This is a genomic window from Streptomyces sp. NPDC051940, from assembly GCF_040680895.1.
Taxonomy (GTDB): domain Bacteria; phylum Actinomycetota; class Actinomycetes; order Streptomycetales; family Streptomycetaceae; genus Streptomyces.
In genome coordinates, this window is record NZ_JBFAXR010000030.1 from 1 (window position 1) to 57,671 (window position 57,671).

Consider the following 57,671-nt stretch of genomic DNA (forward strand, 5'->3'; position numbering starts at 1 on the left):
GTCCCCGGCTCCGAGGAGCCGGGGACCTTCGTCGTTTCCGTCTCCCCGTGGCCGGAATGCGACCGTCCGGCCAATCCGCCGTGAGCGGTGGCCCCGAACCCCTCCCGAGAAGCAACTCGAACCTGTGATGCAGGAGGGACGGTATGACAGCAGCACCGCATTCCACACGTGACCGAGAGGCGAGCCGACGCCGTGTCCTGCTCGGAGTCGCCGGGCTCGCGGTAAGCGCGGGCTGGTGATCGAGGCTGGGGCGCTGGGGGACGCCTCCGACACCCCGGTTCAGACCCGGGCGGGCCAGGCCGTCGTCCGGGTCCTGGCGCCACCGCGCACCTCCAGCCCCACGTTCGTGTACGACAGGGGCCGCTACACCACCTTCGACCTGCCGGACGGCCGGATCGCCGAGGGCGCCGGCATCGACGACCGCGGGCGGATCGTGGTCGGGGCCAAGACCGACGACCGCGACAGCTGCGACTACCGGGGGTATCTGCGCGACCCGGGCGGCCGGTACACGCGCGTCGACGTTCCCGGGGCAGCGGTGACCAACCCGCTGAAGATCAGCGATCGCGGGGAGATCGCCGGGAACTTCCGTACGGACGCGTCCTGTACGAGCCCGCTCAACGGCTTCCTGCGCGACCGGCGCGGGCGCTTCGTCCGTATCCGCTTCCCCGGTTCGGCGTACACGCAGGCCGCTGGGGTGAACGACCGTGGGCAGGTCGTGGGGGAGTACGGGACGGGGGACGGTGCGAGTCACGGGTTCGTGTGGCAGGACGGCCGCTACCGTACGGCCGACGTGCCGGGGGCCGCCGCGACGTCGTTGCTCGACGTGAACGACAGCGGGGCGACCGTCGGCGTGTACGTCGAAGCCGACGGCTCGGTGCACGCCTTCGTGCGCGGCGCCGCGGGCCGGGTCACCGTCGTCGACAGGCCGGGAGCCGTGCTCACGCTGCCCTTCGGGATCAACAACCGCGGCCAGATCGCCGGGTTCTCGGGCGCGTCGCTGCAGGACGTCCAGCAGGGCGACGTCAGCGGCTTCGTGCTGCGTCAGGGCGCCGACGGTCCCTTCACCCCCGTCGAGGTCCCCGGTGCCACGGGCACGGGGCCCTTCGACATCAACGACCTCGGGGTGGTCGTCGGGCAGTACGCCAACCCGGACGTGGGCGTCAGCTCGACGTCCGCTGGGCCGGGACCCGCATCGCCAGGATCGCCATATCGTCCGATGCCGGCTCTGCCGCGAAGCGTTCCACCGCGCGCATGACGCGGGCGGCGACCGCGCCGGCCGTCAGGCCCGTACAGGTGGACAGGACGTCGACCAGGCCCTCGTCGCCGAGCATGCGCGTGCCCTCGCGGCGCTCCGTGACCCCGTCCGTGACGCACAGCAGGACGTCGCCCGGGTCGAGCGTGATGCGCTCCTCGTACAGCTCGAGATCCTCCATGACGCCCAGCAGCGGCTGCGGTTCGGCGGCGGGGGCCACCGAGCCGTCGGGGCGCAGGCGCAGCGGGAGGGGGTGGCCGGCGCAGACGACCTTGACCACCGCGCTGCCGTCGCGCTGCGGCCACAGCTCGCCGTAGAGCAGGGTGAGGAAGCGGCTGCGGGCGCCCTCGTCGAGGATCGCGGAGTTCAGCCGCTCCAGGACCGCCGGGCCGCCGAACCCCTCGCGGGCGAGGAGGCGCAGCGCGTGGCGGGCCAGGCCGGTCACCGCGGCCGCCTCGGGACCCGTACCGCAGACGTCGCCGATGGCGAAGCCGTACGCGCCGTCGCGGATGGGGAAGAGGTCGTAGAAGTCGCCGCCGACCTCGTTGCCCTCGCCGGCGGCGCGGTAGATCACGTCCACCTCGACGCCCGGCACCTCGGGCAGGCCCGGGGGGAGGAGGCTGCGCTGCAGGGACTGGCTGATGGCCGTGCGCTCGGAGTACAGGCGGGCGTTGTCCAGGGCCAGGGCCGCGCGGCGGGACATGTCCTCGGCCAGCTCCAGGATCTCCTGGCGGAAGTGCTCGTCGGACGGCTTGCCCAGCACCAGCAGGCCGATGACCCGGTTGCGGGCGACCAGCGGGAGGACGACCGTCTCGCCGCCGACGGCGGAGGCCGTGGCGAGGGAGGGGACGGCCTCCGGGACGCCGCTGAGGCTCAGGCTGCGGAACGACGTGCGCAGCACCGAGGCGTGGGCCGCGTCGGCCGGGGTGGTCCAGACGCGGGCGCCGGGGGAGGGCACCGGCTCCGGGGGCGCGATGCGTGAGAGGAGCGCGCGCAGGTCGTCGATGCGGTCCTCGTCCTCGTGCAGGACGTACGACAGCTCCGGGTCGGCGCCCTCGGCCAGGGTGTAGACGGCGCACCAGCTGGCCAGGGTGGGGACCGTCATCTGCGCCATCAGGGCCAGGGTCTGGTCGCGGTCCAGGGTGCCGGCCAGCAGGTCGGACGCCTCGACGAGGAAGGACAGGGAGCCGCGGCGCAGCCGCTCCAGCTCGCCCAGCCGGGCGGACTCGACGGCCAGTGCGATGCGGTCGGCGGCGAACTGCAGGCGCAGCGCCTCCTCGTTGGTGTACCGGCCGGGCGACTCGGAGGCGACGCCGAGGGAGCCGGTGAGGCGGCCCTCGACCTTCAGCGGCACCGTGACGGCCGAGCGCATGCCCGTCGACGACAGCAGCGGTACGGCGCCCGGATCGGCCGCCAGGTCCTCGTGCACCGCCGGCATCCGCGCGGAGCCGTAGCGGCCGGTGCCCGTCTCGACGGGGACGCGGGCGAAGCGCTGCTGGGCGGAGGGCAGCCCCGTGGAGGCGCGCACCTCCAGCTCGGTCTCGTCGTCGGTGGCCAGCAGCAGGTACGCCGAGTCGCCGTCCAGTATGTCGCGGGCGCGCTCCACCGTGCGCTGGAGCAGGCCGTCGAGGTCGTCGGGGGCGGGGAAGCCGATGAACGCCTCGAAGGGGTCGGCGGCGCGCCCGGCCTCGCCCTGCGCGGGGATCGCGCCGGGGTCCTGCGGCGCGGGACGCAGCGGGGTCTGCAGCACCGCCCGCTCCTGGTCGCGTACCAGCAGGCAGACCGTCGAGGGGTCGCCGGCGGAGTCGCGCAGGCGCAGATGGGAGGCGTAGACGGGGATGACGCGGCCGTCGGCGCCCCTGATGCCGTACGAACCCTCCCAGCGGGAGTGCCGCAGCGCCTCGACCAGCCCGGTGCCCGTGCCGGGGGTGTGCGGCCAGGCGGCCAGCTCGCCGAGCGGCTTGCCGAGGACCTTCTCGGCGTCGTAGCCGAACAGGTCGCGGGCGTCGTCGCTCCACCGGCTGACGCAGCCGCCGCGGTCGAGCTGCACGACCGCGACGCGGACCTTGGACTCCAGCGCCAGCGGCAGGTCGTCGACCGCGAGGATGGGCCCGGCGGCGCGGGTGCCGGCCACCGGCTCCTCGATGTCCAGCTGGAACCAGACCTGCTTGGCCGTCGGCGTGTACTCCACGCCCCAGCGCGACGCCAGCGCCGCGCACAGCATCAGCCCGCGGCCGCCCTCGCGCTCGGGGGAGGACGGCACATGGTCGGCGGTGTCGAGCGGGAGTTCGCGCTCCGGATAGCGGTCCGAGACCTCGACCCGTACGCCCGCGTCCGTGCGCAGGCACCGCACCTCGACCGCCGTACCGGCGTGCACCACCGCGTTGGTGACCAGTTCGCTCGTCAGCACCACCGCGTCGTCCGTGATCTCCGTCGAGCCCCAGCCCTGCAGGGTGTCCCGCACGAAGGCGCGCGCGGAGGCGACCGACCGGCCGACCGGCTCGAACGTGGCAGCGGCCCGTGCGGCCCACTGGGAGGTCACGGCACAGGACTCCTCTGGCTCTGTCTGACGCTGGCTGTGTCTGGCGCTGCTCCGGCTGACGCGTCACCGCCCGGCGCCGGGCGGTCAACCGGGTGGTGCCCGCTTCCGGCTGCGGCGACGCATGCCCGCGCGGGCGCGGGCGGTTGTACGGGACGGAGATGACAGGGTAACCGGGTGATGCCGTCGTGAGGGGTGGCTATGGGTCAACGAATGAGCGTATGACCGGTCACGTTCGCCGTACGCACCGCCGTCGTGTGCGGTCATATCGTCCGTACCCACCACTCCGGGTGACCGGTCACGTTCGCTGTACGCCCCACCACGGTGCGCGGGGGTGAAAGACTGGGAAAGCTACGAACGACAGCCCGAGGCTGGACATGACGGCCTTGAGGCGAGCGAACCCCGCGGGAGGGACAAGTGGAGTCTGGCGCACCGGCGCGTGGCGCGAGCACGCGCACGAAGGGCAGTGTCCCCGCGCGGCGCCCCCGCAACGCCGCCACGACCGAGGTGGAGACGGCGGCCCTGCAGAGGCTGCTGACCTCGCTGGAGGCGATGCGGGACGGCAACTTCCGCAAGCGGGTCGCGCCCACGGGCGACGGGCTCGTGGCGCAGATCGCGGTCACCCTCAACGAGGTCGCCGAGCGCAATCTGCACCTGACGGGAGAGCTCGCCCGGGTACGCCGGATGGTCGGCCGTGAGGGGAAGCTCACAGAGCGACTGGACCTCGGAGCCTGCGAGGGATCGTGGGCCGCAGCCATCGAAGGCTCCAATGCGCTGGTGGATGACCTCGTGCGCCCCCTGGCGGATGTGGGCCGGGTGCTCACGGCGGTCGCCGAGGGCGATCTGGACCAGCGGATGGATCTGCGTCCGCAGGGCTCCGACGGGGTGCCCCGGCCGCTGCGTGGCGACTTCCTGCGGGTCGGACGGACCGTCAACGGCCTGGTCGACCAGCTCTCGGCGTTCACCGACGAGGTGACCCGCGTCGCCAGCGAGGTCGGCACCGAGGGCAAGCTCGGCGGCCAGGCCAAGGTGCGCGGTATGTCCGGTTCGTGGAAGGACCTCACGGACTCCGTCAACACCATGGCCTCCCGGCTGACCGCCCAGGTCCGCGATATCGCGCTGGTGACGACGGCGGTGGCCAAGGGCGATCTGACCCGCAAGGTCACCGTGCACGTCGACGGCGAGATGCTCGAGCTGAAGAAGACCGTCAACACGATGGTCGACCAGCTCTCCGCGTTCTCCTCCGAGGTCACCCGCGTGGCCCGCGAGGTGGGTACGGAGGGCGAGCTCGGCGGTCAGGCGACCGTCCCGGGCGTCGCCGGCACCTGGAAGGACCTGACCGACAACGTCAACCTGATGGCGTCCAACCTGACCTCGCAGGTGCGCAACATCGCCCAGGTCACCACGGCCGTCGCCAACGGTGACCTGTCGCAGAAGGTCACGGTCAGCGCGCGCGGCGAGGTCGCGCAGCTCGCGGACACCATCAACCAGATGACCGAGACCCTGCGCACCTTCGCCGACGAGGTGACCCGCGTCGCCCGCGAGGTCGGCGACGAGGGCCAGCTGGGCGGCCAGGCGCAGGTGCCGGGCGCGGCCGGCATCTGGAAGGACCTGACGGACTCGGTCAACACCGCGTTCCGCAACCTGACCGGCCAGGTCCGCGACATCGCGCAGGTGACGAAGGCGGTCGCGGACGGCGATCTGTCGCAGAAGGTCACGGTGGACGTCTCCGGCGAGATGCTCGACCTGAAGAACACCGTGAACACGATGGTCGACCAGCTCTCGGAGTTCGGCTCCGAGGTCACGCGCGTCGCCCGGCAGATCGGCGTCGAGGGCGAGCTGGGCGGCCAGGCGCAGGTGGCGGGCGCCGCCGGTACGTGGAAGGACCTGACGGACTCGGTCAACACCGCGTTCCGCAACCTGACCGGCCAGGTCCGCAACATCGCCCAGGTCACCACGGCGGTGGCGAACGGCGATCTGTCGCAGAAGGTCACGGTCGACGTCTCCGGCGAGATGCTCCAGCTGAAGAACACCGTGAACACGATGGTCGACCAGCTGTCCTCCTTCGCCGACCAGGTGACCCGGGTGGCCCGCGACGTGGGCACCGAGGGCCGACTCGGCGGTCAGGCGCAGGTGGAGGGCGTCTCGGGCACCTGGAAGGACCTCACGGACTCCGTGAACTTCATGGCGTCCAACCTGACCTCCCAGGTCCGCAACATCGCCCAGGTCACCACCGCCCTGATGCGCGGCGACCTGTCCCAGAAGATCGAGGTCGACGCCCGCGGCGAGATCCTCGAGCTGAAGAACACCATCAACACCCTCGTCGACCAGCTCTCCGCCTTCGCGGAGCAGGTCACCCGCGTCGCCCGCGAGGTGGGTACGGAGGGCCGGCTCGGCGGCCAGGCCCAGGTGCAGGGCGTCTCCGGCGTGTGGCGCGACCTCACCGACTCCGTGAACGGCATGGCGTCCAACCTGACCGCCCAGGTCCGCAACATCGCGCAGGTCGCGACCGCGGTGGCCCGCGGCGACCTGTCGCAGAAGATTGACGTGGACGCCCGCGGCGAGATCCAGGAGCTGAAGAACACCCTCAACACGATGGTCGACCAGCTCTCCTCCTTCGCCGAGGAGGTCACCCGCGTGGCCCGCGAGGTGGGTACGGAGGGCATGCTCGGCGGCCAGGCCGAGGTGCAGGGCGTGTCGGGTACCTGGAAGGACCTGACCCAGTCCGTGAACTTCATGGCGAACAACCTGACCATCCAGGTCCGCAACATCGCCGAGGTCACGACCGCCGTCGCCAACGGCGACCTGTCCAAGAAGATCACCGTCGACGCGCGCGGCGAGATCCTCGAGCTCGTCACCACGGTGAACACGATGGTCGACCAGCTGTCCTCCTTCGCCGAGCAGGTGACGCGGGTCGCCCGCGAGGTGGGTACGGAGGGCCAGCTCGGCGGCCAGGCGCAGGTGCGCGGGGTCTCGGGCATCTGGAAGGACCTCACCGAGAACGTGAACCTGATGGCGGTCAACCTGACCTCCCAGGTGCGCAACATCTCGCAGGTCGCCACCGCGGTCGCGGGCGGCGACCTGACCAAGAAGGTCACCGTCGAGGCGCGCGGCGAGGTCGCGCAGCTCGCCGACACGGTCAACGCGATGGTGACCACGCTGTCGTCCTTCGCGGACGAGGTCACGCGTGTGTCCCGCGAGGTGGGAACGGAGGGCCGCCTCGGCGGCCAGGCCCGTGTCCCCGGCGTCTCGGGCACCTGGAAGGACCTGACGGAGTCCGTGAACTACATGGCCTCCAACCTCACCAACCAGGTGCGCAACATCGCCCAGGTGACGACGGCGGTGGCGAACGGCGATCTGACGAAGAAGATCGACGTGGCCGCCCAGGGCGAGATCCTGGAGCTGAAGAACACCATCAACACGATGGTCACCCAGCTCTCCGCCTTCGGTGACGAGGTGACCCGGGTTGCCCGCGAGGTGGGTACGGAGGGCCGCCTCGGCGGCCAGGCCCGCGTCCCCGGCGTCTCGGGCGTCTGGATGGGTCTCACCGAGTCCGTGAACCTGATGGCGAACAACCTCACCTCCCAGGTGCGCAACATCGCCCAGGTCGCCACCGCCGTGACCCGCGGCGACCTCAGCCTCAAGATCGACGCGGACGCCGCGGGCGAGATCCTGGAGCTGCAGGAGTACATCAACACGATGATCGTCAAGCTCCGCGAGACCACCCTGGCCAACAAGGAGCAGGACTGGCTGAAGGGCAACCTGGCCCGCATCTCCGGTCTGCTGCAGGGCCGTCGCGATCTGGCGGACGTGGCCCGGCTCATCATGAGCGAGCTGACACCGGTGGTCGCCGCGCAGCACGGCGCGTTCTTCATCGCCCTGCCGGCCGCCGGCGGCGACGAGCTGGGCGCGGAGGGCGCCGAGGACTCGTACGAGCTGCGGATGATCGGCTCGTACGGGCATCAGCGCGGCGCCATGCCGACCGTGCTGCGGCCCGGGGAGACGCTGATCGGGACGGCGGCGCAGGAGAAGCGGACGATCCTGGTCGAGAACGTGCCCGAGGGCTATCTGAAGATCGCCTCCGGTCTCGGCGAGGCCCCGCCGGCCCATGTGATCGTCGTACCGCTGGTCTTCGAGGACACGATCCTCGGTGTGGTGGAGCTGGCGGCGTTCCAGAACTTCACCCAGATCCAGAAGGACTTCCTCAGCCAGCTCGCCGAGATGATCGCCACGAGCATCAACACCATCTCCGCCAACACCAAGACGGAGAGCCTGCTCAAGCAGTCCCAGGAGCTGACCGAACAGCTCCAGGACCGCTCGCAGGAGCTGGAGAACCGGCAGAAGGCGCTGGAGGACTCCAACGCCGAGCTGGAGGAGAAGGCCGAGCTGCTGGCCCGGCAGAACCGCGACATCGAGATCAAGAACGTCGAGATCGAGGACGCCCGGCAGGGCCTGGAGGAGCGGGCCGAGCAGCTCGCCGTCTCCATGCGGTACAAGTCGGAGTTCCTGGCGAACATGTCGCACGAGCTGCGTACGCCGCTGAACTCGCTGCTCATCCTCGCCAAGCTGCTCGCCGACAACGCGGAGGCCAATCTCACGCCCAAGCAGGTCGAGTTCGCCGAGACCATCCACGGCGCCGGCTCCGACCTGCTGCAGCTGATCAACGACATCCTCGACCTGTCGAAGGTCGAGGCGGGCAAGATGGACGTCTCGCCGACACGGATCGCGCTGGTGCAGCTGGTCGACTACGTCGAGGCCACCTTCCGCCCGCTGACCGCGGAGAAGGGGCTCGACTTCTCGGTGCGGGTCTCGCCGGAGCTGCCCGCCACGCTCAACACGGACGAGCAGCGGCTGCTGCAGGTGCTGCGCAACCTGCTGTCCAACGCGGTGAAGTTCACCGACAGCGGCGGCGTGCAGCTCGTCATCCGGCCCGCCGGGAACGACGTGCCCGTCGCCATCAAGGAGCAGATGCTGGAGAACGGCTCGCTGCGCGACCCCGACGCGCCGCTGATCGCCTTCTCCGTGACCGACACCGGGATCGGCATCGCCTCGTCGAAGATGCGGGTGATCTTCGAGGCGTTCAAGCAGGCGGACGGCACGACGAGCCGGAAGTACGGCGGTACGGGCCTGGGGCTGTCCATCAGCCGGGAGATCGCACGGCTGCTCGGCGGCGAGATCCACGCCGACAGCGAGCCGGGACGCGGCTCGACGTTCACGCTCTACCTGCCGCTGCATCCGGCGGAGCTCGCCCATGCGCACCTCGCCCCGGACACCGCCGTCCACCCGGACGGAGCGGTCGCGGACGCGGTGGCGGCGGCCGGTCACGCGGCCGAGGACGGCGGGCAGCCGGCCGAGGCGCTGCTCACCACGGCGGTGCTGGCACCCGAGGCGCTGCTGCCGGGCCAGGGCGCCCCGCAGCCCCGGGGCAACGGACCCACGGGCCGGCGCGAGCAGCGGGCACTGGCCGCACCGCAGTTCAACGGCGCCTTCGACGGCGAGAAGGTGCTGATCGTCGACGACGACATCCGCAACGTCTTCGCCCTCACCAGCGTCCTGGAGCAGCACGGCCTGGCCGTTCTGTACGCCGAGAACGGACGCGAGGGCATCGAGGTGCTCGAGCAGCACGACGACGTGGCCGTGGTGCTGATGGACATCATGATGCCGGAGATGGACGGGTACGCCACGACGTCCGCGATCCGGCGGATGCCCCAGTTCACCGGGCTGCCGATCATCGCGCTCACCGCGAAGGCGATGAAGGGCGACCGGGAGAAGGCCATCGAGTCCGGCGCCTCCGACTACGTCACCAAGCCGGTGAACACCGATCATCTGCTGGCCGTCATGCGGCGCTGGATGCACGGAGAGTGAGGGCAAGCGCGAGCAATCACCGGCAGCCGATGACTCAGTGTGGTCAAGTTGGTGTGAGCGCACGGGAATCCGGGAACCTTCTGGAACCGGGCGGCGTTCCTGCTTCGTGCACTGTGTCAATCCGGTGACAGGGTGTGGCGGACAGCGGGGTGCGGCTACCATGACGGCCACAAGGGCGGGCGGCGCTACGGGTACGTCCCCAGGGACGGCGTCCGGCAAGCTGCCGGGGCGAGGAGGGCGGGCCATGGTGCAGAAGGCCAAGATTCTCCTGGTCGACGACCGGCCGGAGAATCTGCTGGCGCTGGAGGCCATCCTTTCCGCGCTCGATCAGACCCTGGTCCGGGCTTCGTCCGGGGAGGAGGCGCTGAAGGCGCTGCTCACCGACGACTTCGCGGTCATTCTGCTCGATGTGCAGATGCCGGGTATGGACGGTTTCGAGACCGCCGCGCACATCAAGCGGCGGGAGCGGACGCGGGACATCCCGATCATCTTCCTCACCGCGATCAACCACGGTCCGCATCACACGTTCCGGGGATACGCCGCGGGGGCCGTCGACTACATCTCCAAGCCCTTCGATCCGTGGGTGCTGCGGGCGAAGGTGTCGGTGTTCGTCGAGCTGTACATGAAGAACGTCCAGCTGAGGGAGCAGGCGTCGCTGCTGCGGCTGCAGCTGGAGGGTGCGCAGGCGGGGCAGAACGGGGGGCGGGGGAAGGACGCGGTCGGCGTGCTTGCCGAGCTTTCCGCTCGGTTGGCTGCTGCGGAGGAGCAGGCTGAGGCTCTCACCAAGCAGCTCGATGAGTCCGCGGACGGTGCGGCGGTCGCTACCGCGGCGCATCTTGAGCGGAAGCTGTCCGCGTTGCGGAAGGCGCTCGATGCGCTCGAGCCGGGGGCGCCCGGCAGGGCGTGATCCCTCGCGGGGTGGTTGGCCTGCGGCCGGCTTGGGCTGTGGTTGCGTTTCTGCGTCTGGCCTGCGGCCGGCTTGGCCTGTGGTTGCGTTTCTGCTTCTGGCCTGCGGCCGGGGTCGCTGTGGTTGCGTTTCCGTCCGATGGGTGCGGTGCCGCTGCGCCCACCCGTGCCGCCCTGCGGCACGACTGCCCGCAGCATTGCGGCGTCGCCGGGCCGCGCAGCCCCCGGAGCCTCCCGCCCCCCGCAGCCTCCCCCCGGCCCCCCCGGCCTCCCGGCCTCCCGGCACTCCCTCCGGGCACCTCCCCTGGGGCACCTCCCCCCGGGCACCTCCCCCTGGGAACCTCCCCTGGGGCACCTCCCCCTGGGAACCTCCCCCGGGCACCTCCCCCCTCCCGCAGCCCGCCCGGGCACCTCTCTCCCGGGCACCCCCCTCCCGCAGCCCGCCCGGAGCTCGCAGGGGTCGCGGTGTTGCGGTGTTCGAGGCTGGAGCGTTCGCAGTGCCGGAGTCTGCAAGGCGGCGTCCGCAGGCCGCAGGTGACAGCGTTGCTGTGGCCTTGGCCCGCAGGGCCGCAGGCTTACGGCGTCCGTGGGGGTGCGATACCAGCCCGTCCGGCGTTTGAGGACGAGGCGCGCAGCGCCGACAGTGCGGTGGCCGGGGCACGCGGTGGCCGGGGTGCGGGGCCAGGGGTGACTCAGGGGGTGGGGCCGCGGCGGAGCCGGGGGGCGGAACGCGCAGGTCCTGCGTGTGTTGGTGTCATGTGGGCGGTAACCTCCCCCGTATGGCCTCTCGTACCTCTGGCAACGGCAACTCCCGGCAGCGAGCCGGGGGTAGTGGCACGGCCAAGAAGGCCGCGAAGGCTACGCCCCGCAAGAGCGCGCCCGCGAAGAAGGCGGCTGCCAAGAAGGCCCCGGCCAAGAAGGCGGCTCCGGCGAAGAAGGCCGCCCCGTCGCCGACGACCCCCGTACTGCGGGGCGTCCGGGCGGTCTGGCTGGGCGCGGCCCACACCGTGGGCGCGCTGTTCCGCGGAATAGGGCGGGGCGCGAAGGGGCTTGACCCCGCGCACCGCAAGGACGGCGTCGCGCTGCTGCTGTTCGGGCTGGCGCTGGTCGTCGCCGCGGGGACCTGGTCCAGCCTCGACGGACCGGTCGGTGGACTTGTCGACATACTGATCACCGGCGCGTTCGGACGACTTGACCTGCTGGTGCCGATCCTCCTCGCGATCGTCGCCGTACGCCTCATCCGGCACCCCGAGAAGCCCGAGGCCAACGGCCGTATCGTGATCGGGCTTTCCGCCCTCGTCATCGGCGTGCTCGGCCTCGTGCACGTCGGCTGCGGCGCGCCCGGGCGCGAGGAGGGCACCGAGGCCATAAGTGATGCCGGCGGGCTCATCGGCTGGGCCGCGTCCCGGCCGCTCATCGCCACGGTCGGCGACGTGCTCGCCGTACCGCTGCTGCTGCTCGTCACCGTCTTCGGGCTGCTCGTCGTCACGGCCACGCCCGTCAACGCCATCCCGCAGCGGCTGCGCAGGCTCGGTGTGCGGCTGGGCGTCGTGCACGACGACGCCGGCGAGCCGGAGGCGGAGCCGGCCGAGGACAAGGCGGCGTACGGGTTCGCCGAGGAGGGCGAGTACGCCGAGGACTGGCGCAGCGGTCTGGTGCGTATCGCGGAGGACGCGGACGCCGCCGCCGCGGAGACGGCGGGCGAGACCCGGCGCCGGCGCCGGCGCAAGGAGCAGGACCCGGTCGACATCGCGGCCGCCGCGGCCGCGGACCTCGACGGAGCGGTGCTGCACGGCGTGCCGCCCACGCCGCTGCTCGCCGATCTGGGCAGCGAGGTCACGGAGAAGACCGGGGGTGTGCCCGTCGCGCGCGCCGAGGGTCCGTCGCTGACGCCCTCGAAGATGCCCGACCTGATGCCGTCCGTGCCCGATCTGACCCGTACCGCCCCGGATCCGGGACCGGAGGCGGGGGAGGCGCTGCCGCCCCGGGCCGAGCAGCTGCAGCTCTCCGGGGACATCACGTACGCGCTGCCCTCGCTCGACCTGCTCGAGCGCGGCGGACCGGGGCGGACCCGCAGTGCGGCGAACGACGCGGTGGTGGCGTCGCTGTCGAACGTCTTCACCGAGTTCAAGGTCGACGCCGCCGTCACCGGCTTCACCCGGGGCCCGACGGTCACGCGGTACGAGGTGGAGCTCGGCGCGGCGGTGAAGGTCGAGCGGATCACGGCGCTGGCCAAGAACATCGCGTACGCCGTGGCCAGTCCCGACGTACGGATCATCAGCCCGATCCCCGGGAAGTCCGCGATCGGCATCGAGATCCCCAACAGCGACCGCGAGATGGTCAATCTGGGTGACGTGCTGCGGCTGGCGGCGGGCGGCGACGACCACCCCATGCTCGTGGCGCTCGGCAAGGACGTCGAGGGCGGCTATGTGATGGCCAATCTCGCCAAGATGCCGCACATCCTAGTCGCGGGCGCGACCGGCTCCGGCAAGTCGTCCAACATCAACTGCCTGATCACCTCGGTCATGATGCGGGCCACCCCCGAGGACGTCCGGCTCGTGCTGGTCGACCCCAAGCGGGTCGAGCTCACCGCGTACGAGGGCATTCCCCATCTCATTACGCCGATCATCACGAATCCCAAGCGGGCCGCCGAAGCGCTGCAGTGGGTCGTACGGGAGATGGATCTGCGGTACGACGATCTGGCCGCATTCGGATATCGCCATATCGACGATTTCAACGAGGCCGTACGGAACGGGAAGGCGTCCGCACCGCCCGGGAGTGAGCGGGAACTACAGCCTTATCCGTATTTGCTGGTGATTGTGGACGAGCTGGCGGATCTGATGATGGTTGCGCCGAGGGACGTCGAGGATTCCATCGTCCGTATCACGCAGCTGGCGCGGGCCGCCGGTATCCATCTGGTGCTCGCCACCCAGCGCCCCAGCGTCGACGTCGTCACCGGTCTGATCAAGGCGAACGTGCCGTCCCGGCTCGCCTTCGCCACCTCCTCGCTCGCCGACAGCCGGGTCATCCTGGACCAGCCGGGCGCGGAGAAGCTGATCGGCAAGGGCGACGGGCTCTTCCTGCCGATGGGCGCCAACAAGCCCATCCGGATGCAGGGTGCCTTCGTCACGGAGGACGAGGTCGCGGCCGTCGTGCGGCACTGCAAGGAGCAGATGGCGCCCGTCTTCCGGGACGACGTCACCGTGGGGACGGGCAAGAAGAAGGAGATCGACGAGGAGATCGGCGACGATCTGGAGCTGCTGCTGGCGGCGGCGGAGCTGGTGGTCACGACGCAGTTCGGCTCGACGTCGATGCTCCAGCGCAAGCTGCGCGTCGGCTTCGCCAAGGCGGGGCGGCTGATGGACCTGATGGAGTCGCGCGGGATCGTGGGGCCGAGCGAGGGGTCGAAGGCCCGTGACGTGCTGGTGAAGCCCGACGAACTCGATGGGGTGCTCGCCCTGATCCGGGGGCAGGATCACTCGTAAGTGCGATCGGGCAACCGGATCGGCGGGTTGTGCGTCACATGATTACGGCAGGTGGGCGTCGTCCCTTCGGAGCTCGGGGATACCTGTTGGCCCACAAAGTCATACCGCCCGGTTGCCCGACGCTTTTACAAGAACGCTACTCTGATGTTCCGGCAGGTGGCTCACGCTCGAAAGGCGCCCCCGTGTCCCTCGGAAACCCCTCCGCAGACGCCAGCCAGTCCGTCGGACGGACGCTTCAGCTCGCCCGGATCGACGCCAAGCTGACCGTTGATCAGGTCAGTTCCAAGACCCGTGTGCGCATTCCGATCATTCATGCGATCGAGCAGGACGATTTCTCCCGGTGCGGTGGGGATGTCTATGCCCGCGGGCATGTGCGCAGTATCGCGCGGGTCGTGGGGCTGGATCCGGAGCAGGCCGTCGCCCAGTTCGACGCCGACCACGGGGGGAAGCCGGCTCCGACGCCGGCCGCGCCGCTCTTCGAGGCCGAGCGGATCCGGCCCGAGCCGCGGCGCCCCAACTGGACCGGTGCGATGGTCGCCGCGATCGTGGCGCTGCTCGGGTTCGTCGGATTCACGGTCTTCAGCGGGGGCGACAGCAAGGACGACACGCCGGCGGCGGTGGATTCCACGGCCGACGAGAAGGGCGGCGGTTCGCCGAGTCCCTCGGCGAGCGGCTCGCCCGAGGCCACCGAGAGCGCGGTGGCGCAGGCGCCGGCGGACAAGGTGACGGTGAAGATCGTCGCCACGGACGGCAAGAGCTGGATCTCCGCGAAGGGGCACGACGGGAGCACGCTCGAGCAGACCGTCCTGCAGCAGGGTGACTCCGTCACGGTGCAGGACGACGAGCGGGTGAATCTCATCCTGGGCAATGCGGGGGCGGTCCAGCTGTTCGTGAACGGCAAGGAGGTCGACAACGACTTCCAGCTCGGCCAGGTGGAACGCATCTCGTACACGAAGGGCGACCCGGAGGCGGGGTAACCCCGCCTCCGTCGTGTGCGGGTTGCCGGTTTTCTCCGGTGGCCGGCGCCGCCCCGCGCCTTCGGCGCGGGGGTTGCCCCCGCCCACACGCCACCCGTCAACGTGTTGCCTGGTCACCGTCGGCGCCTGGGGTCGCCCTGCGGGCGTGGGCGGTGTGCGCCCCGTGGCCGGCGCCGCCCCGCGCCTTCGGCGCGGGGATTGCCCCCGCCCACATGCCACCCGTTAAGGGTTGTCTTGCCTGGCGTCGGCGCCTGGGGTGCGGGCCTGTCTGAGGGCCTGGTCTGTCCGGGGCGGGCCCGCGCGTTTGGGCCCAGGGAATGCCAGGGTGACAGGCGGGCCGTTCGCCGTCTCGTGTCGTGAGGGCTTGGGTGGGGCCCCTGTCGTACGTCTAGCGGAGCAGTACGGCAGGGGTCCCACCCAAGACCGTCTCCCCGCACCCCTCCAGCCCGTCCGGCGTTTGAGGACATCCGGGCGGAGCCCGGGTGCGCGTCAGCCGACGCAACCGACCTGGTCGGCGGCACCTGCCAGGGGAGCGACAAAGTACCCTGGTCGCATGCCGCACCCCCCAGAAACCCGCACCGTCGCCCTGGTCACCCTCGGCTGCGCCCGTAACGAGGTGGACTCCGAGGAACTCGCCGGCAGGCTCGCGGCGGACGGCTGGGAGCTCGTCGAGGACGCCGCCGCGGCGGACGTCGCCGTCGTGAACACCTGCGGCTTCGTCGAGGCCGCCAAGAAGGACTCCGTCGACGCGCTGCTCGAGGCCAACGATCTCAAGGACCACGGCCGCACCCAGGCCGTCGTGGCGGTCGGCTGCATGGCCGAGCGCTACGGCAAGGAGCTGGCCGACGCGCTGCCCGAGGCCGACGGCGTGCTGGGCTTCGACGACTACGCCGACATCTCCGACCGGCTGCAGACCATCCTGTCCGGCGGCGTGCACGCACCGCACACGCCCCGTGACCGTCGGAAGCTGCTGCCGCTGGCCCCGGCGGAGCGTCAGGACGCCGCTGTGGCGCTGCCCGGGCACGGCCAGGCTGCCGAGGCCCCGGCCGATCTGCCCGCCGGTGTGGCGCCCGCCTCCGGCCCGCGGGCGCCCCTCAGGCGCCGCCTCGAAGGCGGACCCGTCGCCTCCGTGAAGCTCGCCTCCGGCTGCGACCGGCGCTGCTCGTTCTGCGCCATCCCCTCGTTCCGCGGGTCCTTCGTGTCGCGCCGGCCCGCCGACGTACTCGGTGAGACGCGGTGGCTGGCCGGTGAGGGCGTGAAGGAGATCATGCTGGTCTCCGAGAACAACACGTCGTACGGCAAGGACCTCGGCGACATCCGGCTGCTGGAGAGCCTGCTGCCCTCGCTCGCCGAGGTCGACGGCATCGAGCGGATCCGCGTCAGCTATCTGCAGCCCGCCGAGATGCGGCCGGGGCTCATCGACGTACTGACCTCGACGCCGAAGGTCGCCCCGTACTTCGACCTGTCCTTCCAGCACTCCGCGCCCGGTGTGCTGCGCGCGATGCGCCGCTTCGGCGACACCGAGCGCTTCGTGGACCTGCTGGAGCAGATCCGCGCCAAGGCGCCCGAGGCCGGTGTGCGGTCCAACTTCATCGTGGGCTTCCCCGGGGAGTCCGAGGCCGACCTGGAGGAGCTGGAGCGGTTCCTGGGCGCCGCGAGGCTGGACGCGATCGGCGTCTTCGGGTACTCCGACGAGGAGGGCACCGAGGCCGCGGGCTACGAGGCCAAGCTGGACCCGGACGTGGTGGCCGAGCGGCTGTCGCGGGTGTCCCGGCTGGCGGAGGAGCTGACCGCGCAGCGGGCCGAGGAGCGGCTGGGCGAGACGCTCTCCGTGCTGGTGGAGTCGGTGGACGAGGAGGACGGGGTCGTCGGGCGGGCCGCCCACCAGGCGCCCGAGACGGACGGCCAGGTCGTCCTCACGGGCGGTGGCGACCTCGTGCCGGGCATGTTCGTCACCGCGAAGGCCGTGGCCGCGCAGGGCGTCGACCTGGTGGCCGAGTGTCTGGCCGTTGAGGGGGCCGGGAGATGAGCGCTGCGCGTCCGCTGCCGTCGCAGGTGTCCCTGTGGAACATCGCGAACATCCTGACCATGGTCCGGCTGCTGCTGGTGCCGGCCTTCCTCGTGCTGATGTTCGGGGCCGGTGGGCATGACCCGGCCTGGCGTTCGTTCGCCTGGGCGGCGTTCGCCATCGCGATGATCACGGACCTGTTCGACGGCGAGCTGGCGCGTCGGTACAACCTCGTCACCGACTTCGGGAAGATCGCCGACCCGATTGCCGACAAAGCGATAATGGGCGCTGCCCTGATCAGCCTGTCGGTGCTCGGCGATCTGCCGTGGTGGGTGACGGGCGTGATCCTCTTCCGCGAGCTCGGCATCACCCTGATGCGCTTCTGGGTCATCAGGCACGGTGTCATTCCGGCGAGCCGCGGCGGAAAGATGAAGACCCTCGCTCAAGGTGTAGCGGTGGGAATGTACATTTTGGTGCTCACCGGGCCGCTGGCCACGCTGCGCTTCTGGATCATGGGGGTCGCGGTGGTGCTCACCGTCGTGACCGGCTTCGACTACGTCAGGCAGGCCGTCGTGCTGCGCCGGAAGGGGCTGGCCGCGCGGCGGGCCGAGGCGGTGGGCCGGTGAGCGGCACGTCGTACGGGCCGAGCGGCCCGTCGTACGAGGCGGCGGCGGAGGCCCTCCGGCTGCTGGAGGACCGCGGCTGGTCGCTGGCCGTCGCCGAGTCGCTGACCGGCGGGCTGCTGGCGGGTGCGCTGACGGCCGTACCCGGGGCGTCGCGGACGTTCCGCGGCTCGGTGACGGCGTACGCGACGGACCTGAAGCGTGACCTGCTGGGCGTACCCGGCGATCTGCTGGCCGACCGCGGGGCCGTCGACGGCGAGGTGGCCCGGCAGATGGCGGCCGGGGTGCGCTGGCGGCTCGGCGCCGACTGGGGGCTGTCCACGACGGGCGTCGCCGGCCCGGAACCGCAGGACGGGCAGCCGGTCGGCACGGTGTTCGTCGCGGCCGCTGGGCCCGGCGGGCAGAACGAGCAGGTGCGCCTCGCACTGGAGGGCGACCGCGACGAGATCCGTTCGGCGACCGTGCTGGCGGCGCTGGAGCTGCTGCAGCGGGTGGTGCGTGCCGCAGGTGCGCCGGGTGCGGTGGCGGCCCAGGGTTCCGGCGGTGCCGCGGAAGGCGACGCGGAGGCGCTCGTCGGGGACCTGCCGGGCGGGGAACATTACGGCGCGGAGGAGCGTTCCAACCCCTGAGACGGATCTTCTGCCGTACGGTGCCGGGTGTCGTGGGTGGCCTTTCCCCCCTTCTAAACCCGGGCCGCTTCCTCGCTGGGCGAACGCCGAAGATGACATCGCCCGACGCACTGACGTGGTTCGAGAGGGTACGGTGGAGGGCAGAGGATCCGATACCGAGGTCCGAGGAGGAGGGAGCCACGCATGATTCTGCTCCGTCGCCTGCTGGGTGACGTGCTGCGTCGGCAGCGCCAGCGTCAGGGCCGAACTCTGCGCGAGGTTTCCTCGTCAGCCCGGGTCTCCCTCGGATATCTCTCCGAGGTGGAACGGGGACAGAAGGAGGCTTCGTCCGAGCTGCTGTCCGCCATCTGTGATGCGCTGGACATGCGGATGTCGGAGCTGATGCGCGAGGTCAGCGATGAGCTGGCGCTCGCCGAGCTGGCGCAGTCGGCCGCGTCCGAGACGATCCCGGCGCCGGTGCGGACGTTCACTGTGACGTCTGTCACGGGCATCCCGGAGGAGCGTGTGACGATCAAGGCCCCGAAGGAGACCGTGGGCGTCGCCGCGGCGTAAGCGAAGAACTGGCAGGGCCCGGCTCCCCTTGGCGGGGGGCCGGGCTTTTGCGTTGCTCCGGCTTTGGTGGCGCGTCGGCTTCGGCCTGCGTCGGCTCTTGCTGCCCCGGTTTTGGTGTTGCTTTAGGTCTTTGGCGTTGCTTTAGCGCCTTTTTGGTCATGTCCGCGCTACCACGGCATCGCGACGCCGCCGTTCGGCCGCAGGATCTGGCCCGTGACGAAGGCGGACGCGTCGGAGGCCAGATAGAGCACGGCGTGCGCGACGTCCTCCGGTTCGCCGACCCGGCCCAGCGGGGACATCCGCGTCATGAGGGCCTCCGTCCGCTGCTGGGCCTCGGCGCTGTCGCGCTCGGTCATCGGTGTACGGATCCAGCCCGGGGCGACGGCGTTGACCCGTATCCCGTGCCGGCCCACCTCGCCCGCCAGGGTCTTCGTGAGCTGGACGGTGGCGGCCTTGGCCGCCGAGTAGCAGAGCAGCTCCGGGGTGCCGGCGTCGACGGCGCCGGAGGCCATGGTGATGATCGAGCCCGGTGTCCCGGCGCTGATCATGCGGTCGGCGGCGGCCTGGCAGGTGAACAGCACGCCCTTGAAGTTGACGGCCAGGACCCGGTCGAGGTCCTCCTCCGCCGTCTGCAGCACGCTGCTGCGGTGCATGACACCCGCGATCGCGGCGACGATGTCCGGCCGCTCCGGCATCGCCTCGCGTACGGCCGGGCGGTCCGTGACGTCGAGGACGTGGGCGGTGCCTTCCCCGAGGTCCTTGAGCGTCTCGTGCAGGCCCTGCTCGTCGCGGTCGGCGCAGTGGACGTGCGCGCCGGCCTCGGCCAGCAGCCGGGCGGTGGCCCGGCCGATGCCGCTCGCGGCTCCGGTGACGAAGGCGGTGCGTCCGGTGAGGTCGTACGCCGTGAGGGGCATGCGGCGACGGTACGGCGGGATCTGACGGTCCGTCAATTGGTCGGGGGCTGCCCCGGCTGGCAGTTCGGGCACCAGTACGTGACGCGCTCCTGGCCCGCGACGGGGCCCTGTTCGCCGTCGCGGACGAGGGTGCGGCAGCGGAAACACGGCTGCCCGGCACGGCCGTAGACCCACAGCCGGCGCTCGGGGCGGGTGCTGGGGGTGGTGACGCGGGCGACGCGGTCCTTGTTGGCCTCCAGCAGCTTCTTCGCCAGGTCGACGAGGCGTCGCGGGTCCTCGACCGCGGAGACGGGGGCGAAGGGGTTCGTCTGGACCAGGAAACAGAGTTCGGACTTGTAGACGTTGCCGATGCCCGCCAGATTGCGCTGGTCCAGCAGGGCCTCGCCGAGCGGGCGGCCGGGGTCGGCGAGCAGCCGGCGCAGGGCCTCGGCGGCGTCCCAGTCGGGGCCGAGGAGGTCGGGGCCGAGGTGGCCGACGGCCTTGTCCTCCTCGTCGGTACGCAGGAGTTCGAGCACGGGGAGGCGGTAGCCGACGGCTGTCTGCTCGGCGTTGCCGAGGATCGCGCGGATCTGGTGACCGGGGCCGCCGCGCCAGCGTTCGCCCTCGGCGTAGACGCGCCAGACGCCGTCCATGCGCAGATGCGAGTGGAGGGTGAGGCCGCCCTCGATGCGGGTGAGGAGGTGCTTGCCGCGGGGGAGTACCTCCCGCACCGTGCGGCCCGTGAGGTCGACGGTGGCGAGCTTCGGGACGCGCAGATCGCTGCGTGTGAGCACGCGGCCGGCCAGGGCTTCGTTCAGCTGGTGTGCGGCGCGGTGGACGGTGTCGCCTTCGGGCATAGGGGCATTGTCTCCCGGCCGGGGATGTGTGCCCCAACGTGTCCCGCACCGGTCGGCGGATGTCCCGGGGGTGGGCGTGCGGAGGCGTGGTGTGGTGGCCGGCCTGGTCGTGGTCTCGGTGGACGTTCGGCTGTCCGGCATGCTGGACGCCGCGGGTCCCGGACGGGTGTGGGGCGCGCCCGACCGCCCGCGCCGTCCCTACCGTCAGCTCCGCAGCCGCAGCCCCCTCGGGGTCGCGTGGAAGCCCGCCATCTCCAGGGCGTGGCCGTACGGGGAGTCAAGCGCGGCGGTGCCGTTGACCTTCTCGATCGTCACCGTCGAGCCCAGCGCGCCCTGCTTCGCCGCGGCGGCCAGCGCGTCCGCGGCCGCGGTGAAGCGGGCGTCGGTGGCCTCCGGCCACACCAGCAGCGTCTTGCCGCCCCGTTCGACGTACATCGTCAGCTCGCCGTCCAGCAGGACAACCAGCGCGCCCGCCTTGCGGCCGGGCTTGTGCGTGGAGCCCTGGGGCGGTTCGGGCCAGCCGAGCGCAGCGCCGTAGGCGTTGGCCGGGTCGGCGGCGGCCAGCACGAGTGCCCGGGGTCCGGCCGGGGATCCGGACCGGCGCACGGGGTCGTCCAGCCAGCCGGGCCCGTCCGGTGCGGGCGGGTCCGCGTTGCGCTCCTTGGCGGACGCGACGGCCCGCAGCCGGTCCACCGCGCCGTCGATCGCGAACTGTGCCGCGCCCAGGCCCTCGACCACATAGCCGCGGCGCGCCTGGCCCGACTCCTCGAACACCGACAGCACCCGGTACGCCGCCGAGAAGCCGCCCTCCACGCCCTCCGCCGCGACCGCCCCGCGCGTGACCACGCCGTGCCGGTCGAGCAGCGTGCGGGCCAGGGCGTGGGCGCGGAGCGTGGTGTCCGTCTCCCGGTCCGGCAGCAGCGACCAGCGTCCCGCGACGGTGGGCGGTCCCTGGCGTGAGGCCGTGGGCCGGGCGCCCAGCGCGCCGGAGCCGAACCGCCCGCGCGGCACCGGCCGTTTGGCGCGGTGAGCGGTGGCGCCCGCCGTGCGGCCCGAGCCGAGCAGGGCCCGCAGGGGGCTGAGGGTGTCGTTGGTGAGCCGGCCCGACCAGGCCAGGTCCCAGACGGCGTCGGCGAGTTGGACGTCGGTGGCGTCCGGGTGTGCGGCCCGCACCTGGTCGGAGATCTGCCGGAAGAACAGGCCGTAACCGCCGGTCAGCGCGTCCAGCACCGCCTGGTGGAGCGGCGTGAGCTCCAGCGGGTGCGGCTCGCCCAGCAGCAGCGGGGCCGCGTCCGCGAGATGCAGGGAGATCCAGCCGTCCTTGCCGGGCAGGGCGCCCGCGCCCGCCCAGACCACCTCGCCGGAGGCCGTGAGTTCGTCCAGCATGGCCGGGGTGTAGCCCGAGACGCGGGACGGCAGCACGAGCTTCTCCAGCGCCGAGGCCGGCACCGGCGCGCCCTGCAGCTGTTCGATCGCCCGCAGCAGTCCGTCCGGTCCGCGCAGGCTGTGCGTGCCCAGCTGCTGCCACTGCGGCAGGAACGCGGCGAGTGCCGCCGGCGGCACCGGCTCCAGCTCCTCGCGCAGCGCCGCCAGCGAACGGCGGCGCAGCCGGCGCAGCACGGCCGCGTCGCACCACTCCTGGCCGATGCCCGCCGGATGGAACTCGCCCTGCACCACCCGACCGGCCGCCGCCAGTCGCTGCAGCGCGCCCTCGGTGACCGCCGCGCCCAGCCCGAAGCGCGCCGCGGCCGCCACCGAGGTGAACGGGCCGTGCGTGCGGGCGTAACGGGCGAGCAGGTCGCCCAGCGGGTCCGGTACGGGCTCGGTGAACGCCTCCGGCACGCCCACGGGGAGCGCCGTCCCGAGGGCGTCGCGCAGCCGGCCCGCGTCCTCGATCGCCGCCCAGTGCTCGCGGCCCGCGATCCGCACCCGGATGGCCCGGCGTGCACGCTCCAGCTCCGCCGCCCAGTCGGGCTCGGCGCCGCGCTGCGCCAGCTCGTCGGTGGTGAGCGGGCCCAGCAGCCGCAGCAGGTCCGCCACGCCCTCGGCGTCCTTGGTCCGGCGGTCCTCGGTCAGCCACTGCAGCTCGCGCTCCAGCTCGTGCAGCACCTCGGCGTCCAGCAGTTCCCGCAGCTCCGCCTGGCCGAGCAGTTCGGCCAGCAGCCGGGAGTCCAGCGACAGGGCAGCCGCCCGCCGTTCGGCGAGCGGGGAGTCGCCCTCGTACAGGAACTGGGCGACGTAACCGAAGAGCAGTGAGCGGGCGAAGGGGGAGGGCTCGGCGGTGGTGACTTCGACGAGGCGCACCCGGCGGGCCTCGATGTCGCCCATCAGCTCCACCAGGCCGGGGACGTCGAAGACGTCCTGGAGGCACTCGCGGACCGCCTCCAGCACGATCGGGAACGACCCGAACTCGCTCGCCACCTGCAGCAGCTGCGCCGCGCGCTGGCGCTGCTGCCACAGCGGGGTGCGCTTGCCGGGGCTGCGGCGGGGGAGCAGCAGGGCGCGCGCCGCGCACTCGCGGAACCGGGAGGCGAACAGCGCGGAGCCGCCCACCTGGTCCGTGACGATCTGGTCGACCTCCCCCTTGTCGAACAGGACGTCCGCGGCGCCCACCGGGGACTGCTCGGTGTCGTACTCGGCGCCGACCTTCGAGGGGTCGAAGTCCAGCAGGTCCAGGCCCATCAGATCGGCGTCCGGCAGCCGCAGCACGATGCCGTCGTCGGCGTGCATGACCTGCGCGTCCATGCCGTACCGCTCGGTCAGCCGGGCGCCCACCGCCAGCGCCCACGGGGCGTGCACCTGCGCGCCGAAGGGGGAGTGGACGACGATCCGCCAGTCGCCCAGCTCGTCGCGGAAGCGCTCGACGACGATCGTCCGGTCGTCCGGCACATGGCCGCACGCCTCGCGCTGTTCGCCGAGATAGGCCAGGACGTTGTCCGCGGCCCAGACGTCGAGACCGGCGGCGAACAGCCGCTCCCGGGCCGCTTCCGGCGGCAGTCCGGTCAGCTCGCGGAGGAACGCGCCCAGCGCGCGGCCCAGTTCGAGCGGGCGGCCGAGCTGGTCGCCCTTCCAGAACGGCAGGCGGCCCGGGACGCCGGGGGCGGGCGAGACGATCACCCGGTCGCGGGTGATGTCCTCGATCCGCCAGGACGTCGTGCCCAGGGTGAAGACGTCGCCCACCCGGGACTCGTACACCATCTCCTCGTCCAGCTCGCCGACCCGGCCGCCCCCCTTCTTCGGGTCGGAGCCGGCGAGGAAGACGCCGAACAGCCCGCGGTCGGGGATCGTGCCGCCGGAGGTGACCGCCAGCCGCTGCGCTCCCGGGCGCCCGCGTACGGTGTTCGCCACGCGGTCCCACACCACACGCGGCCGCAACTCGGCGAAGGCGTCGGACGGATAGCGGCCCGCGAGCATGTCCAGCACGGCGGTGTACGCCGACTCCGGCAGGGACGCGAAGGGGGCCGCGCGGCGGACCAGGGCGAGCAGCTCGTCCACGTCCCAGGTGTCCATCGCGGCCATCGCCACGATCTGCTGGGCCACCACGTCCAGCGGGTTCGCCGGGATCCGCAGGGACTCGATGGACCCCTCGCGCATCCGCTCCGTCACCACCGCCGACTGCACCAGATCGCCGCGGTACTTGGGGAAGACGACGCCCCGGGAGACCGCCCCCACCTGGTGACCGGCGCGTCCCACCCGCTGCAGCCCGGAGGCGACCGAGGGGGGCGACTCGACCTGGACGACGAGGTCCACCGAGCCCATGTCGATGCCCAGCTCCAGACTGGACGTGGCGACCACGGCCGGCAGTCTGCCCGCCTTCAGGTCCTCCTCGACCAGCGCCCGCTGCTCCTTCGACACCGAGCCGTGGTGGGCGCGGGCCAGCAGCGCGGCGGCGCCCTTGGCGGCTCCCGACTGGGCCATGATCTCGGCCGGGGGAGGGGAGTCCTCCGGGAGCGGGGCGCCGAAGGCCCGTTCGTACGCGATCTCGTTCAGCCTGTTGCACAGGCGCTCGGCGAGGCGGCGGGAGTTCGCGAACACGATCGTCGAGCGGTGGTCCTGGACCAGGTCGACGATCTTCTCCTCCACATGCGGCCAGATCGACGGCTTGTCCGTCGCGCCCTCCTCCTGGACCGGGGAGCCGCCCAGCTCGCCCATGTCCTCGACGGGTACGACGACCGACAGGTCGAACTCCTTGGCGGAGGGCGGCTGGACGATCTCCACCCGGCGGCCGGGGGAGAGGAACCGGGCCACCTCGTCCACCGGGCGCACCGTCGCCGACAGGCCGATCCGGCGGGCCGGCTGCGGCAGCAGCGCGTCCAGCCGCTCCAGGGAGAGCGCCAGGTGGGCGCCGCGCTTGGTGCCCGCCACCGCGTGCACCTCGTCGAGGATCACCGTCTCGACCCCCGCGAGGGCGTCCCGGGAGGCCGAGGTCAGCATCAGGAACAGGGACTCGGGCGTCGTGATCAGGATGTCCGGCGGCCGGGTGGCGATGGCGCGGCGCTCCGCCGCCGGGGTGTCGCCGGATCGGATCGCCACCCTGATGTCCGGCTCGGGCAGGCCCAGGCGGGCCGACTCGTGCCGGATGCCCGTCAGCGGCGAGCGGAGGTTGCGCTCCACGTCCACCGCGAGGGCCTTCAGCGGTGAGACGTACAGCACCCGGCAGCGCTTCCTCGGCTCCGCGGGCGGCGGCGTGCTCGCGAGGGAGTCCAGGGCGGAGAGGAACGCCGCGAGCGTCTTGCCGGAGCCCGTGGGCGCCACCACCAGCACGTCCGAGCCCGCGCCGATGGCCTGCCAGGCCCCCTCCTGGGCGGCCGTGGGCGCGTCGAACGCCCCCGTGAACCAGGCCCTGGTCGCGGGGGAGAACGCATCGAGCGCTGCTGACTCCGACGGATTCGCCATGCCCCCATCGTGCACCGACCCACTGACAACGGACACAATTGACCCCATGACCAGCGGGTACGAGCAGGCGAGGCACTGGGTCGACCCGGCCCTGCCCGGGGTCGACCTGCTGCAGGCCCGCTACGTGGAGAAACGGTTCGTGCGGCACACCCACGAATCCTTCGTGATCGGTGCGATCACGGAGGGCGTGGAGGCGTTCGAGGTGCCCGGCGGACTGCAGCGGGTCGGGGCCGGCGGGCTGGCCCTGGTCGATCCGGACACCGTGCACACCGGGCACGCGGGCGTGCCGGAGGGGTGGACGTACAGCGTGCTCTACCCCTCGGTCGAGGTGGTGGGCCGGATAGCCGCCGATATGTCGGCTCTACGGGGAACGCCCCGTTTCTCCACGTCCGCCGTCCACGACCCGGCGGCGGCCCAGTTGGTCGCGCGCGTCCACCGCGCGCTCGACGAGGGCAACGCGCTGGCCGCGGACTCGCTGTTCCGGCTCGCGGTGGCGCAGGTGCTGCGCCGGCACGGGCGCCCCATGCCCGCACGCTCGCGGGCGGACGGGGGCGCGGCGGTGGCCCGGAGGGCGCGCGCGGTGCTGGAGGAGGACCTGCTGCGGCCGCCGACCCTGGACAAGCTCGCGGCCGGGCTCGGTGTGAGCCCGTTCACGCTCCTGCGGGCCTTCCGCAAGGAGTACGGCATGCCGCCGCACACCTGGCTCACCGACGCCCGGGTCCGCCGGGCGCGCCGGCTGCTGGACGGCGGCGTACCGCCCGCGCGGGCGGCGGCGGACGTCGGGTTCACGGACCAGGCGCACCTGAGCCGGCACTTCAGCCGGATCGTGGGGGTGCCGCCGGGGGCGTACCGGCGGGAGCGGATGCGTTAGCCGCCTGCGGCGGGGTGCGCGGGCGAAAGGATTCCGGGGGCTTCGCCCCCAGACCTTCGGGGGGCGTAGGTCGGGGTCGCGCAAGAACGTACAAGACCGGTCGTCGTTTCGTCGCCTACCGTGCTCCTCATGGCACAAGAGACCGCACCCCCGTACGACCCCGTCGAGGAGGACCGTCCCGCCCCGGACGCCGACCGCCGTGCGATACGTGACGCCCTCGGCGTCGGCATCGCCGTCGGCCTCAGCGGCTTCGCCTTCGGCGTGACGGCTGCCGGTTCCGGGATCAGCACGCTGCAGACCTGCCTGCTCAGCCTGCTGGTGTTCACTGGCGCGAGCCAGTTCGCCCTGGTCGGGGCGCTGGCCGCCGGCGGGAACCCGTACACCGCCGCCGCGGGCGCCTTCTTCCTCGGGGTGCGCAACTGCTTCTACGGGCTGCGCCTCGCGCCCCTGCTGCAGTTCCCGGGCCGGGTGCGGCCGCTCGCCGCCCAGTGGGTCATCGACGAGACGACGGCCGTCTCCATCACGCAGCCGACGCGCCGCACGGCACGTGTCGGCTTCGTCGTCACCGGTCTCACCCTGTACGTCATCTGGAACCTGACCACCCTCCTGGGCGCGCTGGGCGCGTCCGCCCTGGGCGATCCGAACGCCTGGGGGCTGGACGCCGCCGGACCGGCCTGCTTCCTGGCGCTGCTCGCCCCGATGCTCAAGACCGGCACCGAGCGGACGGTCGCCGGCCTCGCCGTCCTGCTCGGCCTCGGCTTCCTTCCGGTCCTTCCGGCCGGTGTACCGGTGCTCGTCGCGGCGCTCGCCGCGCCCGCCGTGCTCTTCGTACAGGGGCGCCGCACGACCGGTACCGCCGACGAGAAGGAACGCCCGTGAACGCCTGGATCGCCATCGTCCTCACCATCGTCGGCTGCTACGGCGTGAAGCTCCTCGGGCTCTCCGTTCCCGCGGGGGTGCTCGAGCGGCCCGTCGTCAAGAAGCTGGCCGCCCTGCTGCCCGTCGCGCTGCTCGCGGCGCTCACCGCCCAGCAGACGTTCGCCGCGCAGAGGGACCTCGTCATCGACGCCCGTGCGGCCGGCGTCGCGGCGGCGGCCGCCGCGCTGATCCTGCGCGCGCCCTTCCTCGTCGTGATCGCGGTCGCCGTCGTCGTCACGGCGGGCGTGCGGGCGGTCACCGGCTGAGCCGCTCGGCGGCCGAGCGGTCACCGGACGACCCCCGCTCAGCGGCCCAGCCATCCGTACGCCCGCAGCGTCAGCAGCGCCTCCAGCGTGACCAGCGGACGCCACTCCAGCTCCGAACCCGGGGCCCAGGTGCGCCACCGCACAGGCCAGCCGCCGTCCTCCTGCTGCTGCCCCGCCAGGAAGTCCAGGCCCGCCGCCATCTCCGTGTCGCTGAACCAGCGGCGGGCCAGGGAGTCGGGACTGCGGGCGAAATCGGGGACGTAGTGGTGCTCGCCGGGCGCGTACCCCTCGCTCACCGGCCAGGACGCGGCCCCGGCGGGGTCGAGGACGGCGAGCCGCTGCTCGCGGACCAGACGGCCCAGCCGCTCCGCCGCCGCCTCGGCGCGCGAGCGGTCCTGCGCGCTGTCGAGGAAGGCGACCGCCGCCTGCACCTCGTACGGATGCGTGTCCTGCAGGGCCTCGATGGTCCGCCAGCAGAAGTCGGCGGCGCGGAAGAGCCACGCGTGCCAGACGCCGTTGGCGTTCAGCAGCCCGACGACGGGAGCGGTCGTCAGCAGACTCCCCTCGGGGTCGTCCACCACGGGTACGTAGGGGGCGTGCGGGTAGCCGTCGAGGGACGGGTGCACGGCGGGCAGGGCGCCGTCGGGTGTGGAGACGTCCGTCAGATAGCCGCAGACGCGCTCCGCCCGCCGCCCCGCGCAGCGGCCGACGGAGTCCAGGACACGTAGCGCGTGGGCGGTGTGCAGGGGCTGGCTGACGGGCCCGCGCAGATCGGGCTCCAGCGCGTGCCCGTAGCCGCCGTCCGGGTTGCGGTACGCCTCGAGCGCCGCCTCGACCCCGTCCGCGCCGGTGTCAGTCTCGTCGCGGAAGTGGTAGGCATACCTGCGCTGTTCGAGGACGCGAGCGGTGAGCCAGACGAAGTGCTCGGCGGAAGCGAGCCGGGGTGCGGGGCCTTCAGGCATGCACCGACCGTATGCCCGGGTCCGCGGCCCGCGGGCGGGCCGCTGCGGGGGAGCACTCTAAGTAGCTGACGGCGGGCGCGATAATGGACGCATGTGGTTGACGGTCTTCTGGCAGCGTATGACGGCGTACTTCGGTGAGGCGTACGTCGACTCCTTCGCGCGCGATCATGTGATGTCGCAACTGGGAGGGCGCACGGTGCACGAGGCGCTCGCCGACGGGTGGGACGCGAAGGACGTGTGGCGGGCGGTCTGCGACGCGATGGCCGTGCCCGCCGAGATGAGGTGAGCCGGGCCGTCACCGTGAGGTGAGCCCCGCGGGGCCGTCGCCGCCGGGACGATCCGGCCCTACGACCAGGCCGCCACGTAGTACCCCACCCCGTACGGAGCGTCCTCGTACAGCAGGCGGCCCTCCAGGTCCGCGCCCTCGGCGGCGCCCGCGAGGACCTGCCAGCACGCGCGGCCGTTCGCCTGGAGGTCGAAGGCCAGCTCCTCGTCCAGGGTGGTGAGCGCCGCCAGGTCCGCGGTGCCCAGGGCGCGGGCCGCGTCCCGGTCGAAGGCCTCGGCCCGCTCGTCGAAGTAGCCGGGCGCCTTGGGCGTACGGCAGGCCGTGCCGTCCCCCATCACCAGCAGCGCCACCCGGCCCGCGCCGGCGGCCAGTTCGCCGCCGACCTCCAGGCAGCGGGCGGTCGGCAGCGGTTCGCCGACGCCCAGGCCCTCGACCGGGGTGCCCGACCAGCCGGTGCGCTCCAGCAGCCACGCCGCCACGGCCAGGGACGGCGGCAGCGTCCGCTCGCCCTCCGGCCCGGCGTCACCCGGGCCGAGGCGGACGGTCAGGTCCACCCCGAAGCCCCGGAACGAACCGGGCGCCCCCTGCGGATGCGGACCGCGGCCCTCCTGCTCGGCGGGGCCGAGGACCACCAGCCGGTCCGGCCGGGCGGCGGCCAGCAGGCCGATCGCGTCGGTGCAGGCGGCGCGCAGCGCGTCCAGCTCGGGCGCGGCGCCGGCGGCGACCTCGGGCACGAGCAGCGGCGGACAGGGGCAGCAGGCGGCGGCGATGAGCATGGGCGGCAGCCTACTGCGGTGTCCGCGGGTGCCCGGCCGTCGGCCCCGGTCGGGCGGCGCGTCCCGAGGCCGGCGGTCAACCCGGCGAGGAGCCCGGACGTCAACCAGCCAACGCCCCGTCGTCAACCAGCCAACGCCCCGCCGTCAACCCGGCCATACGCCCCGCTGTCACCCCCGCGAGGCGCCGACCGTCACCCCCGGTGAGGCGGCGCGTCCTGCGGCCCGGAGGGACGCTCGTACCCGGTGCTGTCGCAGACGAGTTCGACCGCCGAGAACCGGCAGTGGTACTCCGACCGCCGGCCCTCCAGGAAGAGCAGGAAGCCGTCCGCCGTCTCGAACAGCCAGCGCTGCTTCGGCATCATCGGGTGCTGTGGCTGGTACTGGCGCGCGAACCGCTCCAGCCGGGCGAGCGCCTCGCCCCTGCCGCCGTCGACGACGGCCAGCACCCTCGGTGTCCAGCGCGCCGCCTCACCGCTCCCGGTCGTCTCCTCGACGATCAGTCCCCAACGGGTCATGGTCCCCCCTCACCCTCGTCCGGCCAACTGCTCGCGCAGGGCGGCGAGGATCCTCGCCGCCTCCATGTGCCCCGCCTGCTCGCACCGGCGTATCGCGTCGCCGAGCCGCGTGACGGCCGCCGCCGGGCGGCCCAGCGCGTGGCCCTCGATCATCGCGGCCACCCGTACCGACTCGGCCCGGGGCTCCTCCGCCTGCGGGCCGCCCTCCGCGTAACCGGCGATGGACGCCTCCAGCTCGCCGAGCGCCTCCTCGAACCGCTCGGCCTCCGCCAGGCAGCGGGCCCGCCGGTAGCGGACGGCTCCCTGGTGGTACCAGACCGGCACCGGCTCCTCGCCGACCGCCGCCTCGGCGAGCAGCTCGTCGGCCGTCGCCAGCAGCGCCAGCGCCCGGTCCAGGGCGTCGGCCCCCTGCTGGTCCATCAGATGCTGGGCGGACTCGCAGAGCATCGGGGTCACGTTGTCGTGGCGCGGCGCCCGCCCGTGGGCCGCCAGGGCCCGCTCGCGGGCGGTGTCGGCCGCCTCCCAGGAGCCTGCCGCGGCCAGGGCGCTCGCGGCGTCGCACGCGACCATGGTGTGGATGTCCTGCTCCGGCCAGTCGGCGGTCTGCTCGGCGAGCAGCAGGAACTCCTGTGCCGCGGCGCGGTGTTCGCCCAGCGCCCGCAGCCCGCGACCGAGGCTGAGCCGTGCCTGCGCGGCCAGCCGCTCCTCCAGCGACCCGGCGTCCCCGAGCATCGACTCCAGCACGGCGACCCCGTCGGCGGCCCGTCCCGCGCAGGAGAGGGCGTCGGCGAGCTGCAGCCGGGCCGACGCGGCCTCCTCGTGGTCCTTGTGCCGGTCGAACCAGTCGACGGCCTCCGTCAGCGCCCGGGCGGCGCCCTCGGCGTCGCCCAGATGCATCCGGGCGTGGCCGAGCATCCCCTTCGCGGGGCCGTGCGGGAAGTCGGTCTCGCCCCAGCGCACGGCGTCCGCGACGGCGCGGTGCACCAGGTCGGACGCCTCCTCGTGGCGCTCCTGCTGCAGGGTGATCTGCGCGAGCAGCAGCACGTTGCGGTTGCCGCGCCAGGGCTCCCCGGCCGCGGTCACCAGGTCGACCGACTCGCGCACCAGGGCCTCGGCCTCGTCCAACCGCTCCCGGCGGGCGGCGACATGCCCGAGCATGCTCAGCGCCACGGCCCTGCGGTGCGGTACGCCGAGGGCGTCGGCGGCGTCGCGCAGGGCGTGCGCGGCGTCGAGGAATTCCCGCTCCAGTTCCTCGGGGGCCTCGGGCAGCGCCTCCGTCAGGCGGTGGTGCACGCAGCTGGTGCGGCAGTGGAGGACCAGCAGGTAGTCCCGGTCGTCGATGCCGCCGTCGGCGCCGGAGCGCAGCTCCTCCGCCCGGTGCAGGATCTCCTCCAGGCTCGCCCAGGCGGCGTCCTGCACCTCGGCCGGCTCCTCGGCACGGAAGTGCGATGTCGCCAGCCGGGCACGCGCGCCCAGCGCCTCGCCCTCGCAGCCGAGTTCCTCGAAGAGCGCCGCCGCTTCGGCCATGAGGGCGCGTCCGGCGGTCCACTTCTCGTCACGGTTCCAGAACTCGAGCCCCCGGTGCACCGCCAGCTCGGCGCGCACCTTCGGGTCGGGGGCCTCCGCGCCCGCGTCGAGGCGTTCCCCGATGCGGTGCCACAGCGGTTCGTCGCCGGGCCGGCCGGTGTCCCGGTGCTCGCGGGCCCGGCGTACCAGCTCCGCGAAGTCCTCCGGTATCTCCGTCGCGGCCGGCGCCTGAGCCGGGGCGGGCGTCACGACGGCCGGGGCGCGCACGCCCAGCGGCAGGGGCTCCGCGAGGAGCGGCTGCCGCGTCAGCCGGGCCCGGCGCCGGTCGCCGACCGCGGACGTGCCGTTGCGGCCGTCGAACCGGGCCGCCAGGGCAGCCGCCTCCGTACGCACGTGGTCCAGCAGCGAGGCGGCCGTCCAGCCGCGGCCGGGCGGGCCGCTCACCTCCGCGTCGCCGTGTCCGGCGTCCGCCAGCCGCGCGAGCAGGACCTCCGCGCCGGTGAGGAAGTCGAGGTGCGCGAGGGGGTCGCTCGCGCCGCCGAACAGCTCCCGGTTCTCCGCGAGGACCTCCAGCCCGCGCCCCTCGTTGCGGGTGAGCGCGCAGAACTCCAGGTGCAGGCCGATCTCCGCGCCGGTGGCGGAGCGGCCGCGGGAGCGGCGGTAGCCGGCCAGATGGGCCGAGCGGGCCTCGTCCAGACGGCCCGCGCGGACGAGCGGCAGCAGGGCGTACGCCTGGCTGGTGTGCGGCTCCTCGCTGCACGTGCCCTCGCCGGTGAGGACCGGCTCCCACTCCGTCAGCGCCGCGTCGTCGTCGCCCAGCAGCACCTGGTGGACGGCCCGGTGGCGCACCTCGCAGGCCGCGCAGTCGGTCAGTTCGGTGCGCGGCCGCGTCGCCCACAGGTCGTACGCGTCCTCGACGGCCGCCCCGGTGTGCGCGGCGAGCTGGTAGCGCATGCCGTAGTACGGCTGCAGTCCGTGTCCGGCGCCCCGGTAGCGGTCGCGCATCTCCTCGTGCCACTGCCGTACGGCCTCCAGCGGCACCTCGGGTACGCGCAGCAGCGCCGCGGCCACCCACTTGAACCGCCAGAAGACCTGGCCGGCCTCCCATTCGCTGAACGCCTCGGGCTTGTCGTCCCAGAGCTTCAGGACGCGCGCGAACACCACCGGCGACTTACGCGGCTCGGCGTCGTACTCGTACGCCTCCATCAGCTCCAGCAGCGCCGTGACCAGCAGTTCGGCGTCGTCGAACTGGTCGGCGGCGTCCACCAGCTGCTCCGCCGCCACGGTGCGCTGCCGGCCGTAGGGGCGCTCGTTGTTGAGCCGTAGCTCCTCCAGCACGGCCTGTGGGGTGTCCGTCACGATGACTCCTCCTGGCTGTCGCCGACGGCCGCCTCCTGGCCGTGCATGGCGTGGTCGAGCAGGCTGATGAAGGACCGGTTGAGCAGGGCGGACTCGCTCGCGCGCAGCGGCCGCCGGGTGAGCAGCAGCGCCTGTCCGTACAGCGCCTCCACGGCGGTGACGGTCAGCTCCCGGCCGGACAGCGAGGCGGCGCGCTTGATCAGCGGGTTGAGGTGGTTGAGTACGAGCTGGGCGCGCGGGGCCTCCGCCCGCAGCGCGCCGAGGATGCCGGCCCACATACCGTCCGCCTCGTCGGCGAGCCGGGCGCGGGTGCGCTCGTGCCGGGTCTCGCGGTTGTCCAGCAGCAGGGCCGGCGCGCTCACCGGGTGGAAGCTGCGCAGCACCACGTCGCAGTCGAACTGGGCCATGACCTCGCGGGCCGTCGCGAGGAACGAGGCCGCGGACAGCTCCACCGCCACGTCCACCGGGTCCAGATGGGCGGCGACCGTCACCGGGTCCAGATCGGCCACCGTCGTGCCGGGGCGGATCTCGGGGAGGCGGTGCACCAGATCGCGGTCGTAGGTGTAGCCGCCGTTCACCACGCCCAGTCCGGCCGCGCCGGCGATCGGCGCCACCTGCCGGAACTCCTCCACGGTCTGCGCCACCAGGATCGTGGCGTGGCCGCGGGCGAACTCGTCGAGCGTCACATGGCCGTCCGTCGTCTCGAACGGCAGCCACGGCAGCAGCATCCGCAGCAGGTCGTCGTCGTGCCGGGCGAGGGCCTTGACGGCGAGATGGTGCACGGACAGGAAGCGGTGCAGCAGGGCCGGATCGCTCGCCGCCAGCGCCGTCAGCCAGTCGCGTATCCGCTGCCCGAGGGCGTCGCGGACGGCCGCCAGGGTCTCGTCCTCGTACAGCGCCTCGCGCGAGGCCGTCGGCCGCAGCCCCTCGGCGTCGACCACGCAGCGCACGAAGAACGCCCATTCGGGGAGCAGTTCGGCGGCCTGGTCGGAGACCAGCATGCCCTTCAGGTGCACCTGGTGCCCGGCGCGCTTCGACGGCGGCGCGGCGTCCGGCAGGACGTGGGCGACGCCCTTCAGGCCGACGACCGGGAGGTCCAGCTCGATGGTGTCGAGCGGGGTGAAGTCGAAGGTGGCGCGGCAGTGCTCGGTGTACGCCTCGCGGCGGGCGAGCGGCGATGCGTAGGGGCGGGTCCACGGCGCGGGTGTGTTGACCGGCGAGCCGTCCACCAGCACGTCGTACCGCAGCAGCTTGCCGTAGTGCCGGGCCAGGGAACGGACCTGGGCGGGCGCCGTCCACTCGGCGGCGTCGGCGCGCGGCGCGAGCCGCACGGTGGTGCCGGGCTCCGGCATCGCGGAGGACGGCAGGACGGTGATCGTGTAGCTGCCGTCGGAGCTGCCCCGCCAGCGCACCGCGGGGGCGCCGGGTGTCGCGGCGGAGCGGCTGGTGACCTCGATCTCGTCCGCCACCACGAAGCACGCGAGCAGCCCGATGCCGAACTGGCCGATGAAGTCGGCCCGCGCCGCCTCCAGTCCGGCACCGTCCAGGGCGCCGTCGGAGCGCCGCTTGGAGCTGCGGCCGATGGTGGCGAGGAAGGTGTGCACGTCCGTCTCGGACAGGCCGATGCCCGTGTCCGTCACGGTCAGCGCGCCGCCGTCCGTCCGCACGCTGATCCGGGCCGGAGCTCCCGGCTCGCGGGACTGGCGGGCGGTGACCGCGTCGACGGCGTTCTGCAGCAGCTCGCGCAGATAGACGCGGGGGCTGGAGTAGAGGTGGTGGGAGAGCAGGTCGACCAGGCCGCGCAGATCCACCTGGAAGGTGTGCGCGGTCCCGGATTCGGCAGGGGACACCTGGGCGGGCCTTTCGTTCGGACGGTCGAGCCGGTACGGCGGGAGGTGCGGCCTTCGGGCAGGGGAGGGGCCGCCGCCTAGGACAGCGCCTGGTCGCGGTGTTTGCGGAAGGCGCGCTCCGGTCCGTCCGCCAGATAGAACCAGGGGAACTCCGTCACCGCGCCGTCCAGCGCGGCGAACAGGGGCCGGGCCGCGCCGTGCTCACCGGCCAGCGAGAACGCCATGGCGAAGGTGTTGTACGGCAGCATCCACTCGCGGGTTCGCCGGAAGTCCGGGTGCAGCACCGAACGCCGCGCCGCCTCGTGCAGTTCGGCGACGACCTTGGGGCGGCGGATGTAGTCGTTCGCCGTCTCGTCCCGGTCCAGCCACTCCTCGATGTGCCCGAGCGCCACCAGCTCGCCCAGGGGGCTGCCCTCGGGCGCGGCGAGCATGGACCGGCGGGCGAACGCGTGCATCTCCTCGTGCGAGCCGCCCCATTTGGCGGCGATCTGCTGCAGGTGCTGCTGGTGGACGAGGAGGTTGCCGGGGCCGCGGCGCACGGCGGCGGCGAAGCGCCGCCGCGCGGCACCGGTGTCTATCTCCAGTCCGCGCCCGCTCGTCTGCAGCCACAGCCAGGGGGCCAGCCAGCCGGGCTCGCGCTCCGCCACCTCGTAGAGCCACTCCTCGGCCTGGCAGAGCCGTTCGTGGAAGACGCGGAACTGGTCCTCGGAGACCTGGGACGCGCGCGCCCCGGTCCGCGCCTCCCAGGCCCACGCCACCTGCCGGGCGCCCGCCACGAGCAGCGCCAGCGCGGAGTCCGGCTCCGCCGCGACGGCCTCGCGGATCCACACCTCGACGCCGGGCACCTCGGTCAGCCGGGACAGCAGCCAGGTGCGGTCCTCGTCGTCGACGGAGGCCAGTCCGTCGCGCAGGGCGGGCCAGTCGCCCGAAGTGGCGGCGGCGCGCAGCGCGGGAAGCCGCGGATCGCCGAAGTCCGGGTCGACGGCGGGCCGCGAGAGGCGCGCCCCCCATCTGCCCGTCCTGCCCCGGTCCCCCCTGTCCGCCGAACGGCGGCGGCCCAGCAGTGCCATACGTGGCCCCCCTCCCAGATCCACGGGGCTGCCACCAGGTGATCGCCCCAGGCGCAGTGTTCTATCACGCGGCGCCGACAACGGGCCCGCGCGGGGCGCCACCGGTCACCCGACGACGGCCTCCACGCACGCCCGCAGCGCCGCCGCGTCCACCCCCGGCAGCGCGGCGACGAGCCGCCCGTCCGGCCGTACGACGAGCACCGCGTGCGCCGGCGCGCCCGGATACCCCTCCGCGACCAGCAGCGACGCCCGCACCGGCAGCTCCTCCACCGCCTGCACCAGCGACGGCATCAGCCCGGCCTTCAGCCACTTGCTGTGGTGCCAGACGCGGGTGCCCGGCGCCACGAACACCACGAGCACCGTCCGCCCTATCCGGGCGTGCAGGGTGGTCTCCGTGCCGTCCGCCGCGATGACGGGCACGTCGTCGACCGGCGCCCCCAGCTCCGTACCGACGGTGAGCGACGGCACCGGCGGGTCGGCCGCGTACACCGCGTCCGCCCCGACCGTGCCCCGCCCCAGATGCCCGTCGGCCAGCAGCGACACCGCGGGGCCGCGCCGCCACTCGCCGGAGCGGCGGCGCACCATCGGCAGCGCCTGGTCGGCGGCGCGCAGCCGGCGGCGCAGGACGCCGCGGCGCTCCGCCGTGTACCCGCCGAGCAGCCCTCCCGGCGCTCCCGCGTGCTGGGCGGCGGCCAGTCTCCAGGCGAGGTTCTCCGCGTCCTGCAGCCCCTCGTCGAGCTGCCGGCCGCCGAGCGTCCCCACCAGATGCGCCGCGTCGCCCGCCAGCGCAACCCGGCCGCGGTGGAAGGAGTGCGCGAGGCGGTGGTGGACGGTGTGCACTCCGGTGTCCAGCAGTTCGTACGCCCCCTCCGTCACCTCCGACCCCCACCACCGCGTCAGCGTCGCCTCGACACGCGCGACCATGTCCTCGGGAGTGACCAGCCCGGCGTCCGCCGGCAGCAGCCAGTCCAGCCGCCACACCCCGTCGGGGAGCGGGCGGGCGCACACCTCCGACGGCGTCCCGTGCAGCACCGTCTCGTCCGCCCACGGCAGTTCGGCGCGTATGGCCGCAACCGCGTGCCGCTCGACGGCCGTCCGGCCGGCGAAACGGACGTCGAGGAGCTTGCGTACGATGGAGCGCGCCCCGTCGCAGCCGACGGCGTAACTGCCGCGCCACCACACGCCCTTGTCGTCCTCCGGCGTGCCGCGCGTGTGCACGGAGACGCCCTCCGGCTCCGCCTCGATCGCGTCGACGCGCGCCCCGGGGACCAGCGTCACCAGATCGCAGGCCGTCGCCCACGCGCGCAGCTCGTCCACCAGCGCCTGCTGCGGTACGTGCAGGGGTCCCGGTTCGCCGTACGGCAGGTGCAGCACCGTCCGCCTGCCCCGCACGGCCCGCCAGCCCGCCAGCCGCAGCCCCAGTGTGGTGCACCCCAGGCGCTGGAGGAACGCGACGGTCGGCGCGCGCAGCACCGCCGTGCGGGCAGGGCGGGGCGGAAGGGGGGTGCCTGGGGAGGTCTCACCGTCGAGGACGAGGGTGGAGACGCCGCTGTGTGCCAACGCCAAGGACAGGGTGAGCCCGACGGGTCCTGCCCCGACGATGATCACCGGGTCCACGATCACAAGGCGTATGCAACCCACTCGCCGACCACCGCGTCAAGCTGGCTGGACAGCGCCCCGTATGACGGAGGGGCGGCGGTTCAAAACCGCCGCCCCTTGCGCGTGTTCGGGGTCAGACCGCCCGCCCCGTCGCGAGGTCCTCGACCTCGTCGACGCCGACGACCGCGCCGGTCGTCTTCTTGCCGCGCCGGATCCGGCCCTCGAGCCAGCTCGCGAAGGTGGTGAGCGCGAAGTTCAGCACCACGAAGATCGCCGCGACGACGATGAAGCTCGGGATGACGTTGGCGTAGTTCGCTGACAGCGTCTGCCGGGAGCTGAGCAGCTCGGGGAAGGTCAGCACCGCGCCGCCGAGCGCCGTGTCCTTCACGATCACGACGAGCTGGCTGACGATCGCCGGCAGCATGGCCGTCACGGCCTGCGGCAGCAGCACCAGGGTCATCATCTGGCCCTTACGCAGACCGATCGCCTTCGCGGCCTCCGTCTGCCCCTTGGGCAGCGCCAGGATGCCCGCCCGCACGATCTCCGCCAGCACCGAGGCGTTGTACAGCACCAGGCCGGTGACCACGGCGTACATCGGCCGCACATCGCTGCTGATGCCCGTGTTGGACGCGTAGAACTGGTTCGCGAAGATCATCAGGATCAGCACGGGGATGGCGCGGAAGAACTCCACGATCGCGCCCGCCGTGCCCCGCACCCAGCGGTGGTCGGAGAGCCGGGCGATGCCGAAGAACGCGCCCAGCGGCAGTGCGATGACCATGGACAGCGCGGCAGCCTGCAGGGTCTTGCCCAGACCGGGCAGCAGATACGTCGTCCAGGCCTGCTCCGTGGTGAACGGCTCCCAGAGGTTCCCCTCCAGCTGGCCCTTGTCGGACAGCTGGCTGATGGCCCACCACAGGCCGAGCGCCAGCAGGACGAGGAAGACGACCGTGTAGACGGCGTTGCGGACCTTGGCCTTCGGGCCCGGCGTGTCGTAGAGGACGGAGCTCATCGCTTCACCGCCAGCCGCTTGCTGAGCCAGCCCAGGAGCAGGCCGACGGGCATCGTCAGCACGATGAACCCGAAGGCGAACACCAGGGAGATGAGGACCAGCTGGGCCTCGTTCTCGATCATTTCCTTCATCAGCAAGGACGCCTCCGCGACACCGATGGCCGCCGCCACGGTGGTGTTCTTGGTGAGCGCGATCAGCACGTTCGCCAGCGGGCCGATGACGGAACGGAAGGCCTGCGGCAGCACGATCAGGGTCAGTACCTGGGTGAAGCTCAGACCGAGCGCCCGGGCGGCCTCGGCCTGTCCGACCGGCACTGTGTTGATGCCCGACCGCAGCGCCTCGCAGACGAACGCGGCCGTGTACGCCGACAGGCCGAAGACGGCCAGCCGGAAGTACTGGGAGTCGAAGTTGTCCGCGCCGAACGTCACGCCGTAGACGTCACCGAGGCCCAGCGCGGCGAACACGATGATCACCGTGAGCGGGGTGTTCCGCACGATGTTCACGTACGCCGCTCCGAAGCCGCGCATCAGCGGTACGGGGGAGACCCGCATACCCGCCAGGACGGTGCCCCAGACCAGGGAGAACAGGGCGGAGAGCAGCGCGAGCTGCACGGTCACCCAGAACGCCGCGAGCAGGTCGTAGCCTTCAAGGAAATCAAACACAGAACTATCCGCATCCCGCGATCGTCGCGCGTGTATGGATGGCGGGGCGCGGCGGGGCGGGCGCGCGGCGCGCCCCGCCCCCGGGGGGCGCGCGGCGCGCGCGGGGCGGGGGCGTGGCCGTGAGCCGGCCGGCGGCGTCAGTCGAGCGACGCCGGGGCGCAGCGGAAGCTGGCGGCGTCGGCCGGGTCGCCCGTGCCCTTGTACCGGGACACCAGCGGGTAGCCGCAGAGGTCACGGGTGACGGTCTGGCCGGCGTCGTTCACCAGGGTGGCCGGCAGCGTCCGCGGTGCCTTGCCCTGCTCGACCCAGGCGGTCAGGGCGGCGAGGTCGTCGGTCGTGCCGTCGCCCTTGTTCAGACCGCAGTGGGCGGTACCCGGGGCGAGGAACAGGCGGTAGAACTCGTCGACCTTGTCGGTGCCGCCCATGGTCCGCTCGACCTGCTCGCGGTAGCGCACGGTCCCCTGCGTGGGAATGTACTGGTCGGCCTCACCGTGCCAGGTCAGCAGCTTGCCGCCGGACTTGCGGAAGGCGGACAGGTCGGGGTCGTCCGTGCCGATGACCTTGTTGTACTCGGCCACCGACTGCTGGAACAGCTCCGCGAACCGGCTGTAGGTGATGGTGGAGATGTCGAGCGACGGCTGCTTCTGCACCCACGTCGCGACCCAGGCCGCGGGCACGGGGAACGGCCAGCCCTTGATCTCGCCGTTCGCGTCGGGCCCGACGCCCGCCAGAGCCGACAGATCGGCACCGATCGGGGTACCTGACCACAGCTCCTCGCCCGAGTCGGTGCGCGGACCGTCCCAGATCTTGCGTACGACGCTCGCGTCCGCCGCCGTGATGGTCAGCTCCGTGCCGTTGCACACGACCTTGGTGCCGATCAGCGTGCGCGGGTCGAAGCCGCAGTCGCGCGGATCCTCGATCAGACCGTCCCGCGCCCCGTCGAGCGGGTCGCAGGCCGTCACGGCCGCCTTGGTGAAGGCGCCGAACTCGCAGGCGGACGGGTAGGTCCCCTCCTGGTTCATGACCACCTGGGGCCACAGGGTCGCGACCTCGAACTTCTCCCAGCTGACGGCCGGTGCGTTGGCGAGGATGCCGTCGTAGTCGTCCGGATAGCGCTGGGCCTCCATATAGCCCTGGCGCCCGCCGGTCGAGCAGCCGTTGAAGTACGCGTAGGACGCGCGCGTGCTGTAGAAGCCGCGGATCACCTCCTTGGCGACGACTGCCGCCTCGTGCTCGGAGCGGGCGGCGAAGTTCTCCAGCAGGGCCGCGTTCACCTGGCCCGCGCCGTCGAGGGCCCAGCCGGTGTCTATGTAGGTGCTGACGCCCGCGTCGGTGGTCGCCGCCGCGTAGCCGTTCTTGACCGCGACCGCCATGGCCGAGCCGTAGTCGCCGGCGGCGTAGGCGCTGCCGCCGACCGTCTGCAGGCGGCCGTTCCAGCCCTCCAGGGGCAGCCAGACCCGCACCTTGGCATGGTCGCCCTGGCCCGGGTGGGTCAGCGTGACCGTCAGGTCGCAGAACGCCGGCACGTCGGGGATGTGGTCCTCCGGCAGCGGCGTCACCGGGGGCACGTCGACCGTGCCCGCGGGATGGCCGACCGCGGTGACGTTCTCCACCGCGGTGCCGGACGGGGCCCGCACGGACAGCGTCCGGCAGTCGCGCGACTCGGAGGCGGCGCCGTGCTTCTGGGGTTCCGCCGACGCGTTCGGCAGGAAGACCGCCGCGGCCAGCGAAACACCGCCGACGGCGAAGACAGTGAGAAGTCTCTTCATCGCTTTCCCATCCAGGAAGTAGGTGTGCGCCAAGACGGCGGCACATGTGCAACTCACACGAGCAGGGCTCCGGGAACACCCCGGACTTTATCACCTGTTAAACCGGTGACGTTCGTGTGCCGGCGTCCTGATGGCCGGATTCCGCCGGCCCGTTCCCACTCTGGACACGTATCGCGGTCCCGCCAACCGTCAGTTGACTGTCAGTCGCGCAGCCACCGGCTGTGATGGCGCTCCGCCCAGGAGCGGCTGACGTAGCCGGTACGCATCCCCAGCCGCGCCTCCGGATCCTCCAGCGCCATGCGCATGTGCCCGATGACGACGATGACGACGGCCCAGGCCAGGCAGTCGTGGACGAAGATCGCACTGGTCCGGGAGATGAAGGGCAGCAGCCCCATGAACCACATCAGCAGGCCGGTGGACATCATCACCAGCACGGCGCCGGCGACCCACCCGGCGTAGATCTTCTGGCCGGCGTTGAACTTGCCCGCGGGACGCGCCTCGGGGGACGTCCGGCGTCCGCGCACCGCCCGCAGCCACTGCCGGTCGTACGGCGCGAGGCGGTTGAGCCGGCGCGAGGCGGTTGAGCCGGCGCAGGTCCGCCCGGAAGTCGGCGGAGAACAGCCCGAGAAGCACGGGGAGCGGCAGCGCGATGCCCGACCACTCGTGCAACGTGACCATCAGATGGCGCCGGCCGACGAGTTGGGCCAGCGGGCCCAGGTACAGGCAGGCGGCGCTGGCCATGCACACCAGCATCAGCACCCCGGTGGCGCGGTGCACCGCACGCTCCGCCGCGCTGAAGCGGCGGACCCGGCCGGACGGATCAGGCCGCATCGCTCTGCCGGTCCGCGCCGTCGAGCCAGCCGTCGACCGGATAGCCGCGCTCCTCCCAGAAGCCGGGAACGACCTTCTCCGTGACCCTGATACCGGACAGCCACTTGGCGGACTTGTAGAAGTACATGGGCGCCACATAGAGGCGCACCGGCCCGCCGTGCGCGTGCGTCACGGGCTTGTCCTGCATCTTCAGCGCCACCAGGACGTCCGAACGCCGGGCCTGCTCCAGGGTGAGGCTTTCGGTGTAGGCACCGTCGAAGCAGGTGAAGCGGACCGCCGTGGCGGCGGAGCGTACTCCCGAGGCGTCGAGGATGTCCGCCAGCCTCACCCCTTCGAAGGGCGTCCGGTTCACCCGCCACCCGTCGGTGCACAGGACGTCGTGGACGATCCGGGTCTGCGGCAGGGCGCGCAGGTCGCCGAGGGTGTAGGCCGTCGGCCGGTCCACCAGTCCGTCGACCCGCAGTTCGTAGTTCGTCTCGTCCTTGTGCGGCACCGAGCCGACGATGCTGTAGTAGCGGAAGCCGCCCGGGTTCGGCAGCAGGCCGGTCAGTCCCGTCGGGTCGGCCTGGGACGCCTCGGCCAGCGCCCGCTCCCAGCCGCGCTGCAGATAGGGCGCGGCGGCGAGCCCGGCTGCGCCCGCACCGAGCATGCCCAGCATGGTCCGCCGGCCCAACGGGGCGCCTCGGCTCGTGCGTTTCTCTCTTCCAGCCATGTCCGGTGCGCTCCTTCGACGATCCGGGCGGGATACGGCGACGCCTCTCGTCGACGGCCCCACACGTGTGAAGGGGGGCCTCAATTGGACGTCACCGTTTAAAGTGGTGACGATGCTGACACGGGCGTCACGGCCTGTCAAACAGCGAGACGAACACCGAGGCCGCCGGGCGACACGTGCTACGCTGCGAAGATCCAGGCCGCATATCGAGGAGTGGCAGACGTGGTAGGTGACGACGACATCTCCGGGTGAGACCCGGAGCTGACGGCCACCGGCAGGGCGCGTGCGAGCGCCGCCGACGTGGCCCGTTCGTCGTACCCCTTTCCTCTCATCTGCCCAGGGCAGAGCTCTGTCTGCCCTTGATCCACTCGAGGTCGCCTCCATGTCCGACGCCTCCGTCGTCTGCTCGAACCTGTCCTTCTCCTGGCCGGACGACACCCCGGTCTTCCACGATCTGACCTTCAGCCTGAACTCCGGCCGTACCGGCCTCGTCGCCCCCAACGGCTCCGGCAAGAGCACCCTGCTGAAGCTGATCGCCGGCCAACTCGGGCCCACCACCGGCTCGGTGTCCGTCGCGGGCACGCTGGGGTATCTGCCGCAGACCCTGCCCCTGACCGGAACCCTCACCGTCGCCGAGGTGCTCGGCGTCGCCGCCGTCATCCGCGCCCTGGACGCCGTCGAGTCCGGTGACGTGAGCGAGGAGCACTTCACCGCCATCGGCGACGAATGGGACATCGAGGAGCGCACCCGCGCCGAACTCGACCGCCTGGGCCTGGCCGACCTCACCCTGGACCGCCGCCTCAGCACCCTGAGCGGCGGACAGGTCGTCTCGCTCGGCCTGGCGGCCCAGCTGCTGAAGCGCCCCGACGTCCTGCTGCTCGACGAGCCCACCAACAACCTCGACCTCGACGCCCGGCACCGGCTCTACGACGTCCTGGGCGACTTCCACGGATGCCTGCTGCTGGTCAGCCACGACCGGGCGCTCCTCGACCGCATGGAGCGCATCGCCGAACTCTCCGGCGACGAACTGCGCTTCTACGGCGGCAACTTCACCGCGTACGAGGAAGCCGTGGCGGCCGAGCGGGAGGTCGCCGAGAAGAACGTCCGCAACGCCGAACTGGAGCTGAAGCGCGAGAAGCGGGAGATGCAGCAGGCCCGCGAGCGCGCCGAGCGCCGCGCGAGCAACGCCTCGCGCAACCTCAAGAACGCGGGCCTCCCCCGCATCTTCGCCGGCAACATGAAGCGTGGCGCCCAGGAGTCCGCGGGCCGGGCCGGGCAGATGCACGCGGCCCGCGTCAGCGACGCCAAGGCACGCCTCGACGAGGCCGGCCGTGCGCTGCGCGACGAACAGCGCATCACGCTGGAACTCCCCGACACCCGGGTACCCGCCGGACGCAACCTCTTCCTGGGCGAGGGCATGCAGATCCGGCACGCCGGGCGGCCCGTGTTCACCGAGGCCGGCGTCGATCTGACCGTCCGCGGCCCCGAGCGCATCGCGCTCACCGGGCCCAACGGGGCCGGGAAGTCCACCCTGCTGCGCCTGATCGACGGCGAACTCACCCCGGACAGCGGGCAGATCACGCGCAACGACGGGCGTATCGCCTATCTCTCGCAGCGCCTGGACCTGCTCGATCCGGACCGTACCGTGGCGGAGAACTTCGCCGCCTTCACCCCGGAACTGCCCGAGGCGGAGCGGATGAACCTGCTCGCCCGCTTCCTCTTCCGGGGCGCCCGTGCCCACCTCCCCGCCGGCGTGCTCTCCGGCGGCGAGCGGCTGCGTGCCACCCTGGCCTGTGTCCTGTGCGCCGAGCCGGCCCCCCATCTGCTGCTGCTCGACGAGCCGACCAACAACCTCGACCTGGTCAGCGCGGGCCAGCTGGAGAGCGCGCTCAACGCCTACCAGGGCGCGTTCATGGTCGTCAGCCACGACGAGCGGTTCCTCGCCCGGATCGGAGTGAACCGCTGGCTGCGCCTGGCCGACGGCGAGCTCGAGGAGACCGGGGCTCTCGCGGTGTGACCCGCCGGCGCGTGAAGCGGCCCGCGTCCGAGGCTTCGTGCCCGGCGGGCCGACCACCGATCACGTTGGACGGAACCCTGTGCCCCAGCCCGCCCTGCTCGCCCACGACCTCGTCCGCACCCTCGGTGACCGGAAGGTGCTCGACGGCGTCTCCCTGACCGCCTCCCCCGGCCACCGCATCGGCCTCATCGGGGAGAACGGCGCCGGCAAGTCCACGCTGCTGCGTGTGCTCGCCGGTGTGGACGAACCCGACGCCGGGAGCGTCTCGCGCCCCGCCGATCTCGGCTTCCTGCACCAGGAGTTGCCGTACGAAGCCGCCTCGACCCTCGCGACGGTGCTGGACGAGGCGCTGCGCGAGGCCCGCGAGGACCTCGCGCAACTCGACCGGCTCGCCCAGCAGCTGGCCCTGGTCCCCGAGAGCGAACCCGCCCATGCGGGGCTGCTCGACGCCTACGGCGCGCGCCTCGAGCAGGCTCAGCACCGGGAGTCCTGGGACGCCGACCGTCGCGCGACCCTGGTGCTGGACGGCCTGGGGCTGGGCGCGCTCGGGCACGACCGCACGCTCGGTTCGCTCTCCGGCGGGCAGCGCGGCCGGCTGGCGCTGGCCGCGCTGCTCCTCCGGCGTCCGTCCGCGCTGCTGCTCGACGAGCCGACCAACCACCTCGACGACAGCGCCGCGGGCTTCCTCGAGGAGCAGTTGCGCGGCCTGCCCGGAACCGTGGTCGTGGCCAGTCATGACCGGGCGTTCCTCGACGCCGTCTGCACCGACCTGATCGATCTCGACCCGGCGGTGGACGGTCCGGTCCGCTACGGCGGCAACTACAGCGCCTACCTGACCGAGAAGAACGCCGAGCGGGCGCGGTGGGAGCGGCGCTACGCCGAGGAGCAGCAGGAGCTGGAAGCGCTGCGCCAGACAGCCGGCGTGACCGCGCACCGCGTGGCACCCGACCGCGGCCCGCGCGACAACGAGAAGATGGGATACGGCCATCGGGCCGGCCGGGTGCAGAACCAGATCTCCCGCCGGGTGCGCGACGCCACCCGGCGGCTGACGGAGCTGGAGCGCACGCGGGTCGCCGAGCCGCCGCGGCCGCTGCGGTTCGCGGCACCGGATCTGGCCGCGGGGGCGCCGGAGGGGGCCCTGGTGTCGCTGCGCGGCGTACGGGTGCCGGGCCGGCTGTCGGTGGACGGCCTGGAGGTGGCGGAGGCCGACCGGCTCCTGGTCACGGGTGGCAACGGAGCGGGCAAGTCGACGCTGCTCGCCGTACTCGCCGGACAGCTCGCCGCCGGTGGTGAGATCCGTGTGCGGCGCGGGCTGACGGTGGGCCTGCTCACTCAGGACACCGCCTTCGACCGCACGGACCGTACGGCCCGGGAGACCTACGAGGTCTCGCTGGGCGCCCGGCGGGCGGAGAAGGTGCCGCTGGGCTCGCTCGGCCTGCTGCACGACGCGGATCTGGACAAGCCGGTCGGGCACTTGTCCGTGGGCCAGCGCCGGCGGCTCGCGCTGGCCCTGCTCGTGGCGCGTCCCCCGCAGCTGCTGCTCCTCGACGAGCCGACGAACCATCTGTCGCCGCGCCTGTGCGACGAGCTGGAGGCCGCGCTGGGCACCGGCCCCGGCGCGATCGTGGTGGCCAGCCACGACCGGTGGCTGCGGCGGCGGTGGCAAGGGCGGGAGCTCCCGCTGGAGGCAGGGAGCGTACGGTAGGGCGGCCCCTGGGCGTCTACGACCCCGGGGCCGCCGGATAATACACGACAAACCCGACCACGTCTCTGTGGCGAACCCTCTGAAACGGTGACGCTTCTTGCGTCCGGGGGCAGTCACCCGTCAAGATGGTGATGTGAACCTTGACCATGTCTTCGTGTGCGGCCACCCGGCGCTCGACTTCGCGGCCACCCTGCGGGCCCGGCGGTCGACCCGGTTCGAGATGTTCGTAACGCCGGAGCGACTGAACGCCTGGTATCTGGAGTCAGCGCTCGTCGACACGATCACGCCCGCCGACGAGGACGACGTCACGCAGGCGAAGGCCCTGCGGGAGGCCCTCTACAGGCTCATCACCGCCCGCCGTCTCGGCGAGGACTTCGACCGGGAAGCACTCGGCGTGGTCAACAGCGCCGCACGCAAGACCCCCGCGACACCGCAGCTCACCATGACCGGGCGTCACACCGACGCCACCCCGGAACAGGCTCTGGCGACGGTCGCCCGGCAGGCGGTCGAACTGCTCAGCGGCCCGGACGTCCCGCTGCTGAAGGAGTGCGGCAACCCCGAGTGCACACGGGTCTACGTCGACCGGTCCCGGGGTATGCGGCGCAACTGGTGCGGCATGGAGTCCTGCGGCAACAAGATCAAGGCGGCCGCCTACCGCGCACGGAAGAAGACGGCCGCCTCCGCGTCCTGATCCTGCGGACGCCTTCGAGGGGTTCGGTGGTACGGGTCTACGCCCGCCACACGTTGTCGAATGCGGCGTTCTCGATCGCCCGCCGCTGCCGCGTGGCCTCCAGCTCCGTGACGGCGTCGGCGACGGCTGCCAGCACGGTCGCCGCCGCCTCATCGGCTGAGCCCTGCGTTTCTCCGTCGTCCGCGACACCCGCGGCGGCGGCCAGAGCGGCGAGCACGGGCTCGCCGGACGCCCAGCGCTTCTGGGCACGGGCGCGGTCCGGCGAATCCGCCGGTACGAGCCGCGGGGAGCGCAGCGAGAAGCGGTGGGCCCGCGGACGGATCGCGAGCCCGGTGTTCTCCAGCTCCTCGACGTAGCGCGCGGCCAGCCCGCGGCCGTGGCGCCACAGCCAGTCCTCGACCGTCTCGTACGGCTCGCGCCGGACGAGCGCGGCGACCGCCCGGTCCAGCAGACGGTCACCAGTCGCCTCCTCCGGGCCGGGCACGAGGCGGTCGTCGTCCAGGGTCAGCGCCCCGCGCTCCAGCAGGTCGATCGTTTCCGCCCCCGCGAGCGCAAGGGACAGGTCCCCCTGCTCCACCCACCGGTCGAGGGGTGCGTCGAGTGCGACGAGTGCGAGGTCTCGTGCGCAGGTCATGAACGGTTCTCCTTCTCCGGCGGTCAGATGAAGCTCGAGGGCGGCGGGCCGTACCCGGACATCACCACGCTCGCCGACCAGGCCCATATCTGGGTGACGGTCGGCCACACAGGCATGTTTCTCAGGAAAGTCATCAGCTCGTCCGTCCGCAGGTTCAGGCGGCCGCGCTCGCGTTGACGGTGACGGGGATGTTGTCGCGCGTGGCCTTGGAGTACGGGCAGATCCGGTGTGCGGCGTACGCGAGTTCGACGGCCGTCGCCTGGTCGACGCCGCCCAGCACGGGGGTGAGGACCGCGGAAAGGGGTGACCAGCCGGCGGCCAGGAGCTGCTCGGGGTTGGTGGCGTCGCCGGCACCGCCCAGCTCCTTCGGAATGGCGAGGGTGGTCTCCAACAGGCCGTCGGAGGAGTGCACATGGCCGCCGTTGCGGCCCTCTCCGTCGACGTCGACAACGGCGGTGTAGCTGACTGCCATGGCTGGTACTCCCCATCCGGAAACGTGGACTTGCGGACGCTTCAGCCGGGACACGTTCCCGCATCACCCACTGAAGCGGTGACGCAAGCATGGCATTCACTTTCGTCACCAGTCAAGACGGTGATTCGCTGCCGCACGCGAGCGGCCGCCTTGGCCTTGCGGGCCAGCCGGTAGGCGGCGGCCTCACGACGCAGCTCGGAGTTGCGGGAGTTGGCGATCTCGTAGCCGTACATTCTCTGTCTCCTCGGGAGGCTCCCGGCCGGTGTCCACCGGCCTTCGCGACCCTCAGACATCGCGCCGGCACAGCAGTACGCCGCCGGTCAGCAGCGCCGCGGCGGCCCATCCGGCGGTCACGCCCAGGTCGGCCCACGGAGTGACGGGCGCGCCGGTGGCCCGGGCAAGGAGACCGGGGCTTGCGGGCGCGAGCTTGGCGAGCATGCGCTGCCCGTACGGATCGCTGATGGTCAGGGAGAGGATGGGGACGACGTAGAGCAGGCCGAGGACGATCCCGATGCTGGTGGCGGAGTCCCGCACGGCGGTCGCGACGCCGAGGCCGAGAAGGGCGATCAGCAGCAGATGGAGGACCGACCAGACGACCGCGCGCAGCGTCGGCCCCTCGGCCAGGAACAGGGCCAGGGTGCCCGGTCCGCGCAGGATGAGCCGCCCGGCGAGCAGCGATCCCAGGACGGCGACGGTCCCGGCGACCGCCACGAGACCGCTGAGCGTCACCGCCTTGGCCGCGAGGACGGTGACCCGCCGCGGCACCGCCGTCAGCGTGGTGCGGATCAGGCCCGAGCCGTACTCCCCGCTGATGACCAGGACGGCCAGGACGGCGACCGGCGCCTGGCCGAGAGGGACACCCGTGAGGCCGACCCCGGTCGTATCGCCGCCACAGCCGGTGGACGCGCACCTCACCACCGAGGCCGCACCGGCGCTCAGCGCCACGGTCGCCGCGATGGTGCCGAGCAGCAGCCACCACGGACCGGACATGGTCCGGAGCTTCGTCCACTCCGCGTGCAGGGCGCGCGTCACGCGTCCCTCCTGTCGAGCAGAACGGCGGCCACGGCCAGGCTGACCACCGTGTAACCGGCCAGGACCGCGAACCCGGCCCACGGCGCCAGCGGGTAGTAGCCGTTGTACGGCGTGTAGTTGCTCGTGACCTGGTGGTACGGCGTGAGCGTCTGCTGGACGGCGAAGGCCGCGGCCGGTGTCACCCGGGCCAGCCAGGCCGACACGTTCGCGGGCATGAACGGGACGGCCATCAGGACATAGGGCAGCACGACGGCCACGACGACGGTGGCGACCGCGCCCGCGCCGTGCCGCAGAGCGGTGCCGACGGACAGGGCCAGGACCGCGGTGGTCGCAAGGAGCGCCGCGGTCCCGAGCGCCACCCGCAGTTCGGCCGAAGCGGTCACCGGGAAGATGTAGACCCCGTGGCTCCGGGCGAGGCGCTCGCCGAGCGGACCGGCGACGAGCGCTCCCACCAGCCCGGCGCCGAAGGTCGCGGTCCCCAGCACGAGCGCCTTGGCCAGCAGCACCCGGCTCCGTCCGGGACTGGCGGCCAGCGTGACGAGGATCAGGTTCGTCCGGTGCTCCGTGGTGATGAACTGCACCCCCACCACGATCACCGCGATCAGTGCGGCGAACGTGCCGGTGAGGAGTTCCCGGAGCGTGCCACCTGTCGGCAGGCTGTCGCGTACGGCAGGCGCGATGTCGCCGGCCCCGGTCACGGTGATCCGGCCGCCGGATTCCGCGTACGAACCCGCCGTACCAGCCGGGTAGCCGGCGAAGCCGGGGGCTCCGGCGCCCACCTGACCGCCGGTCCATCCGCCACCCGCCGGCTCTGCCGCGACCCGGAGGTCGCTGAAGACGGCCGTGGACACGCTGCCGGCCGTGCCGCCGCCGCTCACGGCGGGCGGAGAAGCGACGAACAGCCCGATCCGCACGGTCGGTCCGAGTCCGCTCACCCGCACGTGGCCCGTCTCGGTCCAGTGCGTGCCGTCGGCCGAGGCGTATCCGGTGATCGTGTCGCCCGAGCGGTCCAGCCGCAGCCGGCGGACCGACGCGGCCGGGACGGGGCCGGGAAGTCCGGCCGAGTCGTGGGCGTAGCCGTGCTGCATCCGTACGCCGTGGCTGCCGGTGACCATGACGGCCGCGTAGGGCGAGCCCTGGCGGGTGCTCTCCTTGACGATGAGACCGGCCTTCGCCCAGGGCACGATGCCGGGCCGCAGGCTCCGAGGACCGTCGGGAAGGCTGCTCTTGAGGGCGCCGACGGACACGGTGATGCTGCCGTTCCCGGTCAGCGGCCGGTGGACGAAGTAGAAGCTGTCGGTGACCGGTTCACCGCCCGGTCCGATCGGCACGGGCGGTGAGCCCTTCTGGTCGCTGCTGATCCCGGCGAGCAGGGCGAACAGCACCAGCATCAGCGCCGCGGCCAGGATGCCTGCCACCCAGCCGCGCACCGTTCGGAGCTTGGTCCACTCCGCGTGCACGACATGGGCGAAGCCGCGGGGCCCGGCATCCGATGGTGGGACGGTGGCGGTCACCGCGGCACCTCCACGGCCGTCGCGGCCCGGAACTCGACCGCTTCATGGGTGAGTTCGAGGTAGACGTCCTCGAGGGTCGCGCGGTGTGCCGACACCTCGGAGAACGGCACCGCGCTCCGGCCGAGCAGCGCCGCGATCCGCTCCGCGGGGAGTCCGGAGACGGTGAGGGTGTCCCGGCCGGTGGCTGACACGCTCGCGCCGGCATCCGTGAGCACCCGCGTCGCGTGCGTCCCGGACCCGGTCACCACAGCCACCCGGTTCCGGGAGGCGGCCGCGATCAGGTCGGCCACGGTGGCGTCGGCGACGGCCCTGCCGCGCCCGGCCACGACCACGTGGTCGGCCATGTCCTGCACCTCGCTCATCAGGTGGCTGGAGACCAGCACGGCGCGGCCGTGCGCGGCCAGCGACCGCAGCAACCCGCGCATCCAGATGATGCCGTCGGGGTCCATGCCGTTGAACGGCTCGTCGAGCATGACGATCGGCGGGTCGCCCAGCAGCGCCGCGGCGATCCCGAGGCGCTGCCGCATGCCCAGCGAGTAGCCGCCGGCCCTGCGCCGCGCGACCGGGGCCAGGCCGACCTGCTCGATCACCTGGTCCACCCGCCGCGCCCGCAGGCCCTGGGCGTGCGCCAGCCACAGCAGGTGGTCGCGCCCGGTGCGGCCGGGGTGCGGCGCGGCGCCGTCCACCAGCGCACCGACGTGGCGCGGCGGACAGCGAAGACCGCGGTACGGCCGGCCGTCGATCAGCGCGGTGCCCTCATCGACCGCGTCCAGGCCCAGGATCACCCGCATCGTGGTGGACTTCCCGGCGCCGTTCGGCCCGACGAAGCCGGTCACCACACCGGGTCGGACGGTGAACGACATGCCGTCGAGGGCCCGGACCGTCCCGTAGCGCTTGCGCAGTCCGGCGACGACAAGGGTCGGGGCGCTCATCGCGGCCCGCTCATGGTTCGAAACGTACTCATGCCGACGGTTGTACGCGGCACCCGGTTCCAGCCCGGTCGCGGCCGCTGCGACCGGGCTGCGACCCGGCGTCTGGCATCGTGGGCGCATGCCACCCCGATCCGCCCGCCGCCCCGCCCGTACGCGCCCATGAGGGTCCTCGTCGTCGAGGACTTCGAGATCCTCGCCCGTTCCATCGGCACCGGCCTGCGTCAGGAGGGCATGGCCGTCGACGTCGTCCTGGACGGGACCGCCGCCCTCGATCAGCTGACCGCCACCCGCTACGACGTGGTGGTCCTCGACCGCGACCTGCCCGGTGTCCACGGGGACGAGATCTGCCGGCGACTCGCCCACGGCCGCCACGCGACCCGGGTGCTGATGCTCACCGCCTCCGACACCATCGAGGACCGCGTCCACGGGCTCGGCCTCGGCGCGGACGACTATCTGCCCAAGCCGTTCGCCTTCGCCGAACTGGTCGCCCGTGTCCGCGCCCTGGCCCGCCGCGCCACCCCACCGGTTCCGCCCACCCTGACCTGCGGGGACATCACTCTCGACCCGGCCCGCCGCACCGCGTCCCGGGCCGGCCGGCGGCTCGGGCTGAGCCCCAAGGAGTTCGCGCTGCTGGAGTGCCTGCTCGCCGTACCGGGCCTGGTCGTCTCCGCCGAGGAGCTGCTCGAACGCGTCTGGGACGCTGCCGCCGACCCCTTCAGCAGCGCCGTGAAGCACACCATGCACCGGTTGCGGGCCAAGCTCGGCGATCCGCCCGTGATCGAGACCGTCCGCGAAGGCGGCTACCGGATAGGACCGTCATGACCTCCCCGCAGCCCGCCGGAAGGCCCCTGCGGACACGGCTCGCGCTCGCGTACGCGGCCGGCGTCTACGCCGCCGGGGTCTTCGTGCTCGTCCTGGCGGTCGTGCCGCTCATCAGCGTCGACGCGGGCACACCCGAGGGCCGGCCCGCCTCGGGCGTGACCACCGGAGCCGGACCCGGGTTCAGCCTGAGCCAGATCCTCACGGGGTCAGGCGTCGCCCTAGTCGTCCTGATACCCGTCGCCCTGGCGCTCGGCTGGTTCGTCGCCGGCCGGTTCCTGCGCCCGCTGCGCGCCATCACCGCCACCGCCAGGAGCATCTCCACGGGCAGCCTCCACCGGCGCCTCGACCTCGGCGAGCCCACGGACGAGCTGACCGAACTCGGCCGCACCCTCGACGACCTGTTCGCCCGCCTGCAGGTCTCCTTCGATGCCCAGGGCCACTTCGTGGCCAACGCCTCCCACGAACTGCGCACCCCCCTCGCCGGCCTGCGCACCCTCCTCGAAGTCACCCTCGCCGACCCGGACGCCGACGCCGACACGCTGCGCTCGGCCTGCCGGGAGGCACTCGCGCTCGGCGCACACCAGGAGCGACTCGTCCGGGCACTGCTCGCTCTGGCCACCAGCGAACGCGGCGTCACCCGCTGGGACACCCTCGACCTCGCCCACGTCGTCGAGGGAGTGCTGGCCTCGCGCCGCGACCAGGCAGCCCTCCGGGGCATCGAACTCACCGAACACCTGACGAGCGCCGTCACGGCCGGGGATCCGGGACTGGTCGAGAGCCTCGTCGCCAACCTCATCGACAACGCCGTCCGCCACAACCGCCCGGACGGGCAGGTGGAGATCACCACCCGGTCCTGCGGCACCGGGGCGGCCCTCACGGTCACCAACAGCGGGCCGGTCGTCCCCGAAGCCCAGATCCCGCGCCTCCTGCACCCCTTCCAGAAGCTGGCGCCCGACCGCGACGGCCGTGGCGAGGGCCATGGTCTCGGCCTCGCCATCGTCGACGCCGTCGCCCAGGCCCACCGCGCCACCCTCACCGCGAGCGCACGCGCGGAAGGCGGCCTGTCCGTCACCGTGCGGTTCACCCACGCACCACACCCGGCTGACCTGCCGGAGCCCGCGTCCGTTCACCCGGACGGCGCAGTCGGACGCGGTGTGCGGGCCCGGCGCGGTGGAGCCTGAGGACAGACGCGGTCTCCCCGTGTCCGGCGCGTTCGGTGCGCCGGGCCATCGCACTGCAGGAGAGCAGCCATGAGCCAGTCACCACCGTCGGCCGGACCGTCCTGGCAGTCCGAACCGGCGCCCCGCGCCGGATCCGCCCCCAGCCGCTGGGTCACCGGCGGCGCCACGTTCGCCGGCGTGCTGATGATCGTGTACGGGTGCCTGGGCATCGTCCAGGGCATCACGGGCATCGCCGAGGACGACGTGTACAAACGGGTCGGCGACTACGTCTTCAAGTTCGACACGACCACCTGGGGCTGGATCCACCTGATCGTCGGTGTGGCCCTCGTCCTGGTCGGCGCGGGCATCCTCAAGGGCTCCGAAGCCGCCCGCGGCCTCGGCGTCGCCGTGGCGTGCGTGGCCATCGTCCTCAACTTCATGTGGCTGCCCTACGTCCCGTTCTGGGCGGCGATCTCCATCGCCATCGGCGTCTACATCGTCTGGGCGCTGTGCCACGACAACCCCGGTCTGCGACGGAGCTGATCCGGTACGGCACCGGTTCACGCGCGAAGGCCCCGACCGTTTCCCCGGTCGGGGCCTTCGCGCTGCTTCCGTTCTGGTGTGCCCGGCGTCGCGGCCGGGGGCTCCGGCCGCCATCTCAGGCGGCCTTCACCCACTCGCGGCGGGCGTCCGCCACCTGGCGCCGCGAGCGGCCCGCCTTGGCCTTGCGGGCCAGCCGGTAGGCCGCCGCCTCACGACGCAGCTCGGAGTTGCGGGACTTGGCGATCTCGTAGCCGTACATCTTCGGTCTCCCCTGGAGGCTCCCGGCCGGTGTCCCCCGGCCTCGTGTTACTACTGTCGCCTCCCAGAGGGGTCCGCCACATCGGGCGACTTCGGTATCTCCCCGCCCCGCACGCCTTAGATCCGGCGGCGAACACCTCAGAAACCGCCTAAGGCACCCGGTCGCGGCCCTTAGGGCCTCCGCGGCTGCTGCGGCCATACACCGATGTGGTCGTCCTCCAGCGCCAGCCGCACCCGGTCGCTCATGTCGAGTGCGTCGGTGAAGGCGCGGGGCAGCTGCAGTCGGCCGTTCCTGTCGAGGACCGCGTACTCCTCGGCGGACTGCGCCTCTTCGTCGCGCAGCACCTCGGAGGAGGTGCGGCCGTTGCGGATGCCGACGGTGCGCCGCACATGCTCGGAGACCATCGCGTCGTGGGTGACGACGACGATCGTGGTGTCCAGCTCGGCGTTGGCGCGGCGCAGGGCGCCGAGGACCCCGGCGCCCGTCTCGGTGTCGAGCTCGCCGGTCGGCTCGTCGGCGAAGAGGACCCGCGGGTTGTTCGCGACGGCCGTGGCGATGGCGACGCGCTGCTGCTCACCGCCGGAGAGGGCGTCAGGGCGGCGGTCGCGGGCGTGGCCCACACCGAAGAGGTCGAGCAGCTCCTCGGCGCGGGAGCGGCGGGCCCGGGCCTTCACGCCGATGTAGGTCATCGGCAGCATGACGTTCTCGGCGGCGCTCAGATACGGGAAGAGATTGCGTGACGCCTGCGCCCAGACGAAGCCCACGGTGTGCCGGCGGAAGGCGATGCGGTCCTTGCGCTTCATCGTCAGCAGGTCCGAGCCGTCGACCACGGCGGTGCCCGCCGTAGGCACGTCGAGGCCCGAAAGGATGCCCAGCAGCGTGGACTTGCCGGATCCCGAGGCCCCGACGACGGCGAGCAGCTCGCCGGGCAGCACCTTGAGGTCCAGGCCCTGCAATGCCTGCACCTCGACCTTGTCGGCCCAGAAGATGCGGACCAGGTTCTCGCAGCGGATGAGGGGTTCCTTCCCGCGTACCCCGGGCGCCGCCTTCCCGCCTGCGACCACGTCGGTCATCTCGTCTCTCCCACTCTCAGAACCGATCCGAGTGCGCGCTGACGGCCCCGGGCCGTCTCGACGGCCACGGCCAGCGCGACCAGGGCTGCGAGCCCGACGGCGAGCAGCGCCGTGAGGCCGTAGTCGGTGGACTGCTCGGCCCCGGGGCCGCCCGTGAACTCGCCGAGCGGGAGCGCGCGTCCGAGGATCGCCGGCAGCAGCAGTCCCAGCGCGCCGCCGCCGGCGATGGCCGCGATCACCATGGGCAGCAGCTCCAGGAAGTGCACGAAGGCCGTGGGCCTGGAGCCGAGGCCGAGCGTGCGCAGACAGGCGGCGGTGCGGCCGCGTTCAGCGGCGGAGAGCAGCAGCTCCAGCACGACCGCCAGCAGCGCCAGCAGCACGGCGGTGACGCCGGCGGCCGCGTAGACGAACAGTACGGCGCGGAGCAGACCGTCGTCGCTCAGCGCGGCCAGCTCCTCGTCGAGCACGCGCACCTGAGCGCTCGGGCCGACGCCCGCGAGCGCGGCGGAGCGCAGCTTGGCGGCGTCGAGCTCGTCTCCGTAGGCCAGTACGGCGCCTTCCTTGACGTCCCACCGGCTCACCGCCTTGAACGCGGCTGCATCGACGAGCAGCGTGCTGTCGGACGGGTCCGGACCGGTGACGGGCCCCAGGGCGGGGTCCCGGGCCGCCGTGTCGGTGAGCTCGCCCACGATCTTCACGGCGACGGTCTGCCGTTGGGACCCGGTGAGCGGCAGCGTCTCGCCCCGGTAGTCCGCCAGCGGTCCGGTGGCCAGGGCCGGCAGCACCGTCACCGGCCCGTCCTGCTGCGGCCCTCGCGCGTGCTTGTCCCCCATCCCCAGCATCGCGTCGGCCAGCCGGGAGTCCCCGACGGCCGTGTGCAGCGCCGCGGCGTCGAGGCCGATCAGGTCGGTCGTGCCGCGCACCTGCCCGTCCGTGGCCCGGGCCAGGGTGACTTCCGCGCGCTGGGTCGCGACCGTGTGCCCGACACCGGGCGTACGGTCGATCACCTCGGCCGTTTCGGGCCCGGCCGCGGTGTCGATGACGGCGGCCTGCCCGCCCGCGTTCCATGCGGCGGCCCGCGCGCGCCCCTCGGCCACGGTGGAGGAGATCAGGCCGCCGAACACCGCCGTGGCCAGGGTGAGTACGAGCACCAGCAGCACCATCGTCCGTCCCGCCGCGGTCCGGCCCACGCGGGCGAGCGCGATGAAGGCGACGGTGCCGCGGCGCGCCCGGGCCCGGGCGGCGAGCCAGCGTACGGGCAGCGGATACAGCCGCATCAGGATCAGCACGGTGGCCAGACCCAGCAGGACGGGAGTGGCGGCCAGTTGCGGGTCGACGCCGAAGGCCCCGCCGCTCGCTCCGTCACCGCGCACCCGGATCGCCGCGACCCCGGCCACGGCCAGCAGCATCACGACGGACTCGGCCAGCAGCCGGCGCCTGCCCGCCGGCCCGGGGCCGGCCTCACGCGCCCCGCGCACGGGCTTGCGCTCGCGCACCGCGAACCAGGTCAGGGCGGGCAGTGTCAGTCCGGCGAGCACCACGATGGCCGCGATCAGCGGCAGGCCGCCCGAGACGTCCTCGTCCAGCGCGCCGCGGGTGCCCCCGTAGCCGGCGGCTGCGCCCAGCAGCACGGCCGGGGCCGTCTGCACCAGCCGGGCCAGCGCCACCTCGAGCGGGGTGGCACCGCGGGCACGCTGCAGCCTGTCGTTGTCCGCGCCGCGGCGCACCGCGAGCTGCGCCGAGACGATGAGGGTGGCGAAGGCGACGGCCAGCAGCCCGGCGATCGCGAAGGAGGCGAGCGAGCGGGCCCGGTCCCACTCCCGCGCGAACTCCGTGAACAGCGGCGAGAGTTCGTTGGCGGTCATGGGCGGCTCGAAGAGGCTGCCCGCGAGGAGGCAGTGCCCGCCGCTCGCGGTGCCCGGGCACATGCCCTCGCCCGCGTCCCGGCCGAACTGCCGGATGGCGCTGTGCAGAGCGGCGCCCGCGTCGCCCTGCGCGATCCTCTCCGCCTGCGTGTCGCCCAGCTCCAGCCTGGTTCGCCAGGTCACGAGCGTGTCGTCGAGATCCGCGAGCTCCCGGACCGCCTCCACGCCGGTCCCGTCCGTCACCGCGAGTGCGCGGTGCACCCGGGTGTTGCCGATCCACTCCACGAGCGGGCCGGCGAGCCCCGGCTGCTGGCGGAAGATCGCCAAGTCGCTCTGCCGCTCGGGGAGCTCGAAGAAGCCGGTGAAGGTCACCTCGGCCGTGTGCCCGTCCTCCAGCCCGAGGGTGAGCCTCTGTCCGAGCGCAAGCCCGAAGGCGTCCCTGACCGCGGTGGAGACGGCGAGTTCGACGGGCTGTTCCTTCTTCTCGA

The 57,671-nt window shown here is 72.7% G+C and carries 43 protein-coding genes and 1 pseudogene (1 of these 44 running past the window's edge); 19 read left to right on the forward strand and 25 right to left on the reverse strand.

All coding sequences use genetic code 11. The features are described from left to right. Positions 1 to 235 precede the first annotated feature (235 nt). Entirely contained in the window at positions 236 to 1,255 is a 1,020-nt protein-coding gene (locus AB0M28_RS14625; RefSeq protein ID WP_365403297.1) for a hypothetical protein, read from the forward strand. Here the strand turns inward: AB0M28_RS14625 and AB0M28_RS14630 are convergent. After that, positions 1,161 to 3,794, reverse strand: a complete 2,634-nt coding sequence (locus AB0M28_RS14630) for a SpoIIE family protein phosphatase (protein ID WP_365403300.1) — start codon at positions 3,792 to 3,794, stop codon at positions 1,161 to 1,163. The genes AB0M28_RS14625 and AB0M28_RS14630 overlap by 95 nt on opposite strands. Before the next feature lie 414 nt (positions 3,795 to 4,208). On the opposite strand from AB0M28_RS14630, the gene AB0M28_RS14635 reads away from it, so the two are divergent. The 8 genes from AB0M28_RS14635 to AB0M28_RS14670 all read left to right on the forward strand — a co-directional run bounded on the left by AB0M28_RS14635 (position 4,209) and on the right by AB0M28_RS14670 (position 18,836). Continuing rightward, positions 4,209 to 9,656 carry a HAMP domain-containing protein gene (locus AB0M28_RS14635; protein ID WP_365403303.1) on the forward strand — a complete coding sequence of 1,816 codons (5,448 nt, stop codon included), beginning with the start codon at positions 4,209 to 4,211 and terminating at the stop codon, positions 9,654 to 9,656. 244 nt (positions 9,657 to 9,900) lie between these two features. Then, positions 9,901 to 10,563 (forward strand): response regulator, encoded by a 663-nt coding sequence (locus AB0M28_RS14640; RefSeq protein WP_365403305.1) that lies wholly within the window; start codon positions 9,901 to 9,903, stop codon positions 10,561 to 10,563. 778 nt (positions 10,564 to 11,341) lie between these two features. After that, entirely contained in the window at positions 11,342 to 14,047 is a 2,706-nt protein-coding gene (locus AB0M28_RS14645; RefSeq protein WP_365403308.1) for a DNA translocase FtsK, read from the forward strand. Between the two features lie 182 nt (positions 14,048 to 14,229). After that, a complete protein-coding gene (locus AB0M28_RS14650; RefSeq protein WP_365403444.1) occupies positions 14,230 to 15,024 on the forward strand; it encodes a RodZ domain-containing protein in 795 nt (264 codons plus the stop codon). Between the two features lie 553 nt (positions 15,025 to 15,577). After that, positions 15,578 to 17,053: a 30S ribosomal protein S12 methylthiotransferase RimO gene (gene rimO / locus AB0M28_RS14655; protein ID WP_365403311.1), complete on the forward strand. Its 1,476-nt coding sequence runs from the start codon at positions 15,578 to 15,580 to the stop codon at positions 17,051 to 17,053. After that, positions 17,050 to 17,658, forward strand: coding sequence for a CDP-diacylglycerol--glycerol-3-phosphate 3-phosphatidyltransferase (gene pgsA / locus AB0M28_RS14660; protein WP_365403314.1), 609 nt, complete (start codon positions 17,050 to 17,052; stop codon positions 17,656 to 17,658). The genes rimO and pgsA overlap by 4 nt, the downstream gene beginning before the upstream one ends. Continuing rightward, positions 17,655 to 18,284, forward strand: coding sequence for a CinA family protein (locus tag AB0M28_RS14665; RefSeq protein ID WP_365403316.1), 630 nt, complete (start codon positions 17,655 to 17,657; stop codon positions 18,282 to 18,284). The genes pgsA and AB0M28_RS14665 overlap by 4 nt, the downstream gene beginning before the upstream one ends. A gap of 183 nt (positions 18,285 to 18,467) precedes the next feature. Next, on the forward strand, positions 18,468 to 18,836 hold the full coding sequence (locus AB0M28_RS14670) for a helix-turn-helix transcriptional regulator (RefSeq protein ID WP_365403319.1): 369 nt from the start codon (positions 18,468 to 18,470) through the stop codon (positions 18,834 to 18,836). 167 nt (positions 18,837 to 19,003) lie between these two features. Here the strand turns inward: AB0M28_RS14670 and AB0M28_RS14675 are convergent, their stop codons facing one another. From AB0M28_RS14675 to AB0M28_RS14685, 3 genes are all read right to left on the reverse strand, one after another. Continuing rightward, the gene (locus tag AB0M28_RS14675) at positions 19,004 to 19,750 is read right to left on the reverse strand and encodes an SDR family NAD(P)-dependent oxidoreductase (protein WP_365403322.1); all 747 of its coding nucleotides are present in this window, start codon (positions 19,748 to 19,750) and stop codon (positions 19,004 to 19,006) included. A 32-nt stretch (positions 19,751 to 19,782) separates the two neighbouring features. Continuing rightward, positions 19,783 to 20,586 carry a DNA-formamidopyrimidine glycosylase family protein gene (locus AB0M28_RS14680; protein ID WP_365403325.1) on the reverse strand — a complete coding sequence of 268 codons (804 nt, stop codon included), beginning with the start codon at positions 20,584 to 20,586 and terminating at the stop codon, positions 19,783 to 19,785. A gap of 204 nt (positions 20,587 to 20,790) precedes the next feature. Continuing rightward, complete coding sequence (locus AB0M28_RS14685; RefSeq protein WP_365403328.1) at positions 20,791 to 25,482, reverse strand: ATP-dependent helicase; 4,692 nt, start codon at positions 25,480 to 25,482, stop codon at positions 20,791 to 20,793. A 46-nt stretch (positions 25,483 to 25,528) separates the two neighbouring features. On the opposite strand from AB0M28_RS14685, the gene AB0M28_RS14690 reads away from it, so the two are divergent. From AB0M28_RS14690 to AB0M28_RS14700, 3 genes are all read left to right on the forward strand, one after another. Continuing rightward, positions 25,529 to 26,353, forward strand: coding sequence for an AraC family transcriptional regulator (locus tag AB0M28_RS14690; RefSeq protein WP_365403331.1), 825 nt, complete (start codon positions 25,529 to 25,531; stop codon positions 26,351 to 26,353). Between the two features lie 129 nt (positions 26,354 to 26,482). Beyond that, positions 26,483 to 27,232 carry an AzlC family ABC transporter permease gene (locus AB0M28_RS14695; protein ID WP_365403334.1) on the forward strand — a complete coding sequence of 250 codons (750 nt, stop codon included), beginning with the start codon at positions 26,483 to 26,485 and terminating at the stop codon, positions 27,230 to 27,232. After that, positions 27,229 to 27,537: an AzlD domain-containing protein gene (locus AB0M28_RS14700; protein ID WP_365403336.1), complete on the forward strand. Its 309-nt coding sequence runs from the start codon at positions 27,229 to 27,231 to the stop codon at positions 27,535 to 27,537. Before AB0M28_RS14695 ends, AB0M28_RS14700 begins: the two co-directional genes overlap by 4 nt. Positions 27,538 to 27,575: 38 nt before the next feature. On the opposite strand, the gene AB0M28_RS14705 is transcribed toward AB0M28_RS14700, so the two are convergent. After that, entirely contained in the window at positions 27,576 to 28,499 is a 924-nt protein-coding gene (locus AB0M28_RS14705; RefSeq protein WP_365403339.1) for a hypothetical protein, read from the reverse strand. 91 nt (positions 28,500 to 28,590) lie between these two features. Between AB0M28_RS14705 and AB0M28_RS14710 the strand changes: the two genes are divergently transcribed. After that, entirely contained in the window at positions 28,591 to 28,785 is a 195-nt protein-coding gene (locus AB0M28_RS14710) for a DUF3046 domain-containing protein (RefSeq protein WP_365403341.1), read from the forward strand. Between the two features lie 59 nt (positions 28,786 to 28,844). On the opposite strand, the gene AB0M28_RS14715 is transcribed toward AB0M28_RS14710, so the two are convergent. The 11 genes and pseudogenes from AB0M28_RS14715 to AB0M28_RS14765 all read right to left on the reverse strand — a co-directional run bounded on the left by AB0M28_RS14715 (position 28,845) and on the right by AB0M28_RS14765 (position 42,464). Then, positions 28,845 to 29,561: a class III extradiol dioxygenase subunit B-like domain-containing protein gene (locus tag AB0M28_RS14715; protein WP_365403344.1), complete on the reverse strand. Its 717-nt coding sequence runs from the start codon at positions 29,559 to 29,561 to the stop codon at positions 28,845 to 28,847. Between the two features lie 191 nt (positions 29,562 to 29,752). Then, positions 29,753 to 30,076, reverse strand: coding sequence for a hypothetical protein (locus AB0M28_RS14720; RefSeq protein ID WP_365403347.1), 324 nt, complete (start codon positions 30,074 to 30,076; stop codon positions 29,753 to 29,755). Positions 30,077 to 30,085: 9 nt separating this feature from the next. Beyond that, a complete protein-coding gene (locus AB0M28_RS14725; RefSeq protein WP_365403350.1) occupies positions 30,086 to 32,962 on the reverse strand; it encodes a hypothetical protein in 2,877 nt (958 codons plus the stop codon). Then, positions 32,959 to 34,812, reverse strand: coding sequence for an HSP90 family protein (locus AB0M28_RS14730; protein WP_365403352.1), 1,854 nt, complete (start codon positions 34,810 to 34,812; stop codon positions 32,959 to 32,961). The genes AB0M28_RS14725 and AB0M28_RS14730 overlap by 4 nt, the downstream gene beginning before the upstream one ends. Before the next feature lie 77 nt (positions 34,813 to 34,889). Continuing rightward, positions 34,890 to 35,882, reverse strand: a complete 993-nt coding sequence (locus tag AB0M28_RS14735; protein WP_365403355.1) for a hypothetical protein — start codon at positions 35,880 to 35,882, stop codon at positions 34,890 to 34,892. A 105-nt stretch (positions 35,883 to 35,987) separates the two neighbouring features. After that, on the reverse strand, positions 35,988 to 37,505 hold the full coding sequence (locus tag AB0M28_RS14740) for an FAD-dependent monooxygenase (protein WP_365403358.1): 1,518 nt from the start codon (positions 37,503 to 37,505) through the stop codon (positions 35,988 to 35,990). 109 nt (positions 37,506 to 37,614) lie between these two features. Continuing rightward, complete coding sequence (locus AB0M28_RS14745) at positions 37,615 to 38,490, reverse strand: amino acid ABC transporter permease (protein ID WP_365403361.1); 876 nt, start codon at positions 38,488 to 38,490, stop codon at positions 37,615 to 37,617. Further along, positions 38,487 to 39,152 (reverse strand): amino acid ABC transporter permease, encoded by a 666-nt coding sequence (locus AB0M28_RS14750; protein WP_365403364.1) that lies wholly within the window; start codon positions 39,150 to 39,152, stop codon positions 38,487 to 38,489. Before AB0M28_RS14750 ends, AB0M28_RS14745 begins: the two co-directional genes overlap by 4 nt. A gap of 137 nt (positions 39,153 to 39,289) precedes the next feature. Beyond that, a complete protein-coding gene (locus AB0M28_RS14755) occupies positions 39,290 to 40,921 on the reverse strand; it encodes a tannase/feruloyl esterase family alpha/beta hydrolase (protein ID WP_365403367.1) in 1,632 nt (543 codons plus the stop codon). Positions 40,922 to 41,121: 200 nt separating this feature from the next. Then, positions 41,122 to 41,752 (reverse strand): annotated as a pseudogene (locus AB0M28_RS14760) (cytochrome b/b6 domain-containing protein). After that, a complete protein-coding gene (locus tag AB0M28_RS14765) occupies positions 41,742 to 42,464 on the reverse strand; it encodes a molybdopterin-dependent oxidoreductase (RefSeq protein ID WP_365403370.1) in 723 nt (240 codons plus the stop codon). Before AB0M28_RS14765 ends, AB0M28_RS14760 begins: the two are co-directional and overlap by 11 nt. 382 nt (positions 42,465 to 42,846) lie before the next feature. On the opposite strand from AB0M28_RS14765, the gene abc-f reads away from it, so the two are divergent. From abc-f to AB0M28_RS14780, 3 genes are all read left to right on the forward strand, one after another. Next, entirely contained in the window at positions 42,847 to 44,481 is a 1,635-nt protein-coding gene (abc-f, locus tag AB0M28_RS14770; protein WP_365403373.1) for a ribosomal protection-like ABC-F family protein, read from the forward strand. Positions 44,482 to 44,560: 79 nt separating this feature from the next. After that, on the forward strand, positions 44,561 to 46,186 hold the full coding sequence (locus AB0M28_RS14775; protein ID WP_365403376.1) for an ATP-binding cassette domain-containing protein: 1,626 nt from the start codon (positions 44,561 to 44,563) through the stop codon (positions 46,184 to 46,186). A 133-nt stretch (positions 46,187 to 46,319) separates the two neighbouring features. Next, the gene (locus AB0M28_RS14780; protein ID WP_365403379.1) at positions 46,320 to 46,877 is read left to right on the forward strand and encodes a CGNR zinc finger domain-containing protein; all 558 of its coding nucleotides are present in this window, start codon (positions 46,320 to 46,322) and stop codon (positions 46,875 to 46,877) included. Between the two features lie 37 nt (positions 46,878 to 46,914). Here the strand turns inward: AB0M28_RS14780 and AB0M28_RS14785 are convergent, their stop codons facing one another. The 6 genes from AB0M28_RS14785 to AB0M28_RS14810 form a co-directional block, all read right to left on the reverse strand. Continuing rightward, positions 46,915 to 47,511 carry a GPP34 family phosphoprotein gene (locus AB0M28_RS14785; protein ID WP_365403381.1) on the reverse strand — a complete coding sequence of 199 codons (597 nt, stop codon included), beginning with the start codon at positions 47,509 to 47,511 and terminating at the stop codon, positions 46,915 to 46,917. Between the two features lie 154 nt (positions 47,512 to 47,665). Beyond that, a complete protein-coding gene (locus AB0M28_RS14790) occupies positions 47,666 to 47,983 on the reverse strand; it encodes an osmotically inducible protein OsmC (RefSeq protein ID WP_365403384.1) in 318 nt (105 codons plus the stop codon). 41 nt (positions 47,984 to 48,024) lie between these two features. Beyond that, on the reverse strand, positions 48,025 to 48,216 hold the full coding sequence (locus tag AB0M28_RS14795; RefSeq protein ID WP_365403387.1) for a hypothetical protein: 192 nt from the start codon (positions 48,214 to 48,216) through the stop codon (positions 48,025 to 48,027). 52 nt (positions 48,217 to 48,268) lie between these two features. Beyond that, a complete protein-coding gene (locus AB0M28_RS14800; RefSeq protein ID WP_365403390.1) occupies positions 48,269 to 49,015 on the reverse strand; it encodes an ABC transporter permease in 747 nt (248 codons plus the stop codon). Continuing rightward, positions 49,012 to 50,529, reverse strand: coding sequence for an ABC transporter permease subunit (locus tag AB0M28_RS14805; RefSeq protein ID WP_365403393.1), 1,518 nt, complete (start codon positions 50,527 to 50,529; stop codon positions 49,012 to 49,014). The genes AB0M28_RS14800 and AB0M28_RS14805 overlap by 4 nt, the downstream gene beginning before the upstream one ends. Then, complete coding sequence (locus tag AB0M28_RS14810) at positions 50,526 to 51,461, reverse strand: ATP-binding cassette domain-containing protein (RefSeq protein WP_365403398.1); 936 nt, start codon at positions 51,459 to 51,461, stop codon at positions 50,526 to 50,528. Before AB0M28_RS14810 ends, AB0M28_RS14805 begins: the two co-directional genes overlap by 4 nt. A 159-nt stretch (positions 51,462 to 51,620) precedes the next feature. Here AB0M28_RS14810 and AB0M28_RS14815 point away from each other — a divergent pair, with 159 nt between their 5' ends. The 3 genes from AB0M28_RS14815 to AB0M28_RS14825 all read left to right on the forward strand — a co-directional run bounded on the left by AB0M28_RS14815 (position 51,621) and on the right by AB0M28_RS14825 (position 53,986). Then, positions 51,621 to 52,283 (forward strand): response regulator transcription factor, encoded by a 663-nt coding sequence (locus tag AB0M28_RS14815; protein WP_365403401.1) that lies wholly within the window; start codon positions 51,621 to 51,623, stop codon positions 52,281 to 52,283. Beyond that, positions 52,280 to 53,464, forward strand: coding sequence for a HAMP domain-containing sensor histidine kinase (locus AB0M28_RS14820; protein WP_365403404.1), 1,185 nt, complete (start codon positions 52,280 to 52,282; stop codon positions 53,462 to 53,464). The genes AB0M28_RS14815 and AB0M28_RS14820 overlap by 4 nt, the downstream gene beginning before the upstream one ends. 69 nt (positions 53,465 to 53,533) lie before the next feature. After that, positions 53,534 to 53,986: a hypothetical protein gene (locus AB0M28_RS14825; RefSeq protein WP_365403407.1), complete on the forward strand. Its 453-nt coding sequence runs from the start codon at positions 53,534 to 53,536 to the stop codon at positions 53,984 to 53,986. A 115-nt stretch (positions 53,987 to 54,101) separates the two neighbouring features. Here AB0M28_RS14825 and AB0M28_RS14830 read toward each other — a convergent pair whose 3' ends face one another. The 3 genes from AB0M28_RS14830 to AB0M28_RS14840 form a co-directional block, all read right to left on the reverse strand. After that, entirely contained in the window at positions 54,102 to 54,245 is a 144-nt protein-coding gene (locus AB0M28_RS14830) for a hypothetical protein (protein ID WP_365403410.1), read from the reverse strand. Between the two features lie 170 nt (positions 54,246 to 54,415). Continuing rightward, positions 54,416 to 55,318 (reverse strand): ABC transporter ATP-binding protein, encoded by a 903-nt coding sequence (locus AB0M28_RS14835; RefSeq protein ID WP_365403413.1) that lies wholly within the window; start codon positions 55,316 to 55,318, stop codon positions 54,416 to 54,418. Further along, on the reverse strand, positions 55,315 to 57,671 hold the 3' portion of the coding sequence (locus AB0M28_RS14840) for a hypothetical protein (RefSeq protein ID WP_365403416.1). The gene runs 499 nt beyond the window's last position; 2,357 of the gene's 2,856 nt are visible here — the last part of the coding sequence; its start codon lies off the right edge, out of view; its stop codon occupies positions 55,315 to 55,317. Before AB0M28_RS14840 ends, AB0M28_RS14835 begins: the two co-directional genes overlap by 4 nt.

What these genes read in the sequence shown, in the direction of transcription:
- AB0M28_RS14640 (WP_365403305.1), top strand. Translation starts at nt 9,901, where the DNA reads ATGGTGCAGAAGGCCAAGATTCTCCTGGTCGACGACCGGCCGGAGAAT.
- AB0M28_RS14785 (WP_365403381.1), bottom strand. Translation starts at nt 47,511, where the DNA reads ATGACCTGCGCACGAGACCTCGCACTCGTCGCACTCGACGCACCCCTC.
- AB0M28_RS14835 (WP_365403413.1), bottom strand. Translation starts at nt 55,318, where the DNA reads ATGACCGACGTGGTCGCAGGCGGGAAGGCGGCGCCCGGGGTACGCGGG.
- AB0M28_RS14745 (WP_365403361.1), bottom strand. Translation starts at nt 38,490, where the DNA reads ATGAGCTCCGTCCTCTACGACACGCCGGGCCCGAAGGCCAAGGTCCGC.
- rimO (WP_365403311.1), top strand. Translation starts at nt 15,578, where the DNA reads ATGCCGCACCCCCCAGAAACCCGCACCGTCGCCCTGGTCACCCTCGGC.
- AB0M28_RS14690 (WP_365403331.1), top strand. Translation starts at nt 25,529, where the DNA reads ATGACCAGCGGGTACGAGCAGGCGAGGCACTGGGTCGACCCGGCCCTG.
- AB0M28_RS14820 (WP_365403404.1), top strand. Translation starts at nt 52,280, where the DNA reads ATGACCTCCCCGCAGCCCGCCGGAAGGCCCCTGCGGACACGGCTCGCG.
- AB0M28_RS14695 (WP_365403334.1), top strand. Translation starts at nt 26,483, where the DNA reads ATGGCACAAGAGACCGCACCCCCGTACGACCCCGTCGAGGAGGACCGT.
- pgsA (WP_365403314.1), top strand. Translation starts at nt 17,050, where the DNA reads ATGAGCGCTGCGCGTCCGCTGCCGTCGCAGGTGTCCCTGTGGAACATC.
- AB0M28_RS14825 (WP_365403407.1), top strand. Translation starts at nt 53,534, where the DNA reads ATGAGCCAGTCACCACCGTCGGCCGGACCGTCCTGGCAGTCCGAACCG.
- abc-f (WP_365403373.1), top strand. Translation starts at nt 42,847, where the DNA reads ATGTCCGACGCCTCCGTCGTCTGCTCGAACCTGTCCTTCTCCTGGCCG.
- AB0M28_RS14645 (WP_365403308.1), top strand. Translation starts at nt 11,342, where the DNA reads ATGGCCTCTCGTACCTCTGGCAACGGCAACTCCCGGCAGCGAGCCGGG.
- AB0M28_RS14790 (WP_365403384.1), bottom strand. Translation starts at nt 47,983, where the DNA reads ATGGCAGTCAGCTACACCGCCGTTGTCGACGTCGACGGAGAGGGCCGC.
- AB0M28_RS14720 (WP_365403347.1), bottom strand. Translation starts at nt 30,076, where the DNA reads ATGACCCGTTGGGGACTGATCGTCGAGGAGACGACCGGGAGCGGTGAG.
- AB0M28_RS14670 (WP_365403319.1), top strand. Translation starts at nt 18,468, where the DNA reads ATGATTCTGCTCCGTCGCCTGCTGGGTGACGTGCTGCGTCGGCAGCGC.
- AB0M28_RS14715 (WP_365403344.1), bottom strand. Translation starts at nt 29,561, where the DNA reads ATGCTCATCGCCGCCGCCTGCTGCCCCTGTCCGCCGCTGCTCGTGCCC.
- AB0M28_RS14705 (WP_365403339.1), bottom strand. Translation starts at nt 28,499, where the DNA reads ATGCCTGAAGGCCCCGCACCCCGGCTCGCTTCCGCCGAGCACTTCGTC.
- AB0M28_RS14810 (WP_365403398.1), bottom strand. Translation starts at nt 51,461, where the DNA reads ATGAGCGCCCCGACCCTTGTCGTCGCCGGACTGCGCAAGCGCTACGGG.
- AB0M28_RS14830 (WP_365403410.1), bottom strand. Translation starts at nt 54,245, where the DNA reads ATGTACGGCTACGAGATCGCCAAGTCCCGCAACTCCGAGCTGCGTCGT.
- AB0M28_RS14815 (WP_365403401.1), top strand. Translation starts at nt 51,621, where the DNA reads ATGAGGGTCCTCGTCGTCGAGGACTTCGAGATCCTCGCCCGTTCCATC.
- AB0M28_RS14795 (WP_365403387.1), bottom strand. Translation starts at nt 48,216, where the DNA reads ATGTACGGCTACGAGATCGCCAACTCCCGCAACTCCGAGCTGCGTCGT.
- AB0M28_RS14680 (WP_365403325.1), bottom strand. Translation starts at nt 20,586, where the DNA reads ATGCCCGAAGGCGACACCGTCCACCGCGCCGCACACCAGCTGAACGAA.
- AB0M28_RS14765 (WP_365403370.1), bottom strand. Translation starts at nt 42,464, where the DNA reads ATGGCTGGAAGAGAGAAACGCACGAGCCGAGGCGCCCCGTTGGGCCGG.
- AB0M28_RS14735 (WP_365403355.1), bottom strand. Translation starts at nt 35,882, where the DNA reads ATGGCACTGCTGGGCCGCCGCCGTTCGGCGGACAGGGGGGACCGGGGC.
- AB0M28_RS14710 (WP_365403341.1), top strand. Translation starts at nt 28,591, where the DNA reads ATGTGGTTGACGGTCTTCTGGCAGCGTATGACGGCGTACTTCGGTGAG.
- AB0M28_RS14755 (WP_365403367.1), bottom strand. Translation starts at nt 40,921, where the DNA reads ATGAAGAGACTTCTCACTGTCTTCGCCGTCGGCGGTGTTTCGCTGGCC.
- AB0M28_RS14675 (WP_365403322.1), bottom strand. Translation starts at nt 19,750, where the DNA reads ATGCCCCTCACGGCGTACGACCTCACCGGACGCACCGCCTTCGTCACC.
- AB0M28_RS14685 (WP_365403328.1), bottom strand. Translation starts at nt 25,482, where the DNA reads ATGGCGAATCCGTCGGAGTCAGCAGCGCTCGATGCGTTCTCCCCCGCG.